At 70.7% G+C, this 57,671-nt stretch carries 44 protein-coding genes (1 of these 44 cut by a window edge); 31 read left to right on the plus strand and 13 right to left on the minus strand.

All coding sequences use genetic code 11. The features are described from left to right. The 3 genes from ACFY1J_RS04380 to hflX form a co-directional block, all read left to right on the plus strand. A protein-coding gene (locus ACFY1J_RS04380; RefSeq protein WP_390707550.1) for a RelA/SpoT family protein crosses the window boundary here: on the plus strand, positions 1-664 show its 3' end. It extends 1,547 nt beyond the left edge of the window; 664 of the gene's 2,211 nt are visible here — the last part of the coding sequence; the start codon falls outside the window, past its left edge; its stop codon occupies positions 662-664. 106 nt (positions 665-770) lie between these two features. Then, the gene (locus ACFY1J_RS04385) at positions 771-2,336 is read left to right on the plus strand and encodes a M1 family metallopeptidase (RefSeq protein ID WP_390707549.1); all 1,566 of its coding nucleotides are present in this window, start codon (positions 771-773) and stop codon (positions 2,334-2,336) included. 150 nt (positions 2,337-2,486) lie between these two features. After that, positions 2,487-3,980, plus strand: coding sequence for a GTPase HflX (hflX, locus tag ACFY1J_RS04390; protein ID WP_390707548.1), 1,494 nt, complete (start codon positions 2,487-2,489; stop codon positions 3,978-3,980). 63 nt (positions 3,981-4,043) lie between these two features. Here hflX and ACFY1J_RS04395 read toward each other — a convergent pair whose 3' ends face one another. Continuing rightward, the gene (locus ACFY1J_RS04395) at positions 4,044-5,252 is read right to left on the minus strand and encodes a trypsin-like serine peptidase (RefSeq protein ID WP_390707547.1); all 1,209 of its coding nucleotides are present in this window, start codon (positions 5,250-5,252) and stop codon (positions 4,044-4,046) included. Positions 5,253-5,386: 134 nt separating this feature from the next. After that, positions 5,387-6,619 (minus strand): trypsin-like serine peptidase, encoded by a 1,233-nt coding sequence (locus ACFY1J_RS04400; protein ID WP_390707546.1) that lies wholly within the window; start codon positions 6,617-6,619, stop codon positions 5,387-5,389. A gap of 286 nt (positions 6,620-6,905) precedes the next feature. Here ACFY1J_RS04400 and ACFY1J_RS04405 point away from each other — a divergent pair, with 286 nt between their 5' ends. The 4 genes from ACFY1J_RS04405 to ACFY1J_RS04420 all read left to right on the plus strand — a co-directional run bounded on the left by ACFY1J_RS04405 (position 6,906) and on the right by ACFY1J_RS04420 (position 13,495). Beyond that, a complete protein-coding gene (locus tag ACFY1J_RS04405) occupies positions 6,906-8,420 on the plus strand; it encodes a diaminobutyrate--2-oxoglutarate transaminase family protein (RefSeq protein WP_390707545.1) in 1,515 nt (504 codons plus the stop codon). A gap of 76 nt (positions 8,421-8,496) precedes the next feature. Further along, positions 8,497-10,449, plus strand: a complete 1,953-nt coding sequence (locus tag ACFY1J_RS04410) for an IucA/IucC family protein (protein WP_390707544.1) — start codon at positions 8,497-8,499, stop codon at positions 10,447-10,449. Positions 10,450-10,488: 39 nt separating this feature from the next. Beyond that, the gene (locus ACFY1J_RS04415; RefSeq protein WP_390707543.1) at positions 10,489-11,286 is read left to right on the plus strand and encodes a GNAT family N-acetyltransferase; all 798 of its coding nucleotides are present in this window, start codon (positions 10,489-10,491) and stop codon (positions 11,284-11,286) included. 232 nt (positions 11,287-11,518) lie between these two features. Beyond that, positions 11,519-13,495 carry an ATP-dependent DNA helicase gene (locus tag ACFY1J_RS04420; protein WP_390730573.1) on the plus strand — a complete coding sequence of 659 codons (1,977 nt, stop codon included), beginning with the start codon at positions 11,519-11,521 and terminating at the stop codon, positions 13,493-13,495. 155 nt (positions 13,496-13,650) lie between these two features. Here the strand turns inward: ACFY1J_RS04420 and lexA are convergent, their stop codons facing one another. Beyond that, a complete protein-coding gene (gene lexA, locus ACFY1J_RS04425; protein ID WP_263213418.1) occupies positions 13,651-14,430 on the minus strand; it encodes a transcriptional repressor LexA in 780 nt (259 codons plus the stop codon). Positions 14,431-14,993: 563 nt separating this feature from the next. Here lexA and nrdR point away from each other — a divergent pair. Then, positions 14,994-15,545: a transcriptional regulator NrdR gene (gene nrdR / locus ACFY1J_RS04430; protein WP_390707541.1), complete on the plus strand. Its 552-nt coding sequence runs from the start codon at positions 14,994-14,996 to the stop codon at positions 15,543-15,545. A 164-nt stretch (positions 15,546-15,709) separates the two neighbouring features. Further along, complete coding sequence (locus ACFY1J_RS04435; RefSeq protein WP_390730574.1) at positions 15,710-18,604, plus strand: vitamin B12-dependent ribonucleotide reductase; 2,895 nt, start codon at positions 15,710-15,712, stop codon at positions 18,602-18,604. A gap of 321 nt (positions 18,605-18,925) precedes the next feature. Here the strand turns inward: ACFY1J_RS04435 and ACFY1J_RS04440 are convergent, their stop codons facing one another. Beyond that, the gene (locus tag ACFY1J_RS04440) at positions 18,926-19,459 is read right to left on the minus strand and encodes a TerD family protein (RefSeq protein ID WP_390707539.1); all 534 of its coding nucleotides are present in this window, start codon (positions 19,457-19,459) and stop codon (positions 18,926-18,928) included. 151 nt (positions 19,460-19,610) lie between these two features. Between ACFY1J_RS04440 and ACFY1J_RS04445 the strand changes: the two genes are divergently transcribed. The 3 genes from ACFY1J_RS04445 to ACFY1J_RS04455 all read left to right on the plus strand — a co-directional run bounded on the left by ACFY1J_RS04445 (position 19,611) and on the right by ACFY1J_RS04455 (position 21,911). After that, positions 19,611-20,216 carry a YdbC family protein gene (locus ACFY1J_RS04445; protein ID WP_390707538.1) on the plus strand — a complete coding sequence of 202 codons (606 nt, stop codon included), beginning with the start codon at positions 19,611-19,613 and terminating at the stop codon, positions 20,214-20,216. Between the two features lie 119 nt (positions 20,217-20,335). After that, positions 20,336-20,995, plus strand: coding sequence for a histidine phosphatase family protein (locus tag ACFY1J_RS04450; protein WP_390707537.1), 660 nt, complete (start codon positions 20,336-20,338; stop codon positions 20,993-20,995). A gap of 10 nt (positions 20,996-21,005) precedes the next feature. Next, a complete protein-coding gene (locus ACFY1J_RS04455) occupies positions 21,006-21,911 on the plus strand; it encodes an ADP-ribosylglycohydrolase family protein (RefSeq protein WP_390707536.1) in 906 nt (301 codons plus the stop codon). A 304-nt stretch (positions 21,912-22,215) separates the two neighbouring features. Here ACFY1J_RS04455 and ACFY1J_RS04460 read toward each other — a convergent pair whose 3' ends face one another. Then, entirely contained in the window at positions 22,216-23,763 is a 1,548-nt protein-coding gene (locus ACFY1J_RS04460; RefSeq protein ID WP_390730575.1) for an MFS transporter, read from the minus strand. A 187-nt stretch (positions 23,764-23,950) separates the two neighbouring features. On the opposite strand from ACFY1J_RS04460, the gene ACFY1J_RS04465 reads away from it, so the two are divergent. The 3 genes from ACFY1J_RS04465 to ACFY1J_RS04475 all read left to right on the plus strand — a co-directional run bounded on the left by ACFY1J_RS04465 (position 23,951) and on the right by ACFY1J_RS04475 (position 26,054). Then, entirely contained in the window at positions 23,951-24,574 is a 624-nt protein-coding gene (locus ACFY1J_RS04465; protein ID WP_390707534.1) for a TetR/AcrR family transcriptional regulator, read from the plus strand. Between the two features lie 80 nt (positions 24,575-24,654). Next, positions 24,655-25,356 (plus strand): ribonuclease HII, encoded by a 702-nt coding sequence (locus ACFY1J_RS04470; RefSeq protein WP_390707533.1) that lies wholly within the window; start codon positions 24,655-24,657, stop codon positions 25,354-25,356. A gap of 68 nt (positions 25,357-25,424) precedes the next feature. Then, complete coding sequence (locus ACFY1J_RS04475) at positions 25,425-26,054, plus strand: hypothetical protein (protein WP_390707532.1); 630 nt, start codon at positions 25,425-25,427, stop codon at positions 26,052-26,054. A gap of 464 nt (positions 26,055-26,518) precedes the next feature. Here the strand turns inward: ACFY1J_RS04475 and ACFY1J_RS04480 are convergent, their stop codons facing one another. Then, positions 26,519-27,139: a hypothetical protein gene (locus ACFY1J_RS04480; RefSeq protein ID WP_390707531.1), complete on the minus strand. Its 621-nt coding sequence runs from the start codon at positions 27,137-27,139 to the stop codon at positions 26,519-26,521. Between the two features lie 283 nt (positions 27,140-27,422). Beyond that, complete coding sequence (locus ACFY1J_RS04485; RefSeq protein WP_390730576.1) at positions 27,423-29,588, minus strand: RecQ family ATP-dependent DNA helicase; 2,166 nt, start codon at positions 29,586-29,588, stop codon at positions 27,423-27,425. A 141-nt stretch (positions 29,589-29,729) separates the two neighbouring features. Between ACFY1J_RS04485 and ACFY1J_RS04490 the strand changes: the two genes are divergently transcribed. The 7 genes from ACFY1J_RS04490 (at position 29,730) to ACFY1J_RS04520 (ending at position 41,291) form a co-directional block, all read left to right on the plus strand. Next, a complete protein-coding gene (locus ACFY1J_RS04490; RefSeq protein WP_390707529.1) occupies positions 29,730-31,298 on the plus strand; it encodes a DUF4192 family protein in 1,569 nt (522 codons plus the stop codon). Between the two features lie 788 nt (positions 31,299-32,086). Next, a complete protein-coding gene (locus ACFY1J_RS04495; RefSeq protein ID WP_390707608.1) occupies positions 32,087-33,970 on the plus strand; it encodes a glycogen debranching N-terminal domain-containing protein in 1,884 nt (627 codons plus the stop codon). A gap of 131 nt (positions 33,971-34,101) precedes the next feature. Continuing rightward, positions 34,102-34,860, plus strand: coding sequence for an NUDIX domain-containing protein (locus ACFY1J_RS04500; RefSeq protein WP_390707528.1), 759 nt, complete (start codon positions 34,102-34,104; stop codon positions 34,858-34,860). 91 nt (positions 34,861-34,951) lie between these two features. Next, positions 34,952-37,291, plus strand: coding sequence for an ATP-binding cassette domain-containing protein (locus tag ACFY1J_RS04505; RefSeq protein WP_390707527.1), 2,340 nt, complete (start codon positions 34,952-34,954; stop codon positions 37,289-37,291). A gap of 162 nt (positions 37,292-37,453) precedes the next feature. Next, the gene (locus ACFY1J_RS04510; RefSeq protein ID WP_390707526.1) at positions 37,454-38,341 is read left to right on the plus strand and encodes a FadR/GntR family transcriptional regulator; all 888 of its coding nucleotides are present in this window, start codon (positions 37,454-37,456) and stop codon (positions 38,339-38,341) included. Positions 38,342-38,769: 428 nt separating this feature from the next. Next, on the plus strand, positions 38,770-40,311 hold the full coding sequence (locus ACFY1J_RS04515) for an RNA polymerase sigma factor (protein ID WP_390707525.1): 1,542 nt from the start codon (positions 38,770-38,772) through the stop codon (positions 40,309-40,311). A gap of 116 nt (positions 40,312-40,427) precedes the next feature. Then, positions 40,428-41,291 (plus strand): S1 family serine peptidase, encoded by an 864-nt coding sequence (locus tag ACFY1J_RS04520; RefSeq protein ID WP_390707524.1) that lies wholly within the window; start codon positions 40,428-40,430, stop codon positions 41,289-41,291. A gap of 96 nt (positions 41,292-41,387) precedes the next feature. Here ACFY1J_RS04520 and ACFY1J_RS04525 read toward each other — a convergent pair whose 3' ends face one another. Continuing rightward, positions 41,388-41,618, minus strand: a complete 231-nt coding sequence (locus ACFY1J_RS04525) for a hypothetical protein (RefSeq protein WP_390707523.1) — start codon at positions 41,616-41,618, stop codon at positions 41,388-41,390. Between the two features lie 441 nt (positions 41,619-42,059). Here ACFY1J_RS04525 and ACFY1J_RS04530 point away from each other — a divergent pair, with 441 nt between their 5' ends. From ACFY1J_RS04530 to ACFY1J_RS04555, 6 genes are all read left to right on the plus strand, one after another. Next, a complete protein-coding gene (locus ACFY1J_RS04530; RefSeq protein WP_390707522.1) occupies positions 42,060-44,183 on the plus strand; it encodes a type IIA DNA topoisomerase subunit B in 2,124 nt (707 codons plus the stop codon). A gap of 284 nt (positions 44,184-44,467) precedes the next feature. Then, complete coding sequence (locus tag ACFY1J_RS04535; protein ID WP_390707521.1) at positions 44,468-44,992, plus strand: DUF1453 domain-containing protein; 525 nt, start codon at positions 44,468-44,470, stop codon at positions 44,990-44,992. Next, positions 44,989-46,140 carry a sensor histidine kinase gene (locus tag ACFY1J_RS04540; RefSeq protein ID WP_390707520.1) on the plus strand — a complete coding sequence of 384 codons (1,152 nt, stop codon included), beginning with the start codon at positions 44,989-44,991 and terminating at the stop codon, positions 46,138-46,140. Before ACFY1J_RS04535 ends, ACFY1J_RS04540 begins: the two co-directional genes overlap by 4 nt. Beyond that, positions 46,137-46,817: a response regulator gene (locus tag ACFY1J_RS04545; RefSeq protein ID WP_390707519.1), complete on the plus strand. Its 681-nt coding sequence runs from the start codon at positions 46,137-46,139 to the stop codon at positions 46,815-46,817. The genes ACFY1J_RS04540 and ACFY1J_RS04545 overlap by 4 nt, the downstream gene beginning before the upstream one ends. Positions 46,818-46,885: 68 nt before the next feature. Then, entirely contained in the window at positions 46,886-47,434 is a 549-nt protein-coding gene (locus ACFY1J_RS04550; protein ID WP_390707518.1) for a DUF485 domain-containing protein, read from the plus strand. Next, a complete protein-coding gene (locus ACFY1J_RS04555; RefSeq protein ID WP_390707517.1) occupies positions 47,431-49,023 on the plus strand; it encodes a cation acetate symporter in 1,593 nt (530 codons plus the stop codon). Before ACFY1J_RS04550 ends, ACFY1J_RS04555 begins: the two co-directional genes overlap by 4 nt. A gap of 64 nt (positions 49,024-49,087) precedes the next feature. Here the strand turns inward: ACFY1J_RS04555 and ACFY1J_RS04560 are convergent, their stop codons facing one another. Beyond that, entirely contained in the window at positions 49,088-49,780 is a 693-nt protein-coding gene (locus tag ACFY1J_RS04560) for a response regulator (RefSeq protein WP_390707516.1), read from the minus strand. Positions 49,781-49,939: 159 nt separating this feature from the next. On the opposite strand from ACFY1J_RS04560, the gene ACFY1J_RS04565 reads away from it, so the two are divergent. The 3 genes from ACFY1J_RS04565 to ACFY1J_RS04575 all read left to right on the plus strand — a co-directional run bounded on the left by ACFY1J_RS04565 (position 49,940) and on the right by ACFY1J_RS04575 (position 52,820). Then, positions 49,940-50,755, plus strand: a complete 816-nt coding sequence (locus tag ACFY1J_RS04565) for an ABC transporter ATP-binding protein (protein WP_363299415.1) — start codon at positions 49,940-49,942, stop codon at positions 50,753-50,755. Next, positions 50,745-51,608 (plus strand): ABC transporter permease, encoded by an 864-nt coding sequence (locus tag ACFY1J_RS04570; protein ID WP_390707515.1) that lies wholly within the window; start codon positions 50,745-50,747, stop codon positions 51,606-51,608. Before ACFY1J_RS04565 ends, ACFY1J_RS04570 begins: the two co-directional genes overlap by 11 nt. Before the next feature lie 150 nt (positions 51,609-51,758). Continuing rightward, positions 51,759-52,820 (plus strand): ABC transporter substrate-binding protein, encoded by a 1,062-nt coding sequence (locus ACFY1J_RS04575; protein WP_390707514.1) that lies wholly within the window; start codon positions 51,759-51,761, stop codon positions 52,818-52,820. A 27-nt stretch (positions 52,821-52,847) separates the two neighbouring features. Here ACFY1J_RS04575 and ACFY1J_RS04580 read toward each other — a convergent pair whose 3' ends face one another. From ACFY1J_RS04580 to ACFY1J_RS04595, 4 genes are all read right to left on the minus strand, one after another. Further along, complete coding sequence (locus ACFY1J_RS04580) at positions 52,848-53,528, minus strand: response regulator (protein WP_390707513.1); 681 nt, start codon at positions 53,526-53,528, stop codon at positions 52,848-52,850. Beyond that, positions 53,528-55,192 carry an ATP-binding protein gene (locus tag ACFY1J_RS04585; protein ID WP_390707512.1) on the minus strand — a complete coding sequence of 555 codons (1,665 nt, stop codon included), beginning with the start codon at positions 55,190-55,192 and terminating at the stop codon, positions 53,528-53,530. The genes ACFY1J_RS04580 and ACFY1J_RS04585 overlap by 1 nt, the downstream gene beginning before the upstream one ends. A gap of 134 nt (positions 55,193-55,326) precedes the next feature. After that, a complete protein-coding gene (locus ACFY1J_RS04590) occupies positions 55,327-56,268 on the minus strand; it encodes a sucrase ferredoxin (RefSeq protein WP_390707511.1) in 942 nt (313 codons plus the stop codon). Positions 56,269-56,322: 54 nt separating this feature from the next. Next, on the minus strand, positions 56,323-57,582 hold the full coding sequence (locus tag ACFY1J_RS04595; protein ID WP_390730577.1) for a citrate synthase: 1,260 nt from the start codon (positions 57,580-57,582) through the stop codon (positions 56,323-56,325). Positions 57,583-57,671: the final 89 nt, after the last annotated feature.

The following is a 57,671-nucleotide window of genomic DNA, read 5'->3' on the forward strand; positions in this document are numbered from 1 at the left end:
CGCGCGCATCGCCATCCAGCGGTGGCTGGCGGCGCATCCGGAGGGCGAGGCGGCGCGGGACGCGTCCGCCGGCACGCGCCCCCAGGAGACCGAGGCCGGTGCGGGCACGGACGGCCCGGCAGCCGGTCCCGTCGCCTCCGCCGCGCGCGTCACCACGGATGCCCCCGGCGCTCGCCCCGGGAGCGACGCCCGAGCCGCGCGCCCCCGAGCCGCCGACGTCCTCGTGGACCCGCCGGGAGCCGCCGTACGGCTCGCCGGGTGCTGCACCCCCGTACCGCCCGACCGGATCACCGGATTCGCCGTGCGCGGCGGAGTGGTGACCGTGCACCGAGTGGAGTGCGCCGCGGTGGCCCGGATGACGAGCACAGGGCGCGCGGAGGTCGATGTGCGCTGGGGTGACACCACCGAGTGCCGGGTCACGCTGGTCGCCGAATCGTTCGGCCGCCCCCATCTGCTCGCCGACCTCACCGAAGCGATCGCACTGGAAGGCGCCGAGATCGTCTCCGCGACCGTCGAACCGCCCAGCCAGCAGCGCGTACGCCACACGTACACCCTCCAACTCCCCGACGCGGCCCACCTACCGGCCCTCATGCGGGCGATGCGGAACGTACCCGGCGTGTATGACGTGAGCCGGGCCCAGCACCAGGCCCCCGCCTCCTCCTGAGGGATGACACCGCAGGACTCCTGAGGAACCGACCCGACCAACCCGTTCGGGTGGGCCGGGCGCGCGTCGCCGCTGCAGGGCGGGCGCGCGCTGGTAGCGGTGGTGCATGCTGCTCACCCTCCGCACCCGCCCTCCCCGGCCGAAGAGGACGAGGATCTCCCGGCACCGCACGGCGGCCCTCCTCGCCTCCGCCGTCTCCGTCTGCCTCCTGGCCGCCAGCGCCCCCGCCGAGCCGCTGGGCGTCGGCGACCGCCTCTTCCCGTACCTGGGCAACCCGGGATACGACGTCACGTCGTACGACCTCTCCTTCGCCTATCCCGGCACCAACGACAAGCCCCTCCGGGCCGTCACCACGATCGACGCCCGGACGACCGCCGACCTGGACCGCATCAACCTCGACTTCGCGCACGGCAAGGTCGAGTCCGTAGAGGTAGATGGCCTGCCGGCCACCTTCGCCGCCGCCGGTGAGGATCTGGTCGTCACTCCTCAGGTGCCGCTGCCCAAGGGCTCCTGGATGCGGATCACCGTGCGGCACACCAGTGACCCGATGCCTGTCAAGGGCCGGGACGGCGGCTGGGTGCGGACCTCCGACGGCCTCGCCATGGCCAACCAGGCCGACGCCGCGCACCTGGTGTTCCCGTGCAACGACCATCCGTCGGACAAGGCGATGTTCACCGTCCGGGTCACCGCCCCGGACGGCTTCACGGCCGTGGCCAACGGAGTACCGGCCGGTGTGGGCCGGGACGGCGGCGCGACCACCTGGACGTACCGGACCGAGCACCCCATGGCCACTGAGCTCGCCCAGGTGTCCATCGGCCGCTCCGCCGTCCTGCACCGCACCGGACCCCACGGGCTGCCGTTGCGTGACGTGGTCCCCGCCGCCGACAGCAAGGCCCTCGAACCCTGGCTCGCGAAGACTCCCGACCAGATCGCCTGGATGGAGAGCAAGGTCGGTGCCTACCCCTTCGAGACGTACGGCCTGCTGATGGCGCAGGCCTCCACCGGCTTCGAACTGGAGACACAGACCCTCTCCCTCTTCGAGAAGGAGCTGTTCACCGAGCCCGCCTACCCCAAGTGGTACATCGAGTCGGTCATGGTGCACGAGCTGTCCCACCAGTGGTTCGGCGACAGCGTCAGCCCCCGCAGCTGGTCCGACCTGTGGCTGAACGAGGGGCACGCCACCTGGTACGAGTCCCTGTACGCGCAGGAGAAGGCGAACAAGCCCATGGCCGACCGCATGAAGGCCGCCTACGGCGCCTCGGACCGCTGGCGTGCCTCGGGCGGGCCGCCCGCCGCCCCCAAGCCGCCCAAGGAGGGCCAGAAGATCAGCATCTTCCGGCCCAACGTCTACGACGGAGCCGCGCTGGCGCTGTACGCCCTGCAGCAGGAGATCGGGAAGGACGCCTTCCAGCGTCTGGAGCGGGCGTGGGTGCGCGACCACCGGGACGGCACGGCGAGTACGGCCGACTTCGTGGAGCTGGCCTCCCGGATCGCCGGCCGCGACCTCGGCGGGTTCCTCAAGGACTGGCTCTACGGCGAGAAGACCCCGCCGATGCCGGGCCACCCCGACTGGACGTCCACGCCGCCCGCCAAGAGCGCACAGACCAAGGACGCACCCGCCAGGAGCGCACACGGCAAGACCCTGCCCGGCAAGGCCGCGCACGGCGAATAAGGCGGTGACGAGACGGGGCGTCCCGTGCGACCATCTTCGGGTTGGCGTGGTACGGGTCCGGGAATCTCCCAGGAGGCTCGTACGTTGTGCACAGTGACCGCCGTAGCACAATGACCGCCGTATCGGAATCCCCATCGACGTAAGGACCCAATGACCTCCTCTTCTTCCTTTTCCCAGGACACCAAGCGCTTCGCGCACGCCCACCCCGAAGGTCTTCGGGCCGATGCCCTGATGGAAGAGGACGTCGCCTGGAGCCACGAGATCGACGGAGAGCGGGACGGCGACCAGTTCGACCGCTCCGAGCGCGCGGCCCTGCGCCGCGTGGCGGGCCTCTCCACCGAGCTCGAGGACGTCACCGAGGTCGAGTACCGCCAGCTCCGCCTGGAGCGGGTCGTGCTCGTCGGCGTCTGGACCTCGGGGACCGTGCTGGACGCGGAGAACTCCCTCGCGGAGCTCGCCGCCCTCGCGGAGACCGCGGGCGCGCTCGTGCTTGACGGCGTGATCCAGCGCCGCGACAAGCCCGACGCGGCCACCTACATCGGCTCCGGCAAGGCCGAGGAACTGCGCGACGTCGTGATCGAGACGGGCGCGGACACCGTCATCTGCGACGGTGAACTGAGCCCCGGCCAGCTGATCCACCTTGAGGACGTCGTCAAGGTCAAGGTCATCGACCGTACGGCCCTGATCCTGGACATCTTCGCCCAGCACGCCAAGTCCCGGGAGGGCAAGGCGCAGGTCGCGCTCGCGCAGATGCAGTACATGCTGCCGAGGCTCCGGGGCTGGGGTCAGTCGCTGTCCCGCCAGATGGGCGGCGGCAAGGGCGGTGGCCTCGCCACCCGTGGTCCCGGTGAGACCAAGATCGAGACGGACCGGCGCCGGATCCGCGAGAAGATGGCGAAGATGCGCCGGGAGATCGCGGAGATGAAGACCGGCCGCGAGATCAAGCGCCAGGAGCGCAAGCGCAACAAGGTGCCGTCCGTCGCCATCGCGGGCTACACCAACGCCGGCAAGTCCTCCCTGCTCAACCGCCTCACCGGAGCCGGCGTCCTGGTCGAGAACGCCCTGTTCGCGACCCTGGACCCGACCGTCCGCCGGGCGGAGACCCCGAGCGGCCGGCTGTACACACTGGCGGACACCGTCGGCTTCGTCCGGCACCTGCCGCACCACCTGGTCGAGGCGTTCCGCTCCACCATGGAGGAGGTCGGCGACGCCGATCTCATTCTGCACGTGGTGGACGGCTCGCACCCGATCCCGGAGGAGCAGCTGGCCGCCGTGCGCGAGGTGATCCGGGATGTCGGCGCCACCGACGTGCCCGAGATCGTCGTGATCAACAAGGCCGACGCGGCCGACCCGCTGGTGCTCCAGCGGCTGCTGCGGATCGAGAAGCGATCCATCGCGGTCTCGGCCCGCACCGGCCGGGGCATGGCCGAGCTGCTCGCGCTGATCGACAACGAGCTGCCGCGCCCGTCCGTCGAGATCGAGGCGCTCGTGCCGTACACCCACGGCAAGCTGGTCGCCCGTGCCCACACCGAGGGCGAGGTGATCTCCGAGGAGCACACCGCGGAGGGCACGCTGCTCAAGGTGCGGGTGCACGAGGAGCTGGCCGCGGACCTGGCACCGTACGTGCCCACTCCCGCGGCCTGATCCGTACGGCCCGAAGGCCCGCCTCCTGCTCGGCGCAGGGGGCGGGCCTTCGGCGTGCCGGGGTCACTGACCGCCGTACGTCCTGCTCATGTTCTGGTAGAGCCCCTCGGCCTCCTTGCCCAGCTGCGGGCCCGCGAGCCAGGTGTTGTCCGCCGGACCGATCGAGGTGTTCGACACCAGCTCGGTCTTTCCGTCCACCACCCGGAACCAGCCGCCGCCGGACGAACCGCCGGTCATCGTGCAGCCGATCCGGTACATCGTCGGCAGCGCCGGGCCGATCGACAGCCGGCCGGGCCGGTCGATGCACTTGAACATCTTCAGACCGCTGTACGGCGGCGCCGCCGGGTACCCCCAGGCGCCCATCTTGGGGACCTCGGTCGCGGACGGGGCCGAGAAGTCGACGTCCAGCGCGGCGCCGACCGTCTCCTCCAGGGACTTCGACCCGGACTCCGGCTTCACGTGCAGCACCGCGTAGTCGTACGCGGCACCCGCGCCGCCCGTCTCCGAGCCGCCCTGGATCCACTCGTTCGAGGTGGACGCCCAGTCCGCCCACCAGGTGCCGTACGGGGCGATCTGCGAACTCGTGGCATCGGCCAGCTGCGACTCCGGCTTGCCGAGGTCGTTGTACGACGGCACGAAGGTGATGTTGCGATACCAGCCGCCGCCCTTGCCTGCGTGCACACAGTGGCCCGCCGTCCACACAAGGTTGGACTTGCCGGGGTGGTTGACGTCCTTGACGACCGTGCCGGAGCAGACCATCGAGCCCTCGGGGGAGTCGAAGAAGACCTTGCCGACGGGGGCCGCGTTGTCGTGGTACGGCGTCTTCTCCGCCGCGGCCCGCACCGGCTGCGGATCCGGGTCGCTGACGCCCTGGTCGGCGGCGGCGTCCTTCGCCGTGACCGTCTTGTTGGCCTCCTTCGCGGACCGCATCCGCTCCGGCTTCCAGAGGCCCTCGATCACCGGGTTGACGAAGTCCTTGGCCTCACTGAGCCACTTGTCCTTGTCCCAGTTCTTCCAGCCGCCGTTGGCCCACTTGTCGACATCGATGCCGTGCTCCTTGAGCTTGCTCGCGATGTCGGCCGGGATCTCGACCTTGCCGGCGTCGTCGGCCGCCGAGGTGGCCGTGGCGCCGGGCTTGTCGCTCGACTTGTCGTCACCGGAGCCGTTGCAGGCGGTGGCGGTGAGCGCCAGGGCCGCGGCCAGACCGGTGGCGGCGAGGACGGTGCGCCGCCGTCCGCGCCGGTGCGCGAAGGGCGTACGTATGGAACGCATGCTGCGATTACCCCCGTTGAAGCGATGTTGACACCCCACTATGCCCGTGGGGTTGGGGACGAACGGCGGCGAGCCGGTGAAGGTTTCCGCGACCCGCCGCGCCGCCGTCCGTGCCCGGCCGCGCCGGCCGGCCGCTACTGCCCGGCGAACTTCTTGCTGACCGAGTCGTAGACGCCCTTGGCCACATCACCCAGCCGCGGACCCGCGAGCCAGCCCGCGGTGACCGGGCCGATGGAGGTGTTGGACACGAGCGCCGGCTTGCCGTCCGAGCCCGTCTCCACCCAGCCGCCGCCGGAGGAGCCACCGGTCATGGTGCAGCCGATGCGGTACATCGTCGGGTCCGGCTTGTTGATTGACAGCCGTCCCGGCTTGTCCTGGCACTGGTAGAGCAGGCTTCCGTCGTACGGCGGCGCCGCCGGGTAGCCGGTGGCCGTGATGCTCTGCACCTTCGGCACGGCCGGCGCGTTGAAGTTCACCGGCAGCGCCGAACCGACCGTCTCCTCCAGCGACTTGCCGCCGCTGCCCTGCTCCGGCGTCACATGGATCACGGAGTAGTCGTACGAGGCGCCGTCGCCGCCCGTCTCCCCGCCCTGGTCGATCCACTGCTGCGAGGTCTGGGCCCCATCGGCCCACCAGACGCCGTACGGTGCGATCTCGTCCCTGGTGGCCTTCTGCAACTGGTCGTTCGTCATGCCCTTGTCGTTGTACGACGGCACGAACACGATGTTGCGGTACCAGCCGCCCTTCTTGCCGGCGTGCACACAGTGGCCCGCCGTCCAGATGAGGTTGGACTTGCCCGGGTGGGCCGGGTCCTTCACCACCGTCGCCGAGCAGACCATCTTGCCCTCGGGGGCGTCGAAGAACACCTTTCCGGAGGTGGCCGCATGGGCGTGGTACGTCGGCTGCACCGCCTGGGCCTTGACCGGCGTCGGTGTCGGGTCGGTCACGCCCTGGTCACCGGAGATGTCATTTTCGTCGACGCCCTTGTCGGGGTCGTTGGCGTCCCGCATGCGGTCCGGGTCCCACAGACCCTTGATGATCGGGTTGATGAAGTCGTTGGCCTCGCGCAGCCAGTCGTCCCTGTCCCAGTTCTTCCAGGCGCCGTTCTTCCACTTGTCGATGTCGATCCCGTGCTCTTTGAGCTTGTTCTTGATGTCGTCCGGGATCTTGATCTTGCCGTCGCTGCTGTCCCCGCCGGTCGCGGCGGCGGTCGCCTGCCCGCCGGCGTTGTCGTCACCGGAGCCGTTGCAGGCGGTGGCGGTCAGTGCCAGCGCCGAGGCGAGGGCGACGGCCGCCAGCACGGGGGAGGTTCTGCGAGGCGCGCTCCCTCCTCGGCGAACGGTGAAGGACGGCCGTATGGATCGCATGGTCTTGACTCCCCCTGCTGTAAAGGAACTAGGCGCTGTGCCCGCGACATCGGCCGGAACTCATGGGGAGTTCGCGACGGTCCCACGGACGTCCGGAACGGCATCACACACTATGCGCTCGCTGTGGGGGACTTCCGACGGAACGGCAACGGTTCCGTCACGGCAAGGATCTTGAAGCAACCCGTAACCAGCTGGGCGGTTCGGGGTTGTAGCGGTGTGGGGGCTGCTGCCCACGCCCGGTCCCCACGCATCAACTCGCCTCTGGACAGCGGGAGGACAGCGAGCCGTGGCCGTGACCGAATCGGTGACCGGGGGGACATCCGGGGGAGCGCGCGCCGCGCACGAGGGGATTCTGAGGCGCCAGTCGGCGCGCGAGTCGGCAGCGCGCACCTATGCGCGCGCCCTCCCGATCGTGCCGGTCCGAGCGCGCGGGCTGACGATCGAGGGCGCCGACGGCCGCCGCTACCTCGACTGCCTCTCCGGCGCCGGAACACTCGCCCTAGGCCACAATCACCCCGTCGTCCTGGAGGCCATCCGCAAGGTCCTCGACTCGGGCGCCCCTCTCTCCGTCCTCGACCTGGCGACCCCCGTCAAGGACGCCTTCATCACCGAACTGTTCCGCACCCTGCCACCCGGCCTGGCCGGTCGCGCCCGCGTCCAGTTCTGCGGACCGGCCGGCACCGATGCCGTCGAGGCCGCGTTCAAGCTGGTCCGAGCGGCGACCGGACGCACCGGGATCCTGGCCTTCACCGGCGCCTACCACGGGATGACCAGCGGAGCCCTGGCCGCGTCCGGCGGCGCCTGCGACGTACGGGTCGCCCGCCTCCCGTACCCCCAGGACTACCGCTGCCCCTTCGGAGTCGGCGGCCCCCGCGGCGCCGAACTCGCCGCTCGCTGGACCGAGTCGGTCCTGGACGACCCCAAGTCCGGCGTGCCCCTTCCCGCCGGGATGATCCTGGAACCCGTTCAGGGCGAGGGCGGGGTGATTCCCGCCCCCGACGACTGGCTGCGGCGTATGCGGCAGATCACCGCCGCCCGGTCCGTCCCGCTGATCGCGGACGAGATCCAGACCGGCGTGGGACGCACGGGTGCCTTCTGGGCCGTGGAACACAGCGGCGTCACCCCCGATGTGATGGTCCTGTCCAAGGCCATCGGCGGCAGCCTCCCGCTGGCCGTGGTCGTCTACCGGGAAGACCTCGACGTCTGGCAACCCGGCGCCCACGCCGGCACCTTCCGGGGCAACCAGCTCGCCATGGCCGCCGGCACCGCCACCCTCGCCCATGTCCGCGAGAACGGCCTCGCGGAGCGAGCGGCCCTGCTGGGCTCCCGGTTGCTGACCCAACTGCGTGAACTCGAGCGGGAGTTCCCGTGCGTGGGGGATGTCCGGGGGCGGGGGTTGATGATCGGCGTCGAACTGGTGGACCCGGAGGGGGAGGATCCGGTGGGGACGGTTCCGGTAGGGGCGGATCCGATGGCGGGCGATCTCATGGGGGAGGGCGGCCCGGGTGGACTCGGGCCCGGCCCCGCAAAAGCTCCCGAACGGACGGCCGCCGGGCTGGAGCCCGCCCGCACTCCTCGTCCCGCCGCCCCCGGACTTGCCACCGCCGTCCAGCGGGAGTGCCTGCGCCGCGGTCTGATCGTGGAAATCGGCGGCCGCCACTCAAGCGTCGTACGGCTCCTCCCACCCCTCACCATCAGCGACGAGCAGGCAGCGGCCGTACTCGACCGGCTGACCGACGCGGTGGCGGCGGTGGCCCGCGGCGCCACCGCACAGGTCGTCCCACCTCGGTCGCAACGCTGAACCAGGCGCCTTGCGCCCCTGTTCCTGCACCGCCGACGCAGTTCTCCAGCACATCCGAACGCTCCAAGGAACAGTCTTGAACGCGATCCCCATCCCCAACGGCCGTTCCCGCACTCCCTCGCACGACGACTCCCAGGGCACCCAAGCCCCGCCCGTACCGCCGGCCGAGCCGGTACCCCAGCAGAAGCCCCGCACAACGGAAGCCGAGCACCCACGAGGTACCGCCACCGACCTCCTGGACCACCCCGACCCGCACAGCGCCGCCCAGGCCGCCGCCGTGGAGAACCTGCTCCGCTGCTGGGTGCGGGAGACGAACCTGGCGGCCCCCGACACCGACACCCTGCACATCCCGCTGCCCACCAGCGGTATCTCCCTGACCGCACCCGTCCACTACTGGTCTCCGACAGGCTGGCACCGCTTCGGACTTCCGCGCCTGGCCGATGCCCCGCAGGACGCACCGCCGCTCGACGCGGTCACGCTCGCGGCGCTGCTCACCCGGGAGACGCCCGGCAGGCCGGATGCCGCCTGCACCGGTCCGCAGGCCGCCGTGAGCACGGACGGCGGTGACCTCGTGGTCCGGGTCGCCGACTCCGTACGCCGAACCGCCGCCTTCATCACCGACCGGCGCGAGCGACCCGCCGACGGCCCCGACCTCTTCCTCGGCGCCGAACAGGCACTCCTGCTCGGCCACCCCTTCCACCCGACTCCGAAGAGCCGCGAGGGTCTGTCCGAGGGCGAGGCCCGCCTGTACTCACCGGAGGTGAGCGGCTCGTTCCCTCTGCACTGGATGGCTGTCGCCCCCTCGGTGCTTGCGGTCGACTCGGCCTGGACCGAGCGCGGCCGGCCCATTCCGGCCGACCTGCTCACGACACGGCTCGTCGGCCCCGAACTGCCGCTGCCCGACGGTTACGCCGTCCTGCCCCTGCACCCCTGGCAGTCACGCGAAGTCCGGCACCGCGACGAGACCGCTGCCCTGTTCGACGCCGGTCTGCTCCGCGACCTCGGCCCCCACGGCTCGCCGTGGCACCCCACCTCGTCCGTCCGCACCGTTCACCGGTCCGGCGCCCCCGCGATGCTCAAGCTGTCGCTGGGCTTGCGGATCACCAACTCCCGCCGGGAGAACCTGCGCAAGGAGCTCCACCGCGGTGTCGAGGTGCACCGCCTGCTGCGCGCCGGCCTGTCCAAGGTGTGGCAGGCCGTGCACCCCGGCTTCGACATCGTCCGCGACCCGGCCTGGCTGGCCGTCGACGGCCCGGACGGCCGCCCCGTGCCCGGACTGGACGTGGTGATCCGGCACAACCCGTTCGCCCCGTCCGACGACGTCTCCTGTATCGCCGGTCTGGTCTCGCCCCGGCCCTGTCCTGCCGCTGCCGCCGGCGACTGCCCCATGCCGGAGGGGACGCCGCGGGTCGGATCCCGGCTCGCCCACGTCGTCACACGGCTCGCCGAGAGGACCGGTCGGTCCCGGGGGGCGGTCGCCGCGGAGTGGTTCCTGCGCTATCTGGAACACGTCGTGCGCCCCGTGCTGTGGCTGGACGCCGAGGCCGGAATCGCCCTGGAGGCACACCAGCAGAACACCCTGCTTCTGCTCGACGGCGACGGCTGGCCCGCGGGCGGCCGCTACCGCGACAACCAGGGCTACTACTTCCGTGAGTCCCGGCGCGCCGAACTCGACGCCCGACTGCCCGGCATCGGCGAGCACAGTGACACGTTCGTCTCCGACGAGGTCACCGACGAACGCTTCGCGTACTACCTCGCCATCAACAATGTGCTCGGCCTGATCGGCGCGTTCGGCTCCCAGCACCTCGTCGACGAACAGCTGCTGCTCGCCGCCTTCCGTCGCTTCCTCACCGACGTCGCCTCGGGACCCGCCCCGCTGCGGACCTCCCTGCCGGCCCGGCTGCTGGACTCACCGGTGCTGCGCTGCAAGGCCAACCTGCTGACGCGGCTGCACGGGCTCGACGAGCTGGTCGGCCCGGTCGACACCCAATCCGTCTACGTCACTGTGGCCAACCCTCTTCACTGCTGAACCCACACGACCCACCTCGTCTTTTGATAGGAGCCCGCCGTGTCTTCCACCGACGCGAGCGCCGATGCCGTCACCGTCCCTGTTCACCCCGGTCGCTCCGGTCTTGGCGGGGACAATGAGGACACGCTGGACCTGCGCCTGCCCGACGAACTCCTTGCCCTCATCGCCGGGGAGGCGGTGGAGGGTCTCGTCCCGGTCGAGGACAGACGTGCACCGGGCGAGGACAGACCGGCACCGGTCGAGGACCGTTTCGCGTCCCCCGACGACGACCTGCTGGACCGCGTCGGCGACTGGGGCCTGTTCGTCACACCGGTGGGTCCGTTCCAACTGGTCCCCGTCCAGCTCGACCGCGACCTTCCCCTCATCAGCCGCTGGATGAACGACCCCGCCGTCGCCGCGTTCTGGGAGCTGGCCGGTTCCCGTGCCCAGACCGAGGAGCATGTACGCGCTCAGCTCAGCGGTGACGGGCGGAGCGTCCCGTGCGTCGGCGTGCTGGACGGCACCCCGATGAGCTACTGGGAGATCTACCGGGCGGACCTGGACCCGCTTGCCCGTCACTATCCGGCCCGCCCGCACGACACCGGTGTCCACCTCCTCATCGGCGGTGTCGCCGACCGTGGGCGGGGTCTGGGGTCCGCCCTGCTCAGAGCCGTGGCCGACCTGGTGCTCGACCGACGCCCCGCCTGCGGGCGCGTCGTCGCGGAACCCGATCTTCGCAACACGCCCTCCGTGGCCGCGTTCCTGAATGCCGGGTTCCGGTTCGCCGCCGAGGTCGACCTGCCTGCCAAGCGGGCCGCCCTCATGATCAGGGACCGGTCCCTGCGCGATCTGATGTAGCCCCCAGTGACGACCACTTCTCGCCACGTCCCACTTCTCGCCGCGTCCTACCTCTCGCCACGTCTCGCCTCTCGCCCGTCCCAGCCCTCGCCCGTCCCGCCCGAGGAGTCCCGGCCGTGCTCCGACCCCTGGTCCCGCCCCCCGTCCCGCCCCTGGTCCCGCCCCTGGTCCCGCCCTCGGTCCCAGCGTTGACCACCCGTTTGTCAGTGCCGGGCCGTAGGGTGGTCGCGCTATGACGAAGCCCTCACTCCCCGAACTCCTGCATGCCGCCGTCACAGCCGTCGGCGGTACGGAGCGCCCCGGCCAGGTGACCATGGCCGAAGCGGTCGCCGAGGCGATCGATGACGGATCCCATCTGCTGGTCCAGGCCGGCACCGGTACCGGAAAGTCGCTCGGCTACCTGGTGCCCGCCCTCGCGCACGGGGAGCGCGTCGTGGTGGCGACAGCCACCCTCGCCCTGCAGCGCCAGCTCGTGGAGCGCGACCTGCCGCGCACTGTCGACGCACTGCACCCGCAGCTGCGCCGCCGTCCGGAGTTCGCGATGCTCAAGGGCCGGTCGAACTACCTGTGCCTGCACCGGCTCCACGAGGGCGTGCCGCAGGACGAGGAGGAGGGCCTCTTCGACCAGTTCGAGGCGGCCGCGCCCACCAGCAAGCTGGGTCAGGACCTGCTGCGGCTGCGGGACTGGGCGGACGAGACCGAGAGCGGTGACCGCGACGACCTCACGCCGGGCGTCTCCGACCGGGCCTGGGCCCAGGTGTCCGTGTCCTCCCGGGAGTGCCTGGGCGCCTCGAAGTGCGCGTACGGCGCCGAGTGCTTCGCCGAGATGGCCCGCGAGCGCGCCAAGCTGGCCGAGGTCGTCGTCACCAACCACGCCCTGCTCGCCATCGACGCCATCGAGGGCGCTCCGGTCCTGCCCCAGCACGAGGTGCTGATCGTGGACGAGGCCCATGAGCTGGTCTCGCGGGTCACCGGCGTCGCGACCGGCGAGCTCACGCCCGGGCAGGTCAACCGTGCGGTGCGCCGTGCGGCGAAGCTGGTCAACGAGAAGGCGGCCGACCAGCTCCAGACCGCTGCCGAGGGCTTCGAGCGGCTGATGGAGCTGGCTCTGCCGGGTCGCCTGGAGGAGATCCCGGAGGACCTCGCCTATGCCCTGATGGCGCTCCGGGATGCCGCCCGCACCGTGATCTCCGCGATCGGCTCGACCCGCGACAAGTCCGTTCAGGACGAGGACGCGGTGCGCAAGCAGGCGCTGGCCTCGGTGGAGACGGTCCACGACGTGGCGGAGCGTGTCGTGAACGGCTCGGAGTGGGACGTCGTCTGGTACGAACGGCACGACCGCTTCGGGGCCTCGCTGCGTGTCGCCCCGATGTCCGTCTCCGGTCTGCTCAGGGAGAAACTCTTCGCGGACCGTTCCGTCGTCCTCACCTCGGCAACGCTCAAGCTCGGCGGTGACTTCAACGGAGTGGGCGCCTCGCTGGGGCTCGCCCCCGAGGGCACGGAGGGCGAGGACCTCCCCCAGTGGAAGGGCGTCGACGTGGGCTCGCCGTTCGACTACCCCAAGCAGGGCATTCTGTATGTCGCCAGGCATCTGTCGCGCCCGGCGCGCGACGGCGACCGCGCCGACATGCTCGACGAGCTGACCGAGCTCATCCAGGCGGCCGGTGGTCGCACGCTCGGTCTGTTCTCCTCGATGCGCGCCGCCCAGCTCGCCGCCGAGGAACTGCGCTCGCGGATTCCCGAGTTCCCGATACTGCTCCAGGGCGAGGAGACCCTCGGGGAACTGATCAAGAACTTCGCCGCGGACCCGAAGACCTGTCTCTTCGGCACGCTGTCGCTGTGGCAGGGCGTCGACGTCCCCGGGCCCAGCTGCCAGCTGGTCGTCATGGACAAGATCCCGTTCCCGCGTCCCGACGACCCGCTGATGAGCGCCCGCCAGAAGGCCGTGGAGGACGCCGGCGGCAACGGATTCATGGCGGTCGCCGCGACTCACGCGGCGCTCCTCATGGCGCAGGGCGCCGGGCGTCTCGTCCGGGCGTCCGGGGACCGTGGTGTGGTCGCCGTGCTCGACCAGCGGCTGGCCACCGCGCGGTACGGCGGCTATCTCAAGGCGTCACTGCCCGACTTCTGGTTCACCACGGACCGTAACCAGGTCCGGAAGTCGCTGGCCGCCATCGACGCGGCGGCGAAGCAGAAGGAAGCGGAGTGATCGCTGGGTAGCCTGTCCCGGCGCCGGGACAGGCTACCCAGCGATACCAGCGGCCAGGGAGCCGGGGGCCGGGACAGAACAGGGCCCCGGAACCGGCGCAGGGGTCCCGGGGCCCGGTCAGGGGACGAGCCTGTCGTGCTCGCCCGCCGCAGCCGTCACACGCGCCGCAGCACCGCGACGACCTTGCCCAGGATGGTCGCGTCGTCGCCGGGGATCGGCTCGTAGGCCGAGTTGTGCGGGAGGAGCCAGACATGGCCGTCCTCGCGCTTGAAGCGCTTGACGGTGGCCTCGCCGTCCAGCATGGCGGCCACGATGTCGCCGTTCTCGGCGACCGGCTGACGGCGCACGGTGACCCAGTCGCCGTCGCAGATCGCGGCCTCGATCATCGAGTCGCCGACGACCTTGAGGACGAACAACTCGCCGTCACCCACGAGCTGCCGGGGCAGGGGGAACACGTCCTCGACCGATTCCTCGGCGAGGATCGGACCGCCGGCGGCGATACGGCCGACCAGCGGGACGTACGACGCGGCGGGTTTGCCCGCGGTGTCCGTCGGCTGCACCGTCACTGCCTGGTCGGAGCCGCGCACCTCGTACGCGCGCGGGCGGTGCGGGTCGCGGCGCAGGAAGCCCTTGCGCTCCAGTGCCATGAGCTGGTGCGCGACGGAGGAGGTGCTGGACAGTCCGACGGCCTGGCCGATCTCCCGCATGGACGGCGGGTAGCCGCGCCGCTGCACGGAATCCCTGATGACTTCGATCACCCGGCGCTGCCGGTCGGTGAGCCCCGAGCTGTCCGCCCGGATGCCTGGAGGTCGGCCCGGCAGCGAGCGCTTGTGCGCCTCGGGATTCGTGGCTTCGTTCATCGCGTGCACCGGGTCCAGTCGGCCCTGGGAGCGGTCCTGGGCAGTGATGGTGGCACTGTCTGCGGTGGTGGTCACGTCGGCCCCTCTCGATGGTCTCCCTGCTGGACAACGGTAGTTGCTTTCGAAAGGTTGCGCCAAACACACGTTCGAGTGAAAAACCGCGATTCACCTGACGTAATCGTGTGTCTGGGTGTATGGCTAACGCGGCACCTGGCGGACAAAAGGGCCCATTGTTGTACTCTTCACCGCCGGGGTGATGACCTCGTGGGTTGTGTCCCAAGTCTGCCATCCGGAACCCGGTCAACCGGGATCCGGTCCCCTTCTGCGCCGGAGTCCTATGTGACCTCCGTGCGGCGCCCACCGTATCTCCGTAAGCCTCGCTGCGGTACGCAGGCGCACGTGTGTGTTCTGTAGCGGCTTGCCTGCCGTGTCGTGCGGATACGCGCGCGTGCGACACGCGCGTACGGTCGATGTATCTGCCAAGCCCCACATCTAGTGGTTGGATTGCAGCAGCAGCCCACAAGTTGTGGTCCCCCGGGTCTTCGGTGTCTCGGAGATCGCCTATGCTTGGGGCTGCTTCGAGGGGCCCAGGAGGTCTCGCGAGGCTGTTCAGTCTGCTGTGAGGAGGGTTGGAGATCATGCACTGCCCCTTCTGCAGGCACCCCGACAGCCGTGTGGTCGACAGTCGTACGACCGACGACGGCACGTCGATCCGCAGGCGCCGCCAGTGTCCTGACTGCTCCCGTCGTTTCACGACCGTGGAGACGTGCTCGCTCATGGTGGTCAAGCGGTCCGGAGTCACCGAGCCCTTCAGCCGTACCAAGGTCATCAACGGCGTGCGCAAGGCATGCCAGGGGCGGCCTGTCACCGAGGACGCACTCGCCCAGCTCGGCCAGCGGGTCGAGGAGGCGGTGCGGGCCACCGGAAGCGCCGAGCTGACCACCCACGACGTGGGGCTGGCCATACTCGGCCCGTTGCAGGAGCTCGACCTCGTCGCCTATCTGCGATTCGCCTCCGTCTACCGGGCGTTCGACTCGCTGGAGGACTTCGAGGCAGCCATCGCGGAGCTCAGGGAAACGAGGCGAGGCCCCGCCGTGGACGACGAAGACGCGGGAGCGGGGAGCCAGGAAGACGACCGCGGGACCGGAGGGACCAGCCAGGTTCCGGTGCCCGCCCACGCCGCCGACTGACCGGCGGACCGGAGCGGGGCGGAGGCCCCGGATCCGGCCGGACGGCGGCAATCCAAGACCTGTTGCGGGCGGCAGCGTGAGGGTGCCCGCAACACATGACAGAACACCGTGTCACGGGAACATCGTGGCACTTCAGGGCGTTTTAGCCCGTACAGGGAGGCGGCATGACAGAGACGGCGAGCGGTCCGGCACGAGGTTCCCGAGCCAAGGGCGCCAAGGCCAGCAAGGGCCTGCGTATCGAGCGCATCCACACCACCCCCGGCGTGCATCCGTACGACGAGGTGGCCTGGGAGCACCGTGACGTCGTCATGACCAACTGGCGCGACGGCTCGGTCAACTTCGAGCAGCGTGGCGTCGAGTTCCCCGACTTCTGGTCGGTGAACGCGGTCAACATCGTCACCAGCAAGTACTTCCGTGGTGCCGTCGGCACCCCGCAGCGCGAGGTCAGCCTCAAGCAACTGATCGACCGCATCGTGAAGACGTACCGGAAGGCCGGTGAGGACTACAAGTACTTCGCCTCGCCCGCCGACGCCGAGATCTTCGAGCACGAGCTGGCGTACGCCCTCCTGCACCAGATCTTCAGCTTCAACAGCCCCGTGTGGTTCAACGTGGGCACCCCGCAGCCCCAGCAGGTCTCCGCCTGCTTCATCCTGTCCGTCGACGACTCCATGGAGTCGATCCTCGACTGGTACAAGGAAGAGGGCATGATCTTCAAGGGCGGTTCCGGCGCCGGCCTGAACCTCTCCCGTATCCGCTCCTCCAAGGAGCTGCTCTCCTCCGGCGGCAACGCCTCCGGTCCCGTCTCCTTCATGCGCGGTGCCGACGCCTCGGCCGGAACGATCAAGTCCGGCGGAGCCACCCGCCGCGCCGCCAAGATGGTCATCCTCGACGTCGACCACCCCGACATCGAGGACTTCATCGAGACCAAGGTCAAGGAGGAGGAGAAGATCCGCGCCCTGCGTGACGCGGGCTTCGACATGGACCTGGGCGGCGACGACATCACGTCCGTCCAGTACCAGAACGCCAACAACTCGGTCCGTGTGAACGACGAGTTCATGAAGGCGGTCGAGCAGGGCGGCAAGTTCGGTCTCCGCGCGCGGATGACCGGTGAGGTCATCGAGGAGGTCGAGGCCAAGACCCTGTTCCGCAAGATGGCCGAGGCCGCGTGGGCCTGCGCCGACCCGGGCATCCAGTACGACGACACGATCAACCGCTGGCACACGTGCCCGGAGTCCGGCCGTATCAACGGCTCGAACCCGTGCAGCGAGTACATGCACCTGGACAACACGTCCTGCAATCTCGCCTCGCTGAACCTGATGAAGTTCCTCAAGGACGACGGCAAGGGCACCCAGTCCTTCGACGTCGAGCGCTTCGCCAAGGTCGTCGAGCTCGTCATCACCGCGATGGACATCTCCATCTGCTTCGCGGACTTCCCGACCCAGAAGATCGGCGAGAACACGCGCGCGTTCCGCCAGCTCGGCATCGGCTACGCCAACCTCGGCGCCCTGCTGATGGCGACCGGCCACGCGTACGACTCCGACGGCGGCCGCGCCCTCGCCGGCGCCATCACCTCCCTGATGACCGGCACGTCGTACCGCCGCTCCGCCGAACTCGCCGCGGTCGTCGGCGCGTACGACGGCTACGCCCGCAACGCCGACGCCCACAAGCGCGTCATGAAGCAGCACGCCGACGCCAACGGCACGGCCGTCCGCATGGACGACCTGGACACGCCGATCTGGGCCGCCGCCACGGAGGCCTGGCAGGACGTCGTCCGCCTCGGCGAGCAGAACGGTTTCCGTAACTCCCAGGCGTCCGTCATCGCCCCGACCGGCACCATCGGTCTCGCGATGTCCTGCGACACCACCGGCCTCGAGCCCGACCTCGCCCTGGTCAAGTTCAAGAAGCTGGTCGGCGGCGGCTCGATGCAGATCGTCAACGGCACCGTTCCGCAGGCCCTGCGCCGCCTGGGCTACCAGGAGGAGCAGATCGAGGCGATCGTCGCCCACATCGCCGAGCACGGCAATGTGATCGACGCCCCCGGCCTCAAGCACGAGCACTACGAGGTCTTCGACTGCGCCATGGGCGAGCGCTCCATCTCCGCGATGGGCCACGTCCGCATGATGGCCGCGATCCAGCCGTGGATCTCCGGCGCCCTCTCCAAGACGGTCAACCTCCCCGAGACCGCCACCGTCGAGGACGTCGAGGAGGTCTACTTCGAGGCCTGGAAGATGGGCGTCAAGGCGCTCGCGATCTACCGCGACAACTGCAAGGTCGGCCAGCCGCTCTCCGCCAAGACCAAGGAGAAGGAGAAGGCCGAGATCACGGAGAAGGCCGAGGCGGCCATCCGCGAGACGGTCGAGAAGGTCGTCGAGTACCGCCCGGTCCGCAAGCGCCTCCCGAAGGGTCGTCCCGGCATCACCACGTCCTTCACCGTCGGTGGCGCCGAGGGCTACATGACCGCCAACTCCTACCCGGACGACGGTCTCGGCGAGGTCTTCCTGAAGATGTCCAAGCAGGGTTCCACCCTCGCGGGCATGATGGACGCCTTCTCCATCGCCGTCTCGGTGGGTCTCCAGTACGGCGTGCCCCTGGAGACGTACGTCTCGAAGTTCACGAACATGCGCTTCGAGCCGGCCGGCATGACGGACGACCCGGACGTGCGGATGGCGCAGTCGATCGTCGACTACATCTTCCGCCGCCTCGCGCTGGACTTCCTGCCCTTCGAGACGCGCTCCGCCCTCGGCATCCACTCCGCCGAGGAGCGTCAGCGCCACCTGGAGACGGGTTCGTACGAGCCCTCCGAGGACGAGGTCGACGTCGAGGGCCTGGCCCAGTCGGCGCCGCGCCAGACGGACCTCAAGGCCGTCGCCACGCCGAAGACCGAGGCCGGCGCGGCCCAGCCCGCTCCGAAGCAGGCCCACACCAGCGCCGAACTGGTGGAGATGCAGCTGGGCATCCAGGCGGACGCCCCGCTCTGCTTCTCCTGCGGCACGAAGATGCAGCGGGCCGGCTCCTGCTACATCTGCGAGGGCTGCGGCTCGACGAGCGGCTGCAGCTGACGCCGACGGCAAGCCCTTGAGCTGAGGGGCGCCGGCCATGTGCCGGCGCCCCTTTTCCGTGTCGTGCGCCCCGACGGGGCCTGCCTCGCCGTCGTGCCCTGACCGGCCCTGGACAGGACCGAGCGGCACCGGGCGAGCGCATCGCCTACGCGCCCGCCCGGATCCGTTGCCATCAGGACCTGACCGAAGCCGAGTCGGCGCAGTGGCCGGCGCCGGCGGCGGAGACCTTCCGGACGGGCGAGCCCGGACCGGTCCCCGCCTGGGCCTCCAGCACCGTGCGTGGCGACGATCGCGGGCCTAGCCCCCTACGCGGGGTGACCCTCAGGGCTGATGAGCCCCGCCCATGTGCCGGGCGAAGGCCGTGGGGTCGTCGTCGAAGCCGCGAATGCCGGGGTGGAAGTTCCACCCGCCGGACTCGCCGCGCACGAACTCCGCGACCGTCGCCGCCGTCGATCCGAGGACGGAGCCGAAGTCGTCCTCGGCCAGGACGTTGTAGCCCTCCCGAATGCGCACGGCCGGATTCCGGACATTGACGAAGGTTCGTTCGGCCGTGCGCTGCTGGATGACGATGCCGACCACCACGCGCGCGTACCGGGCGTCGAGCCGGTCGAGTTCGAGCGTCATGACCTCGTCCCAGCCGAAGCCCCTGCCGTCCTTGCTGTCCCGGTTGAGAAAGATCGTGCCGTCAGGCGAGCGACTGTCGAAGTGCACCAGGTACGCCGGTGCCCCGTACGGGTCGTCAGCCGCGTACGGAGCGGCGACGATGTCCAGATCGGTGGGCGACTGCCCCGCCGGACTCGGGTCCCACTTCAGTGCGACCTCGACCTTGCGGATCCCCTTGCTGAAGCCGTTCAACAGGCGTCCCCTTCCCCCTCGCGGCCTCCTGCCCCAACTCCCGGGTGGCCGAGGCACGTTGTCCATCGTGCCATGCGCGCGGGGGAGTGTGCGCGGGTGATCTATGCCGGAGCGTGACCGACGCCACGCCCCATGGCCTTACGATGGCGCGGTGCTGGTCAAGTGGATTCGCTGCACCGTGGTGGACCGCCGCGGCTTCGAGCGGGGGCAGCGAAAGTGGGCGGGGCTTCTGGGGGAGCCGGGGTTTCGGGGACAGGGCGGTGGCTGGAGCCGGCAGCGGCCGGGGGTGGCGCACATATTCGCCTTCTGGGAGAGCCGTGCCTTCTACGACTCCTTCATGGCCCGCTCCCATGACCGGCTGGCGGCTGCCCAGTCCGGCACGTTCAAGGACGCGCAGGTCAAACTCTTCGAGTACCGGTTCGACGTGAAGACCGGCTTCGAGCCGCGGTTCACGGACTCCGACCTGATCCGTGTCGCCCTCTGTCGTGTTCACGAGGAGCGCGTCGAGCACTTCACACTGATGCAGGAGAAGGTGTGGAACCCCGCGATGGCCGGCTCGCCCGGCATGATCCGGGGGATGTTCGCCGAGGCCCCGGAGCACGAGTTCCTCGTCCTGTCGATGTGGCGGTCGGCCGCGGAGCACGGTAAGTACCGCACCGAGCGGGTGGAGCGCCTTGCCCTGCGGGCCCAGACGGAGGCGGACATCGCATCGCTGACCGGCGACATCGTGGAGCTGGAACCGTCCTGGACGGTTTGAAATCCGAACGCGTAAAACGTGTGCCTCTGTGTGGCTCCTGGTGCGGGATTCGTGTGACGTACGCCGTATGGAGCCCGTACGAGTGCTCGATCGGGCGTCGGCCGATCTAGGGTTTTGGCATGGCACGACCACGGCGCATCGTCCTTGTCCGGCACGGCGAGTCAACGGGCAATGTTGATGACTCCGTGTACGAGCGTGAACCCGACCATGCTCTGGGGCTCACCGAGCGGGGCTGGCAGCAGGCGGAGGAGACCGGCAAGCGGATCCGGGAGATCTTCGGGCGGGAGCGGGTGAGCGTGTACGTCTCCCCGTACCGCCGCACGCACGAGACCTTCCGCGCGTTCCATCTCGACCCCGAGCTCATACGGGTGCGCGAGGAACCCCGGCTGCGCGAGCAGGACTGGGGAAACTGGCAGGACCGCGACGACGTACGCGTGCAGAAGGCCTACCGGGACGCGTACGGGCACTTCTTCTTCCGCTTCCCCCAGGGAGAGTCCGGCGCCGATGTGTACGACCGGGTCGGCGGCTTCCTGGAGAGCCTGTTCCGCAGCTTCGAGGCCCCCGACCATCCGCCGAACGTCCTGCTGGTGACCCACGGTCTGGCCATGCGGCTGTTCTGCATGCGGTGGTTCCACTGGACGGTCGCCGAATTCGAGTCGCTCTCGAACCCGGGGAACGCCGAGATGCGGATGCTCGTACTCGGCGACGACGGCAAGTACACACTGGACCGGCCCTTCGAGCGCTGGCGGGACCCGGTGCCGCACTGGGTCACCGGTTAGAGTGGCGGCGATGACCGCTGACTCCTCTTCCTTCGGGCGCCTGGACCGCGCCCTGGCCAGCCTGCGCGGACTCGCGGTGGGGGACGCGCTGGGCTCACAGTTCTTCGTTCCGGCGAACTATCCGCTGCTGAAGCGCCGCGAGCTGCCGCCCGGCTCCTGGCAGTGGACGGACGACACGGAAATGGCCTGCTCCGTGGTCGCCGTCCTCGCCGCACACCACCGTGTCGACCAGGACGCGCTGGCGCTCTCCTTCGCCGAGCACCACGACTTCGACCGGGGCTACGGCCCCGCGGTCAACAGGCTGCTGCGCCTCGTGCGGGAGGGTGGCGACTGGCGTGAGCTGGCTTCCGGCCTGTTCAACGGGCAGGGGTCCTGGGGCAACGGGGCCGCGATGCGGATCGCACCGCTGGGTGCCTGGTACGCGGACGACCCGGAGCAGGCGACCCACCAGGCCGAGATCTCGGCGTACCCCACGCACCAGCACCGTGAGGCCGTCGTCGGCGCCATGGCCGTCGCCGCGGCCGCCGCGCTGGCCGCCGCCCCCGGCGGTCCGCCCACCCCGGAGTCATTCCTCGACGGGGTCATCGCCCTGGTGCCGAAGAGTGCCGTCGGCGCGGGCCTGCGGCGCGCCCGGGACATGCTCGACTACGGCGACGCCGGCACTGTCGCGGCCGTCCTGGGCTGCGGACGGCGTACGAGCGCCCATGACACCGTCCCCTTCGCCCTCTGGTCGGCGGCGCGGGCCCTCGGTGACTACGAGACGGCGTTCTGGACGACCTCACAGGTCGGCGGGGACGTGGACACCACCTGTGCCATCGTGGGCGGCGTGCTCGCCTCGGGCAAGGCGGGGACACCGCCCGCCGGGTGGGTGGAGCGTACGGAGACGCTGCCGGAGTGGGTGGCCGCGTCCGCCTGATGCCCGTGGGGCCGAGCTGACGCCTGTGGGGCCGAGCCGCCTTTGGGAACTCTCTGTGTTTGCCGGGAACTCTGCGTGATGGATGGGCGTTGTCCTGGCATCGCCGTGTGGCGTCCGGATGCGCACGGGCAAGAGGTTCCGCGGGTGGCAGGGGGTGTCGGGAGTGTCGTTCGTGCTGGTTCTGGTGCTGTCGGTGTTCCTCGTGGCCTCGTTGGCCGAAGTGCGGAAGGCCGGACCGTCGCCCTCGCCATCTGTCCCCCGGGCGTGGTCCGGTCTTCCGCTGTCTTGCGCGGACCCGGTCGGGTCAGCCGATTCCCGGGCCCGCCGTGCCGGCGAGGGCTTCGAGGTCGCTCTTGCGGACCTTGATCACCAGCCACGCTGTGGCCACGGCGAGCGCGGCCATCGAGGCGGCCGGAATGAACGCGGTCGAGATGCCGTGGGCGAGCACCTCGTGCCCCCAGGGCGCGGGCAGCTGATGGGTCTTGGCGAACTCCGCCTTCTGCTCCGGCGAGCCGTTGGCGAGGAACTTCGGCAACTGCTTCTTCGCCTCGTCCTTGCTGGCCGAGCCGAAGACGGTGGTGAGGATCGACAGACCCAGCGAACCGCCCACCTGCTGGGTGGCGTTGAGCAGTCCGGACGCGGCACCCGCCTCGTGCTGGGCGACGCCGGAGACAGCCGTCACGGTCACCGTCACGAAGTTGAGCCCCATGCCGAAGCCGAACACCAGCATCGGTCCGAGCACGCCGTCGGCGTACGAGCTGTCGGGGGTGATCAACGACTGCCAGACGAGCCCGATCACGACGAGTGTCGCACCGCTCATCATGAACGGCTTGGGGCCGAACGTGGGCAGGAACCGCTGCGAGAGACCCGCGCCGACCGCGATGGCGACCGTCACGGGCAGGAACGCCAGACCGGCCTTGATCGGGCTGTAGCCCAGCACGTTCTGCACGAACAGCACGATGTAGAAGAACATGCCGAACATCGCGGCCGCCAGGCTCAGCATGATCACGTATGTGCCGGAGCGGTTGCGGTCGGCGAACATCTTCAGGGGGGTGATCGGCTCCTTGGCCCGCATCTCGGTGAGCGCGAAGGCCACCAGCAGGACCACGGCGGCACCGAAGGAGCCGAGGGCCAGACTGTCGCGCCAGCCCTCCTCGGAGGCCCGGATGAAGCCGTACACGAGCGATGCCATACCGGCTGTCGAGGTCAGCGCGCCCGCGATGTCGAAGCGCCCGGGGTGTCGCTCGGACTCGTTGATGTAGATCGGGGTGAGCGCGGCGATGAGCACGCCGATCGGCACATTGACGAAGAGCACCCAGCGCCAGTCGAGCCACTCGGTCAGCATGCCGCCCGCGAGCAGGCCGATGGCGCCACCACCCGCGGAGACGGCGGCGAAGACGCCGAACGCCCGGTTCCGCTCCGGCCCTTCGGGGAACGTGGTGGTGATGAGCGCCAGCGAGGTGGGCGACGCGATGGCGCCACCCATGCCCTGCAGGGCGCGCGCGGCGAGCAGCTGCCAGGGTTCCTGGGCGATTCCGCCGAGCAGCGAGGCGAAGGTGAACAGCAGGATGCCCGTCATGAACACCCGGCGGCGACCGAGGATGTCACCGGCTCGCGCGCCGAGCAGGAGGAGGCCTCCGAAGGTCAGCGTGTAGGCGCTGACCACCCATGTGAGGTCCGTGGTGCTGAACTTGAGCGCGTCTTGAATGTGCGGGAGAGCGATGTTCACAATCGTCGCATCGAGTACCACCATGAGTTGGCAGGCCGCGATGACGGTGAGTGCGATGCCGGGGTGTCCCTCCCGGCGGGCTGCTCCAGGCTTTTCGTTCTGTATCAGCTGAGAGGTTGTCACTATGAGTCCCCCACGAAGGCGTTAGTGAACGCAGGCGTTCACTGTCCTGTCAACGGTAGTGAGTTCCTGACAGAGAACGCAAGCGTTCACTTAGCTCACCGTCGCGCCTCGCGTCCCCCTCTGCCGTCGCGCGATGTGTCCCCAGTCCCGCAATCCCCGCTTCACCCTGCTCGCTGGAGAAACTCAGATGGTTACCTCGCGCTGGACGGCCGCCCCCGCTCGGACGGCCTCCCTTCGCCGGCGCGGCGCCGTGCTCGAACGCGCGATCCTGGACGCCGCGCTGGAGCAGCTCAGTACGGTCGGCTGGAAGGGCCTCACGATGGAGGGTGTCGCCGCCGGTGCCCAGACCGGCAAGGCGGCCGTCTATCGCCGCTGGCCGTCCAAGGAGGATCTCGTCGCCGACGCGCTCCAGGCCGGACTGCCGCGTCCGGCGGAGGCGCCCGACCTGGGGACAGTGCGCGAGGACCTGCTCGCCCTGTGCCGCCAGGCGCGTCGCGCGATGTTCTCGCGACCCGGCTTCGCCCTCCGAGCCGTCATTCACGAATGTGATCCCGCGCAGGCCGAGCGCTTCCATGGCCTGATTTTCGAAGGGGTTGTGGAGCCGACCATCAGGCTGCTGCGTGAGGTCATCACCCGTGGAATAGGACGGGGAGAGGTTCGCTCGGATGCGGCGAACAGCTATGTCTTCGACGCTATTCCGGCGATGATGATGTACCGGTCCAAGGTGTGCGCCAGCGAATGGACCGACCAGGATCTCGAAGAGATGATCGACCAGTTGATGCTTCCGCTGCTGCGCCCGGACGGGGCCTGATCCGGGGCCGCGTCGGCCCCGGGCCCGCCGGGTGAGCCGGGTGTCGCTCGGGGATCTCGGCGGCGTAGGCTAAGGGCGCCATGCCGTACGAACCGCCTACTCACACCGTCGAGCGCTCCCTCCGCGCCACGATCGGAGCGAAGGTCATCGCCGGTGTCGACGAGGTGGGGCGCGGCGCCTGGGCGGGACCTGTCACCGTCTGCGCGGCGGTCACCGGACTCCGTCGGCCGCCCGAGGGCCTCACCGATTCCAAGCTGCTCACCGTCAAGCGCCGCACGGAGCTGTCCGCGGAGCTGCTGAAGTGGGTGACGGCCTATGCCCTGGGGCACGCCTCCCCGGAGGAGATCGACGCTCTGGGGATGACGGCGGCGCTGCGCCTCGCCGCCGTACGGGCCCTGGAGGCCTTGCCGATCCGCCCCGACGCGGTGATCCTCGACGGGAAGCACGACTACCTCGGAGCCCCCTGGAAGGTCCGCACGGTGATCAAGGGCGACCGCTCGTGCGTGGCGGTGGCGGCGGCTTCGGTGATTGCCAAGGTTCAGCGCGACAAAATGATGGCCGAACTGGGTATCGACCATGCAGACTTCGGTTTTGCGGACAACGCCGGGTATCCGTCGCCCGTGCACAAGGCCGCACTGGAGGAGCGGGGCCCCACCCCGTACCACCGGTTGTCGTGGGCGTATCTTGATGCGCTGCCCCAGTGGCGGCACCTCAAGAAGGTCCGCAGCTGGGCGGAGGGAAGCGTTCCTGAGATCGAGGGTCAGCTGGGCTTCGATTTCTGACCGTTCCCCCCGCGCTGTTGTGCCACCCGGTCGCGCGAGTCGCACCAACGTTTGATAAAAATCAGCTCATGCCTCTCATTCCCGAGGAGCCTCAGATTCACGAGAGTGCCCAGGGTCCCCGCGCCACTCCGGCCAGTGGCCGTACCGCGCCGACCCCTCGCCCCGTACCCGGCCCCCGCCCCGCGGCTCCGTCGCGTCCCGGTCGTCCCGGCCCTCTCCGGCCCGGGCAACCGGTGCAACGTACGCCGCGCGACGTGGCCGCCAAGCCGGGCCCGTCGGGTCCGGCCGCTCCCGCCGCAGCCGCGGCGACTCCGCAGATCCAGCTGATCCCGGCCTCTGTCGAGGGTGCCCTCGACGCCGCCGAGGAGGCAGTGGACCTGCTCCTGGACTCGGGCCGTGCCCCCGGTGACGTGCTGGTGATCACCACCGGCGAACCGCACCCGTGGGCCGACCACGAGCTGTCCTTCGGTGAAGCCTCCTACTGGGCCCAGCACGACGCGGGCGACGACGTCTTCTACACGGGTGCCGCCATGGCCTCGCGTGCCGCGTCCCGTCCTGTCGTCGTGGTTGCCGTCAACGGTGGTCCTGCCGCCGCTGCCGCGACCGCGCTCCCGCTGGCCCACACCCGGGCCGGTGCCCTGCTGGTCGTCTGCGGTGACCCGCAGCAGATCAACTCGGTGCTGGGCGCGGGCGTCTGAGCCCTGTCCGGCACCTCCGGGAGCACCGGGGGTGCCGAGGGTGCCGCAGCGGTGGCACCGGCACGGTGTGCCCTTCGGCGTGCCCGGAATCCGGTGGCGGCCCTGCCCCGCTGAGGGGCGGCTTCCGGACGGACGGGCGGCTCAGGGCTTGGTGGAGGCGTGCGGTGTGACGACGCCGACGTGCCCGTCGAGCGGCGGGTCCGGAGTGTCGTATCCGTCCCCGGTCCGCGGTACGGCATCTCGCAGGCGCCGTACCCACGCGCTGTGACCGGTGCGTACGCGGATCCCGTGTCCCGCGCCCGAAGAACTCCGAGGAGCCCATCGGCGCCGTCGGAGCCCGGGCCGGTACACCCTCCCCGAGCCGCCGTGGTCCCGTCTCCACCTGTGTGGCGCGCAGCGCTTCGGGAGCGGCCGACCCGGTGGTCGTTCGGCCCGGCGTCACGCGAACGCGGAGCCGGTGCCCCTCAGCGGGCCGCTGCGCGGCGCAGGACGTCCGACATGGCGCCGCCGGTGCGGGGCGACGGGGCCGGCACGTCCGATATGCCGAAGGGTTCAGGTGTCGAGTCCGAGTTCGGGCGGCGGCCGCCACGGCCCTCGCCGAGCACCTGCCAGCCGTCGCGGGTCAGCGTGATGTACGCCCCGCAGCGCAGCCCGTGCAGCGTGCAGGCGTCACGCAGCCCCCACATCCACGCGCCGTCCTCCTCCGTCCAACGCGCGTCCCCCTCACGGCAGTAGAGCAGCACGGCGGTGCGCACCGGTGTGCGGCGCCGCAGATCGTGCGGTATGACCCGGCGCAGTTGGTCCAGCAGGGCGTTGCGAAACATCCATCCGTCGGCCGGCGCCGGGCGCCGGGTGAAGGAGGCGCTCGCCAGCAGCCGTTCCTCCGGGTCGAGGACGGCCACGATCGCCGTCGCCGCCCTGGGACCGTGCCGCGTGTGCAGCCCGCTGACGACCTCGCGGGGGTTGCGAAGCAGTGGGATGCCGGCGGCCGCCCACTCGGCAGGCTCAAGCAGGCGACTGGCGGACGCGGCGGACGCGGACGTCGACAACGAGGCCGCCGAGGACGGAGCGAATCCGAAGGTCACGTTCCTCCCTTCGGCTACGCGCCCACACAGCGGGCGGGGTCTGATTCGGGGGAGCGCACACCGCAGCGAAGCCCAACCGGATCACGAGCGAGCCGTGCGGGGAGCGGACTTCAATTCTTCCTGTCGAACTTGGATGCGGCAACGAGCAATTGGGGCCACCGACTGTTATCTGGTGGTGCGTGGCTTATATCCCTACCTTGTGAGGCGCCTGGCAACGTACGTGACGTTCGAGCACGATACGTGCGTACGCCGCGGACGGGGGCGGCGCCCGCGCATCCGTGGATCAGCCCTGCATGGCCAGGACCAGCGGCAACACCCCCTGCGCCCCGGACCTCCTGAGCAGCCGGGCCGCGACCGCCAGGGTCCAGCCGGTCTCCGTGTAGTCGTCCACGAGCAGAACGGGACCCCCGGCCTCGGCGAGAGCCGCGGCCAGGGCGGGCGGAACGGTCAGCGCGCCGTCGAGAACCTTCAGGCGCTGCGCGCTGTTGCTGCGGGAGCCGCGCGGCACCTCGCCCATGTACTCCACGGAGCCCAGCAGCGGCAGCCTGCCGATCTCCGCGATGCGCGCGCCCAGGGATTGGATCAGCCGCGGCCTGGTGCGCGAGGCGACGGTGACGATGCCCACCGGCCGGGGCGGCGCGCCTTCCTCGCCGGAAGCCCAGCCGCCGGGGCCCTTGGCCCAGTCGGCCAGGACGCCCACCACGGCCCTCGCCACATCGTCCGGCACGGGAGCGTCCGGCGCCTGCGGTGCGAGCATCGGCCGCAGCCGGTTGCCCCAGCCGATGTCCGACAGTCGCCCCAACGCCCGCCCCGCCGAAGCCTGTTCCCCGGCCGGAACGCGCCCCTTGAGATCAATGCCGATCGCCGGTAGCCCCGTCGGCCACATGCGACGGGGTTCCACTTCGACTCCCGCGCGGCCCAGATCGACGCGCGCCGCATCCAGCGCGGCCGTCGAGGTGTCCGCCGTGAAACGCGCTCCCGCGCAGTTGTCGCAGCGGCCGCAGGGCTTCGCGCCCTCGTCGTCGAGCTGCCGCTGCAGATACTCCATGCGGCAGCCTGTCGTGGACGCGTACTCGCGCATCGCCTGCTGCTCGGCCGCCCTCTGCCGCGCCACCCAGGCGTACCGCTCGGCCTCGTACGTCCACTGCTGACCGGTCGCGATCCAACCGCCCTTGACGCGCCTGACCGCACCGTCGACGTCGAGGACCTTCAGCATGGTCTCCAGACGCGACCGGCGCAGCTCCACCAGCGGTTCCAGGGCGGGTAGGGACAAGGGGCCGGCGGCCCGGGCGAGGACATCCAGGGTGCGCCGCACCAGGTCCTCGGAAGGGAAGGCCAGCGACGCGAAGTACTCCCAGATCGCCTCGTCCTCCTTGCCCGGCAGCAGGAGTACCTCGGCGTGCTCGACACCGCGCCCGGCACGGCCGACCTGCTGGTAGTAGGCGATGGGGGAAGAGGGCGAGCCGAGGTGCACCACGAAGCCGAGGTCGGGCTTGTCGAAGCCCATGCCGAGGGCGGAGGTGGCGATCAGCGCCTTGACTCGGTTGCCGAGCAGATCGTCCTCGGCCTGCTGCCGGTCGGCGTTCTCCGTCTTTCCCGTGTACGAGGCGACGGTGTGTCCCCGCTGCCTGAGGAAGGCGGTGACCTCCTCGGCCGCCGCCACGGTGAGCGTGTAGACGATGCCGGAACCCGGCAGGTCGTCGAGGTGGTCGGCGAGCCAGGCCATGCGGTGCGCGGCGTCCGGCAGCCGCAGCACGTTCAGGCTCAGGCTCTCCCGGTCGAGCGGGCCGCGCAGCACCAGTGCGTCGGATGTGCCTCCGGTGCCGAGCTGCTCCGCGACGTCGGCGGTCACCCGTGCGTTGGCCGTGGCCGTGGTGGCCAGGACGGGTACACCCGGCGGGAGGTCGGCGAGCATGGTGCGCAGCCGTCGGTAGTCGGGGCGGAAGTCGTGGCCCCAGTCGGAGATGCAGTGGGCCTCGTCCACGACGAGCAGTCCGGTCGCGGCGGCCAGTTTGGGCAGGACCTGGTCGCGGAAGTCGGGGTTGTTGAGGCGTTCCGGGCTGACTAGCAGCACGTCGACGTCGCCCGCCGCGATCTCCCCCTGGACGGTGTCCCATTCCTCGGTGTTGGAGGAGTTGATGGTCCGGGCGTGGATGCCGGCGCGGGCCGCCGCCTCCACCTGGTTGCGCATCAGCGCGAGGAGCGGCGAGACGATGACGGTCGGGCCACTGCCCCGGGCCCGCAGCAGCGAGGTGGCCACGAAGTAGACGGCGGACTTGCCCCAGCCCGTGCGCTGGACGACCAGGGCCCGGCGCCGGTCGGCGACCAGCGCCTCGATCGCCCGCCACTGGTCCTCGCGCAGTCTCGCTGTGCCCGTGGCGTCCCCGACGAGACGGGCGAGGACGGCGTCGGCCTGCGTCCTGAGGTCCGCGTTGCTCGTGTGCTCCATGCGTCCCATACAACAGGACGGCACTGACATCCGGGCGGTCCGTGGACGGCGGGCGGAAGTGCTCCGGTTGTTTGTCGTGTCCCTGTTCGGACTTATCCACAGGACCAAGCGGAATCTCGGGATCCGCGAGATCGTCTGCGCATGACGAATCACAGTGAAACGACCGGACCTTCCGAAAACGGCGATATCGCAGGACGTGACGCGCACAGCGGGCGCGCCGCGGACGCGGGGCGAGCGGAGACGGCGCGCATCGCAGACCTCGGGCCCACGGCACACGAAAGCCAGATCACGCTGCGCACCCCGGCCGAGCTGGCCGACGCCCTGCCCTATCTGCTCGGCTACCGCCCCGAGGACAGCATCGTGCTGGTGGCCCTGCACGACCGGGGAGGCCGCGGCCGCTTCGGCGGCCGGGCCCGGCTCGGCATCCCCGCGAGCACGGACGACTGGGAGTCGGCCGCCCGTCAGTTGGCCCAGGGCCTGGTGGCCGGCAGCGAGCGCAGGGGCGCCCGGCCCGAGCAGATGGTCGCCTACGTCTGTCAGGAACCGGCGAAGGGTGAGTCGGGCCGGGACGTCATGCGGCGGCTGCGTCCGCTTGCCCAACTGCTGCGCACCGAGTGCGGGCACCTCGACGTACCGGTCATCGAGGCGGTGTGCATCTCGGACGGCCGCTTCTGGTCCTACTGCTGCCCGAACGAGGGGTGCTGTCCGGACGACGGAACACCGATGGGCCTGCCCGGCACCTCCGTACTCGCGGCAGCGGCCACCTACGCCGGTATCCAAGTGCGAGGCACGCTGCGCGAGTTGCGAGCCAGGCTCCTTCCCTGGGAGACCTCTGCCGCACTGACGCAGGAGATCGTCCTGGACGCCATGGGCATGACCGTGGTGCCCAGGATCATCGACGACGCGACGCGCGCGCAGGTCGCCGAGGAGACCCTTGGCCTCGCCGAGCGGGTCATGGCCCGGCTTGCCGCAGCGCCGTCGGTGTCCGGCACGCTCCCCGCGGACCTTCGCGACGACGAACTGATCACGCACGAGGAAGCGGCGAAGCTGATCCTCGGCCTGCAGGACCGCACGACCCGGGACCGGGCCGCGGCATGGATGGAAGGTGACGAGGCCGGCCCGGCGCTGCGTCTGTGGCGTGCTCTGGCCCGCCGATGCGTCGGGCCGTACGGCGAACACGCCGCCGCACCCCTCACCCTCGCGGGCTGGGTCGCCTGGTCGAGCGGCGACGACCTCGAAGCCAGGGAGGCCCTGGCGATGGCCCTGGGCGCGGACCCGGACTACCTGTTCGCCCGCCTCCTGCACCAGGCCTGCAACGAGGGACTGGATCCGGAGGCGATCCGCCGCTGCCTGCGTGCGGGACGCACGGGAGGTGTGGAGACGGAGGCCGCTGAGGACGAGGGGACGGAGGCGGACGCGGACTCGGCCCCGACTCGGCCGGGTGTCTCGGAGAGCGCCTCCCGCCGACACCACCGCGCTCGTGCCGCCGACGGCGCCGACCGTCAGCCGCGCTCGACACGCGCGAAGGGCCGACGGCCCCGGCCGGTCGGCACGCATCCGCGCACCCCGGCACCCGGCCGTGCGCGCCCAGGTGGCTCAAGGCCGGCCAGTACGCGCACGCGTGCCGGAGGGAAGGGCGACGCGCGGCGCGACGACGCCGCATCAGGAGGCAACCGGTCCGGAAGCAATGGCCCGGAGGCGGATGCATGAGCAACAGTTGGTGCGTTGCCTCGGTTGCCTGGTGCCTGCTGGTCGCTTGGCGTCTGCTGTCCGGTCGGGGCACGTGGCGACTGGCCGGGCCGACTCGGCCCAGTGCAGGGGGCCCGCTACCACCGCACTGGTGTCGGCGCCGGGCGATGGGTCCGAAGAGTGAACCCGCACTCAAGAACCGCGGCCATTCGGTCGCTTCCCTGATGGGAGGCGTGACCAGGCGGACTTCCGTGCCGTTCACCTGGGTGGCGGTACCCCCGGACGGGCTGCGCCGCCGCACGTCCGATGTTCCTCCGGAGCACGCCACCCGGCGCCGAGCACGTCCGAGGCGCACAGAGCGCAGAAGAAACCGCCGCATGCATCAGCCGACTCCGCCCTTCGCAACCGACGACCACCCCTCTGTCCCCGACAGCCCTGCACCGTCACCGCCCGTCGAAGCAGTCCCCCCGCGACCGACCAGCACGGCGGACCCGACCCTGCCACGGGCCCCGGGGCCCGACCCCATGCCTGCGCCGTGGCAGACCGGAGCTTTTCCCCGACTCACGGATCCCCGGCTCATGGAAGACTCCCGCCGGTCGTCGTCCGCGTCGCAGAGCCGGTCTCCGGACTCCTCGACGCCCCGAGACCGGTTCCCGTCCGTGCCTGCGGGTCGGCTCCCACGTCCGACCGCGTCCCCGTCTCACGGGGCCATCGCAGGCGCGCCGCCATCGGTTCTCCGTCGCACCGCCGACCTTCCGCCCACCCACACGGCCTTGATCTGCGTCGCCCTGCCGGGCCTCGCCATCTCCATGGAGGAGGGGCAGCTGGCCGGGCGGGGTCTGGAGGGGTTCTACCGGGCGGGCCGACGGCTGCTCTCGCGCTGCCAGGTCCGCGTGGGCGGACGAGAACCGCTGGCGGTGCAGGCCAGGATGGCCGGAGCGGATCAGGCCCGCTTCGTGGGAACGGTGCGCACCGCCTCGGCCGCCGGACCGGATCCGGACGTCGTCGTCGAGCGGATCCGGCACGCCGACGGCACCGAGCGCATCACCTTCCACAGCGCTGCCCTGCGCCCGCTGCGGCTGCCGGTCGAGGTGGCCCTCGGTACGGACCTCGCGGACCTGAGCGCCATTGCCTCCGGCAACGCGGGCCCCGAACTGCCCGCCACCGTCCACGACTCCGGCCTGCGCTGGACCCACGCCGCGGGGACCTCCACGGTCACGGCCGCCCCGCCGCCTGCCGACGCCCTGGCCTCAGCGGGACTGCTGTGCTGGGAGTTCGAACTGCCACCAGGTGCGACGGTGACCGTGGAACTGCGCGTACGGCCGGGCGGGGCAGGACCGCTCAGGGCCGCGGGCCGTGCGGCGACGAGCCCCCTGGCGCACGCCCGGGCGGCGGGCGACGACCCCAGGGCCGCGATCCTGATGCGGACGAGCATCGAGGATCTCCGGGCTCTGCTGCTGCGGGATCCGGCCCACCCCACCGACACCTATCTCGCGGCAGGGGCGCCTTGGCGCTGTGGCATGGCCCCGGCCGAGGCACTCGCCGCCGCGCGCATGACGCTGCCCCTCGGCACCAGGCTCGCCGTCGGCACACTGCGCACCCTCGCCCGTACACAACTCACCGGTGCGGGACCGCAGACAGGCATGATCCCCGGACCGCGACGCGACGCGGGCACGCACATGCCGCCCGGTTGCACGGGTACGGAGGCCACACTGCTGTTCCCCGTCCTGCTCGCGGAGGCCCGCCGCTGGGGGCTCCCGGAGCAGGAGGCCGAAGAACTGCTGCCCACGGCCGAGTGGTGTCTGACCTGGCTGCGCACCACCGTGCGCGGCAGCACGTACCTGTGCGACCCGCAGCCCGGAGGCCCCGTCCGCTGCGAGACCCAGGCCCACGCCCATCGCGCGGCACTGCTGGGCGCCGATCTCCTGGAGGCGTACGGCAGACCCGGCGGCACCGAACTTCGCCAGTGGGCGCGGGAACTGCGGGCGGCGTTCCAAAGTGACTTCTGGATCGACGATCATGGCGGCGGTCGTCCGGCGGCGGCCCGTGCCCCGGACGGACGGCTGCTTCCGCACCTCGGCGCTGCCGCCGCCCACCTCCTCGACACCGGTCTGCTCGGCGCGGGAGAACCGGCGCCCGGTCTGCTCGACAGAGCGCAGACCGACCAGCTTGCCCGGCTGCTCGGCGGCCCCGCCCTGGACTCCGGCTGGGGGCTGCGCGGACTGGGCACGAAGGAGGCGGGACACAACCCGTTCGGCCACCGGACCGGGGCCGTACGCGTCCAGGAGACGGCGCTCGCCGTCGCCGGGCTGGCCGCGGCGGGCCATGAGCAGGAGGCGAGCGGCCTGCTGCGCGGTGTCCTGGCGGCTGCCGAGCGCTTCGGCCACCGGCTGCCCGAGATGTACGCGGGCGAGCAGCGCTCCGAGGGGAGCGCACCCGTTCCCCACCCGGCGGCCTGCCGCCCGGCGGCCGCGGCGGCGGCCTCCGGGGTCCTGCTGCTCACCGCGCTCGCGGGCATCCGCCCCGACGCCCCGGCCCGGACGATCACGCTGCGCCCCGTGCAGAGCGTGCCCCTGGGAGAGATCGGCTTCACGGGGCTGCGGATCGCCGGGGCACCCTTCTCCGTACGGGTCAGCAGACTCGGACTCGCCATGGTCGAGGAGGCGGCGGAGGGCCTGCAGTTGGGAGTGTGACCTCGTACGACGCGACCCGCGCGAGGTGCGCGAGCCGACTCGCGGGCCCTGTGCCGGACGGAAGTGGATCAGCTGTCGATGCGGCTCAAGAAGGGAGTGTTTATCGTCAGGCAGACGACTATGATCGCCGCATGCCCTACGACCCGTCAGCATTTCCGCCCTTTGCCGTCACCGTGGACCTGGTCGTGCTGACCGTGCGCCGCCATGCCCTGTGCGCGCTGGCGGTGCGCAGGGGTGAGCCCCCGTTCCAGGGGCGCTGGGCGCTGCCCGGCGGCTTCGTACGGGCCGACGAGGACCTGGCGCAGGCCGCGGCCCGCGAGCTTGCCGAGGAGACGGGGCTGCACGCCCACGACCCTTCCTCCCCCGTCCAGGACGGCGGCGCCCACCTCGAGCAGCTCGCCACCTACGGCGACCCCAAGCGGGACCCGCGCATGCGAGTGGTCAGCGTCGCGCACCTCGCCCTCGCTCCCGACCTGCCGGCACCCCGGGCCGGCGGCGACGCGAGCAACGCGCGCTGGGCACCGGTGGAGGAGCTGCTCCAGCAGGGCGGATACGGCCGTGACGGTGAGCCGGTGGCGCCGCTCGCCTTCGACCACGCCCAGATCCTGGCCGACGGGGTCGAGCGGGCCCGCTCCAAGATCGAGTACTCGTCGCTGGCCACCGCTTTCTGCCCGCCCGAGTTCACCGTCGGAGAGCTGCGCCGCGTCTACGAGGCCGTCTGGGGCGTGGCTCTCGACCCGCGCAACTTCCACCGCAAGGTGACCGGCACCCCTGGATTCCTCGTCCCCGCCGGCGGCACGACCACGCGCCAGGGCGGCCGCCCGGCCCAGCTCTTCCGCGCGGGCGGCGCCACACTGCTCAACCCCCCGATGCTGCGCCCCGAGGTGTGAGGCTGCGGCGGCGGAGACCGGACGGGCGGCCCTGGCAGGACAGAAGGGGTGATACCCGAAAAATCTGACGAAGCGCGCTATCTTGCTTCAGGTGATCCAGGCCTTCGGACTGACCAGCAACCCCCGCAAGGCGCACCCGCCCGCCGTCGACGACGTCTCGTTCGAGGCGCGCGCGGGCCGTGTCACCGCGCTCCTCGGGGCATCGGGCGCGGGCAAGACGACGGCGCTCCGGCTGATGCTCGAACTCCAACAGGGCCGCGGGATCACCTGCTTCAGGGGCCGGCCCCTGCACCGCATCACCCACCCCTCACGCGAAGTCGGCGTCCTCCTCGGCGATGTGCCCGGGCATCCGGCCCGCTCGGTCCGAGGACACCTGCGCATGCTGTGCGCCGCGGCGGGAGTACCCGCCCGGCGCGCCGACGAGGTCCTCGAAGTGGTCGGCCTCGCAGGCCTGCGCGAGGAGCGCCTGGGCACACTGTCCAGGGGCATGGACCGCCGGCTAGGCCTGGCCTGCGTCCTGCTGTCCGACCCGCACACCCTCGTGCTGGACGACCCCGCGCACGGCCTGTCGGTCCGCGAGGCCCGGTGGCTGCACGGCATGCTCCGGACGCACGCGAGCCAGGGTGGCACGGTCCTGTTCGCCACGGCCGACCCCAAGGAAGCCGCGCGCACCGCCGACCAGGTCGTCACCCTGGAGGGCGGAAGGCTCGTCGCCGACCAGGAGGCGGCGGAGTTCGGCCGCACCCGCCTGCGCCCCCGCGTGGCCGTCCGCAGCCCGCACGCCGCCCGCCTGGCGGCCGTACTCACCAAGGAGGCCCGCACCGGCCGGCGCTCCGTCGAGGTCGTACATGAGGGCGGCAACCGCCTCTCCGTGTATGGCAGTACGACCGCCGACGTAGGGGAGACCGCGTTCCGTCATGGCATCCTCGTCCACCAACTCGCGGACGAGACGGGCGACATGGGCCCCGGGGCCGGAACGCCGACGACGGACGGATCCCACCCGGCCGACGGATCGGTGGAGGCGAACCGCCCGGCCCCCGCCGACGAGTCGCCGACCGCCGAACAGCCGAAGACTCCCGGCGACGCGGTGGCGGCGGAGCGGGCGGAGTCGGCCGACCGCCCGGGGGGCGCGGAGGGGCCGAAGGCGTTCGGCGGTGCGGTGCCGACGGATCAGGCGACGACGTCCCACGGTCCGCTTGCGGCGCATGGGCCAAGGACGCCTGACGATCCCGCCGCCGCGGATCGACCGGAAACTCCTGGCGACGCAGCCGCCACAGATCGGTCGCAGATCCTCGACGACCTCCCCGAGCCGGACCAGCCGCAGTCCCTCGACGAGCCCTACGTGCCAGGTCAGTCGCGATCCGACCCCGGTCCGCCCGCTCCGGACGCGCCGCCGACCACCGTGCCCGCGGGACCACCCGCCGCCTCGGTCTCCGCCGCCGAGAGTGAGCAGGCCCAGGTCGGCGGCGCGCGCACGGCCGACGCGGAGGCAACCGATGACGGCTCGGAACCCGACGACCCCACTCCCACCCCGTCCACCACCGCCGCGCATCGCCACCACGCGTCCGGAACCCGGCTCAGGGCCGGCCACTCACGCCCCGCCGACCCCCTCGCTCCCGGTGATCTGTCCCCCCTCCCGCCCCCCATCTCCGTCCGCCCCGCCCCCAGTCCCCTCCGCCCCCTCCGCTACGAACTCCGCCGGGCCGCCGGCATCGGCACGGGCTTCGTCACCTGCGGTGCCGTGCTCGTGGTGTCCGCGCTCACCGCCGTACTGCTCGCTCGCCTCGGCCACACCGCGCAGGCGCGTCTGTTCGCGGCGTGGCCCCAGGAGCTGCCTCTGCCGCCCGCGGCGCTCGGCGCGGGGCTGCTCGGCGCGCTGGCCTTCGGTGACGAGTTCCGCCACCCCGCCCTGGCGGCCGACCGCGGCACCGTGCCCCGACGGCTGGGGCTGCTCACCGCGAAACTCCTCGTCTCCGGCGCCACGGCGCTGATGCTGGCCTTCCTCACCGTGGGCTGCGACGCGGAGTTGCTCTATCTCGTATACGGCCGGGAGCTCACGCAGGTTCCCGCCGACTGGCTTTCGGTGACCGCGAGTTGGTTCGGGCTCGTGACCGGGTGCGCCTGGGCCGGAGTGCTGGCCGCGGGCGTCTTCAGGTCCACCGCGGCCGGGCTCGCCGCGGTCCTCGCCGTACCCGTCGTGGTCGTACCCCTGGTGCAGAAGGCGCTGCAGGGGCCCGCGGTGCGGATGGCGGCGGGGCTTCCCGGGCGGATGCGGGAGGTCTTCCTGCTGCAGTGGCCGTTCGGGGGAGAGCGATATCTGACCGCGGCTGCCAGGGTGCTCGCCCAACCCGTGGGCGGCGCCCTCACGTTGTCGCTGACCGCCCTGCTCTGCGCGTATGTGCTGACGACCCTGCGGAGCAGGGTCCGATGACGACCGTCCGTACGCTTCGAGTCCGCCCGTGCACACAACCTCCCGGAGAACGCCCATTTCTTTCCGATAAGGCGTCAATTGCGACGGGGTGAGCGATCACCCTTTCGTGTGCTTTTCACCAAAGACCTCAAGGGAGTTGGAGACGGCGCCGACAAAGGTTCCGTGAGTACCCTTGCGCACACCATGATGACCGCCGCCCGCCCCGCAGACTCCGGTCTGGTCGGCCCGGGCGAACTCGACCGCTACCCCTACACGGAGGCCCCCGCCACCGACCGCGTCGGAGCGCCTGTCTGGGACGGTGCGGAACCCGAGCTGGGCCGTGTGGGCCGGCGCGCCGCGGGCAGTCGCGGACGCGGGCTGCACGGCCAACTCGTTCAGCAACTGGGCCAGATGATCGTCTCGGGCGACCTGGGCGCGGACCGCCCGCTCGTCCCGGAGGAGATCGGCCAGCGCTTCGAGGTCTCCCGCACCGTAGTCCGCGAGTCCCTCCGTGTCCTGGAGGCCAAGGGCCTGGTCAGCGCCCGCCCGAACGTCGGCACGCGCGTGCGTCCCGTCAGCGACTGGAACCTTCTCGACCCGGACATCATCGAGTGGCGGGCCTTCGGGCCGCAGCGTGACGACCAGCGGCGCGAGCTGAGCGAGCTGCGCTGGACGATCGAGCCGCTCGCCGCGCGCCTCGCCGCCGGGCACGGGCGCGAGGACGTCCAGCAGCGCCTCTCCGACATGGTCGAGATCATGAGCCACGCCATGGGGCAGGGTGACGCACTCACCTTCTCCCGCGCCGACTCCGAGTTCCACACGCTGCTCATCCAGATCGCGGGCAACCGCATGCTGGAGCACCTCTCGGGCATCGTGTCGGCCGCCCTGCAGGTCTCCGGCGGCCCGGTCACCGGTTGCGACCGGCCGAACGAGGGGTCACTGGCCCAGCACGCGCGGATCGTCGACGCCCTGGGCACCGGCGACGGTGCGGCGGCCGAGGCGGCCATGCGGCAACTGCTGACCGTTCATCCCGAGGTGGAGCGCGTGGTGCCTGCGCCACGCGAACACTGAGCCCGCCCCGCGGGCGGTGCGGTCGGTGAGTGCCGCGTTCTCGTGGCTGCGCCGGGCCCCGGAACCCGTCTGCCACCGGACCCCGCCGGACCCTCAGAAGTCCGGCGGGGTCCGGCGGTGCGACAAGGTGGCATATGCGTCGGTGCGGCCTCGGTCAAGGACATCGGTGACATCATCTGCCCGTGTCTGACCGTTTTTGAGTGGTTACGCGGTGTGACTCGGGCCACGCAGATTGGGCGTAACGCTCACGGGATCAGCGCGATGACCTAAGAGGTGACAGCCGCGGAGGGAATACGGACGCCGTTCAAGGCGCTGTGAATCTTCCCGGCCCCCGCCCGCGCCGTCGGCCCATCCCCAAGCCGGCGGTCGGCTCCAGTCCATTTTGGACGGGGCCGAAAGCCGTTTTCCAACGTTCCGAGAGGTTGTTCGTGTCGGCCAGCACATCCCGTACGCTCCCGCCGGAGATTGCCGAGTCCGTCTCTGTCATGGCGCTCATTGAGCGGGGAAAGGCTGAGGGGCAGATCGCCGGCGATGACGTGCGTCGGGCCTTCGAAGCTGACCAGATTCCGGCCACTCAGTGGAAGAACGTACTGCGCAGCCTCAACCAGATCCTCGAGGAAGAGGGTGTGACGCTGATGGTCAGTGCCGCGGAGCCCAAGCGCACCCGAAAGAGCGTCGCAGCGAAGAGTCCGGCCAAGCGCACCGCCACCAAGACGGTCGCGGCGAAGACGGTGACCACCAGGAAGGCCACCGCCACCACGGCTGCCCCGGTCGCGTCCGCCGAACCTGCCGCCGTCGATCCCGCCGAGGAAGCCGCACCCGCCAAGAAGGCCGCTGCCAAGAAGGCGACCGCCAAGAAGGCTGTCGCGAAGAAGACCGTCGCCAAGAAGACGGCGGCCAAGAAGACCACCGCCAAGAAGGACGACGGCGAGCTCGTCGAGGAAGAGGTGCTCGAGGACGCCAAGGGCACCGAGGAGCCCGAGGGCGCCGAGAGTGCGGGCTTCGTGCTGTCCGACGAGGACGAGGACGACGCGCCCGCGCAGCAGGTCGCCGCGGCCGGCGCCACCGCCGACCCGGTCAAGGACTACCTCAAGCAGATCGGCAAGGTCCCCCTGCTCAACGCCGAGCAGGAGGTCGAGCTCGCCAAGCGCATCGAGGCCGGTCTGTTCGCCGAGGACAAGCTGGCGAACGCCGACAAGCTCGCGCCGAAGCTCAAGCGTGAGCTGGAGATCATCGCGGAGGACGGCCGCCGCGCCAAGAACCACCTCTTGGAGGCCAACCTCCGTCTGGTGGTCTCCCTGGCCAAGCGCTACACCGGCCGCGGCATGCTCTTCCTGGACCTCATCCAGGAGGGCAACCTCGGTCTGATCCGCGCGGTCGAGAAGTTCGACTACACCAAGGGCTACAAGTTCTCCACGTACGCCACGTGGTGGATCCGTCAGGCGATCACCCGCGCGATGGCCGACCAGGCCCGCACCATCCGTATCCCGGTGCACATGGTCGAGGTCATCAACAAGCTCGCGCGCGTGCAGCGCCAGATGCTCCAGGACCTGGGCCGCGAGCCCACCCCGGAGGAGCTGGCCAAGGAGCTCGACATGACCCCGGAGAAGGTCATCGAGGTCCAGAAGTACGGCCGTGAGCCCATCTCGCTGCACACCCCGCTGGGCGAGGACGGCGACAGCGAGTTCGGTGACCTCATCGAGGACTCCGAGGCCGTCGTCCCGGCCGACGCGGTCAGCTTCACGCTCCTCCAGGAGCAGCTGCACTCCGTCCTCGACACCCTGTCCGAGCGCGAGGCGGGCGTCGTGTCCATGCGTTTCGGTCTCACCGACGGTCAGCCGAAGACCCTCGACGAGATCGGCAAGGTGTACGGCGTGACGCGTGAGCGGATCCGCCAGATCGAGTCCAAGACCATGTCGAAGCTGCGCCACCCTTCGCGTTCCCAGGTGCTGCGCGACTACCTCGACTAGGTCGCCCTCGTACGGCCGGCCCGGTCTCCCCTTGGGGGGCCGGGCCTTCGCGCTGCGCAGTGCGGCGCTCTGGATGACTCTGGGTGTTCCAAGAGCACCCTGAGTGAGGAGCGAGCATGCGTCGTACGTTTGCGCGGGCATGGGTCCAGCCGCTGGTCCTGGCGGCTGCCGCGACCGCAATACCGCTGGCGACCGCGGCCCCCGTCGCCGCGGACAGCATTGTCGTAGGTGGCTTCCCCGTCGATGTGTCACAGGTGCCCTGGACTGTCGCGCTGTCCAGCCGTGACCGGTTCGGGGGTATGCGGGCGGGACAGTTCTGCGGTGGCGTGGCGATCGACCGCAGCACTGTGCTGAGCGCTGCCCACTGCCTGGGCGAGGACGTCCTGGGTGGCCCGCCGGACGAGGCGCGGGACCTCAGGGTCATCGCGGGCCGTACGGACCTCTTGTCGGGCCAGGGCGAGGAGATCGCCGTGCGCGCGGTCCGGATCAATCCGCACTACGACCCGGTCGGCAATACCGGAGACTTCGCCGTGCTCACCCTTGCCAAGCCCCTGCCGCAGAGCTCGGTCATCACCATGGCGGCAGCGGGTGATCCCGCGTACACCCCCGGAACGAGCGCCATGGTCACCGGATGGGGCGACACGACGGGCACTGGCGACTACACGCGGCAACTGCATGCCGCGCGCGTGCGCGTGCTGCCCGACGAGCAGTGCAAGGAGGCCTATCCCGGCAGAGAGGAAGGCACGTACCAGGCCGGCTCCATGCTGTGCGCGGGGCAGACACAGGGCGGTCCCGACGCCTGCCAGGGCGACAGCGGGGGCCCGCTGGTCGCCAATGGGCGGCTGATCGGGCTCGTCTCCTGGGGGGACGGCTGTGGCCGCGCGGGGAGCCCCGGGGTCTATACCCGTGTGTCCGAGGTCGTACGGACGCTGGGCCAGGTCGGCGGGAGCGGGGCACCGAAGGCGCACCGGGGGGCCTGAGAGGCCGTGAGGACGAGGGCGGGCGGTCGCTCCTGGGAGGAGCGACCGCCCGAACACCGGCCTGTGCCGGGGCTGGCTCGTCGTGGATGCGAGAGGTCAGCGCTCTTCTTCGGAGGCGATTGCCGGAACGGACGTCAGCCGCTCCGTCTCGTCCTGTATCTCAGCGGCGATCTTCTTGAGTTCCGGCTCGAACTTGCGACCGTGGTGGGCGCAAAAGAGCAGTTCACCGCCGCTGAGCAGGACTACGCGCAGGTAGGCCTGGGCGCCGCAGCGGTCGCAGCGATCGGCGGCCGTCAGCGGGCTCGCGGGGGTCAGAACAGTAGTCACGTCGCCTCTTCTCTAGCTCGACGAGCTGTCGTACCAGGGTCAACATCCAACCAGCCCGAAAACGTTCCCGCTCGTGGCATTTCCTCGAAAAAATCTTTCCGGGGCGGCTGTCTGCTGCCGGTTGGCGGCGAATGTGCCGTATTGCGTGTTTTGTGTGCTTACGGGTTCGCGCTGTCTATCGGTTTGGGTCCCCCCGGCTGGCTTGCCGGTTGTTCATGAGGACGTGCCCGGAGCCTAAATGGTTCATGCCTCGAAGGGAACGTGATATGTACTTCACTCCATCGAGGGATCGAACACGCATGCGACTCTGGACTAGTCTGAGTTCAGAGTGAGGGTGGCGTTACAACGGCTCTACCAGGCCTCGGTACCCTCTGAGCGGCGACCGAAGCCGGGCCCCTACCCAGAAGGGGCCCAACTGAAATTCAGCGAGGAGCGAACCGCGTGACCGCCGATAAGTCCGTGCCGTCCACAGCGCTGCTGGCAGGAGCAGACCGGGACGGTTCCAACTACACCGCGCGGCACCTGCTCGTCCTCGAGGGCCTCGAGGCCGTGCGCAAGCGCCCCGGTATGTACATCGGATCGACCGACAGCCGCGGCCTCATGCACTGCCTGTGGGAGATCATCGACAACTCCGTGGACGAGGCCCTCGGTGGCTACTGCGACCACATCGAGGTGATCCTCCACGACGACGGCTCCGTGGAAGTGCGGGACAACGGCCGCGGCATCCCCGTGGACGTCGAGCCCAAGACAGGCATGTCCGGAGTCGAGGTCGTCATGACCAAGCTGCACGCCGGCGGCAAGTTCGGCGGTGGCTCGTACGCGGCCTCCGGCGGTCTGCACGGCGTCGGTGCCTCCGTGGTCAACGCGCTGTCCGCCCGTCTCGACGTCGAGGTGGACCGCGGCGGCCACACCCACGCCATCAGCTTCCGCCGCGGCGTCCCGGGTGCCTTCGCGACGGACGGCCCGGATGCCAAGTTCGAGGCCAAGAGCGGCCTGGCCAAGGCCAAGAGGATCCCCAAGACCCGCACCGGCACGCGCGTGCGCTACTGGGCCGACCGCCAGATCTTCCTCAAGGACGCGAAGCTCGACCTGGAGACGCTGCACCAGCGCGCCCGCCAGACCGCGTTCCTCGTGCCCGGCCTCACCATCGTCGTCCGCGACGAGTACGGCCTGGGCGAGGGCGGCAGCAAGGGCGAGGAATCCTTCCGCTTCGACGGCGGCATCAGTGAGTTCTGCGAGTACCTGGCGACCGACAAGCCGGTCTGCGACGTCCTCCGCTTCACCGGACAGGGCACCTTCAAGGAGACCGTCCCGGTCCTGGACGACCACGGCCAGATGACGCCCACCGAGGTCACGCGCGAGCTCGGCGTCGACGTCGCGATGCGTTGGGGGACCGGCTACGACGCGACCCTCAGGTCGTTCGTCAACATCATCGCCACTCCCAAGGGCGGCACCCATGTCGCCGGCTTCGAGCAGGCGGTCAAGGAAACGCTGAACGAGGTGCTGCGCGCCAAGAAGCTGCTGCGCGTCGCCGAGGACGACATCGTCAAGGACGACGCCCTCGAGGGACTCACCGCGGTCGTCACCGTCCGTCTCGCGGAACCGCAGTTCGAGGGCCAGACCAAGGAGGTCCTCGGCACGTCGGCCGCCCGCCGGATCGTGAACAACGTGATCGCCAAGGAGCTCAAGGCCTTCCTGACCTCCACCAAGCGCGACGCGGCCGCCCAGGCCCGGGTGGTCATGGAGAAGGTGGTCGCCGCCGCCCGTACGCGCATCGCGGCCCGCCAGCACAAGGACGCGCAGCGCCGCAAGACGGCCCTGGAGTCCTCGTCCCTGCCCGCCAAGCTCGCCGACTGCCGCAGTGACGACGTCGAGCGCAGCGAGCTGTTCATCGTCGAGGGAGACTCCGCGCTCGGCACGGCGAAGCTGGCCCGGAACTCCGAGTTCCAGGCGCTCCTGCCGATCCGCGGCAAGATCCTCAACGTCCAGAAGTCGTCCGTGACGGACATGCTGAAGAACGCCGAGTGCGGCGCGATCATCCAGGTCATAGGGGCGGGCTCGGGCCGGACCTTCGACCTCGACGCGGCCCGGTACGGCAAGATCATCATGATGACGGACGCCGATGTGGACGGCTCCCACATCCGGTGCCTGCTGCTGACGCTGTTCCAGCGCTACATGCGGCCCATGGTCGAGGCCGGCCGCGTCTTCGCCGCGGTGCCGCCGCTGCATCGCATCGAGCTCGTCCAGCCGAAGAAGGGCCAGGACAAGTACGTCTACACCTATTCGGACCGTGAGCTGCGCGACAAGCTCATGGAGTTCCAGAGCAAGGGCGTCCGGTACAAGGACTCCATCCAGCGCTACAAGGGTCTGGGCGAGATGGACGCGGACCAGCTGGCCGAGACCACGATGGACCCGCGCCACCGCACCCTGCGCCGGATCAACCTCTCCGACCTGGAGGCCGCCGAGCAGGTCTTCGATCTGCTGATGGGCAACGACGTCGCGCCCCGCAAGGAGTTCATCTCCAGCTCGGCGGCGACGCTGGACCGGTCGCGGATCGACGCGTAGCGGCAGCGCCGGGCCTGGGCCGGTTCCGTGACCGGCCCAGGTGGGTGTGACTCGGCGGTACTCGCCTGGTTCTGCGGGGCTCGCATCACTTCGTGATACTCGTGCGGCCTCACGGTACGAGTGCGGCCTCGCCGTTTCTCCACCCGTGGGTGGATGAGGCCCGCCCGCGGGGATCCACCCACGATCCACCCTCGCTCCGATCTGCTGACCTGTGAATTTCCGTAGCGTCGAAGGCGTCGGCAGGACTCGCTGCCGGCATCCCCTTCCCGCTCACGGAGGCTCTGATGTCCGGGCTCGTCAACGTGTTGGTGATCGCGGCCGTTGTCGCGCTGGTGGTGGTACGGCAGTTCCGCGCCCGTCCGATCGAGACCGACCGGCGCTGGTGGGCCGTGCCCGTGATCCTCGCGGTCCTCGCGCTGCGCGAGCCCGGCATACTCGACGCCCACCACCGCACCGGGTCCGCTCTGCTGCTCGCCGCCGAGGTGCTCATAGGCCTGGCCACCGGCGTCGGCTGGGCCTGGACCACCCGTGTGTGGGAGGAGCCGGACGGCGTCGTCTGGACCAAGAGCACCAAGGCGAGCGTGCTCGTCTGGGCCGTGGGCATCGGTGTGCGCGTCGGACTCTTCGCGCTCGGCGCCCTGGTTGGCGTGCACCAGGACAGCTCCGCCCTGATGGTCGCCCTCGCGGGCACTCTGCTGGTCCGCTCCGGGATCCTGGCCTGGCGTGCGCAGTTGCTGAGGACACCCGCCGCACAGGGCGCGGCGTACGGTGACAGCGTGGCCGGACCGGCGTGGAAGGAGCGTGTATGACGGAGAACGCCTGGACGCGCTGGCCGTCCCGCGAGGCGCTCGGCCGCGCGGGTATCTCCCGGCCCCGGCTGATGCTCGCCTGGGCCGTGAGGGTCCTGGTGCTCGCCATACTCCTCTGGGAGGCCTTCAGCGCACGTCACGTCCATGCCCTGGGCGCGGTCGCCGCCGCCGTGGGCGTCGTGGTGACCGCAGTCGTCTCCTGGGGTTTCTTCCGCACGACCTACGCGCACCGGCTCGTGCCCTCCCTGGCCCTCATCGGCGTGCTGCTGGGCATCGCGGTAGCCGCACAGGCCACGGGCTTCAAGGGGCCTGCCCTCGTGATCTGGTGCGGGTGCGGCATCTCCGCCCTGGAGCGACTGCCCCTCGGCGCCGCTCTGCCGGTGACCTCCGTGGCCCTCGCCTCGTACTCGGCCTTCAACAACGACGTCTGGCTGACCACCGCCGCCACCGTCGCGGGCATGGCCCTCGCCGGCTATGTCCTACGCCTCGACGCCGAAGCGCGCGGCAACGCCCAGCGTCTGCTCGCGCAGGAGCGTGCCGCCCGGGTGGCCGAGGCGGAGTCGGCGGCGCTGGCGGAGCGGGCCAGGATCGCGCGGGAGATCCACGACGTGCTCGCGCACAGCCTTTCGGCGCAGCTCGTGCACCTGGAGGCGGCCCGCCTGCTGATCGAGCGGGGCGCCGACCGGGAGCAGATCCTGGAACGGGTGGTGGCGGCACGGGGGATGGCCCGGGACGGTCTCGCCGAGACCCGGCAGGCACTCTCCGCGCTGCGCGGTGAACTGACCCCGCTGGAGGACTTCCTCGGCGAGCTCGTCAGCGCGGCCGACGGCGCCGAGGTCACCGTCACGGGTGAGCGCAGACCGCTGCCCGCGGAGGCGTCGCAGGCCGTGCGCAGGGTCGCCCAGGAGGCGCTGACGAACGTGCGCAAGCATGCCCACGGCGCCAAGGTCCGGGTGTGGCTGGACTACAGCGACCATGAAGTGACCCTGGACGTGCGGGACTCGGGCGGTGCGGCGGGCGAACTCACCGGGTCGGGCGCCGGGTACGGTCTGCTGGGCATGCGGGAGCGTGCCGAGCTGCTGGGCGGTTCGCTGGAGGCCCGGCCGGACGAGGAGGGGTTCGCGGTGACGTTGAAGGTGCCCGTATGACGGAGGAGGCAGGCAAGAGGCCCGCGCGGGTGGTCGTGGCGGACGACCAGACCGTGGTCCGGGAGGGCATCGTGATGCTGCTCGGGCTGCTGCCGGGCGTCGAGGTCGTCGGGGCCGCGGGCGACGGCGAGGAGGCGGTGAAGCTGGTGGCCGAACTCGCCCCGGACGTCGTCCTGATGGACCTGCGGATGCCTCGCTGCGACGGTGTCGAGGCGACCCGGCGCATCCGGGCGCAGTACCCCGGGACCCAGGTCGTGGTGCTCACCACGTATGCGGACGACGAGTCGATGTTCCCCGCGCTGAGAGCGGGGGCTCGCGGTTACCTGACCAAGGACGCGGGCGGCGACGAGATCGTGCGGGCCGTGGAGAGCGTGCTGTCCGGAGACGCCGGGCTGTCGCCGAGTGTCCAACGGCGGCTCCTGGAGCGGCTGTCGGAACCCGAGCCGAGACCGGAGCGCGCCGAGGCGCCCGACGGGCTGACGGCGCGGGAGACCGAGGTCCTGGTGCTGATCGCCGAGGGCCTCACCAACCAGGAGATCGCCCGCAGGCTGCACGTCTCCACGGCGACCGTGAAGACCCACATCAACAACCTCTTCGCCAAGACGGGGCTCAAGGACCGTGCCCAGGCGGTGCGTTACGCGTACGGAAAGGGACTGGTGCGTCCACCAGCCGGTTGAGTCACCTGATGGGGTGAGAGCCGGGGGAAGAAGAGTCAGGGATCTTCCCGATCTGTCCATCCTTGGGCATGCAGTCAAGCAACGGCCGTCCCTGCGAAGGCGGAGGCGGCCCCGAGAGTCCGGCCGGGAACCACGAAGACCATGGCCCGGCTGCCCACAGCGTGGGATATGAAGACCCCTGGTACGACGCGCTGGCCTCCGGCTGGGGCGAGTTGGACGGCACGGGCGTGCCCACTCCGGTGGTGCCGGCCGCGCACGAAGGGCAGGAGCGGGTGGCCTTTCGGGCGCGCGACGTGTACCTGGAGGTGCAGCGCAGCGCGGCTTTCCAGGAAGTGCGCAGCCGGTACCGCAGGTTCGTGGTGCCCGGGGTCGCGGTCTTCTTCTCCTGGTACGTGGGGTACGTGGTCACGGCGACGACGGCGCCCGGGTTCATGGCCAGGCCCGTGGTGGGCGCGGTGAACGTGGCGATACTCGCGGGACTCGGGCAGTTCGCCACCACCTTCCTCCTCACCTGGGCCTACACCCGGCATGCGCGGTTGCACAGGGACCGGGCGGCGCTCGATCTGCGCTGGGACACGCAGGAGTTGGCGCGTGGTGTGCAGGGTGGTGCGTCATGACGGGCCATCACCAGACACTGGCGCTGCTGCTGTTCAGCGGATTTGTGGCGATCACGTTGGCGATCACCACCTGGGTGAGCCGTAACCGGCGCGGTTCCGCGGAGGAGTTCTATGCCGGCGGGCGGCTCTTCTCGCCTATGGAGAATGGTTTTGCCATTGCAGGCGACTACATGTCGGCCGCCTCGTTCCTCGGAGTCACCGGTCTCATCGCCCTGTTCGGTTATGACGGGCTGCTGTACGTGGTGGGCTTCCTGGTGGCCTGGCTGGTGGTGTTGTTCCTGGTTGCCGAACTGGTCCGCAACTGCGGGCGGTTCACGCTGGCGGACGTGGTGGCCGCGCGGATGAGCGAGCGTCCGGTGCGGATCGCGGTGGGAACGTCCTCGGTCACCGTGTCCGTTCTCTATTTGGTGGCGCAAATGGTGGGGGCGGGCAGCCTGGTCGCGCTGCTGCTCGGGCGCAGCGGTGAGGCGGCGCAGGCGTGGACCGTCATCGGGGTCGGCGCGCTCATGGTGATCTATGTGTCGTTGGGAGGGATGCGGGCCACGACGTGGATTCAGATCGTGAAGGCGGTTCTGCTGCTCGGCGGGACGATCGCGCTGACCGTGCTGGTCCTGCTGCGGTTCCACGGCGACGTCGACCGACTGCTGCTCACGGCCGCCGAGCGCAGCGGTCACGGGGACGCGTTCCTGGCGCCCGGCCTCAAGTACGGCGGGGACTGGACCGCACGGTTCGACTTCATCAGCCTGGGCCTCGCGCTGGTGCTGGGCACGGCCGGACTGCCGCACATCCTGTCCCGGTTCTACACCGTGCCGACCGCGCGGGCCGCACGCCGTTCGGTGGTGTGGGCGATCGGGCTGATCGGCGGGTTCTACCTGATGACGATCGTGCTCGGGTTCGGGGCGGCGGCGATCGTCGGGCCCAAGGCCGTGAGCGGCTCGAACGCGGCCGGGAACACGGCGGTTCCGCTGCTGGCGCTCAACCTGGGCGGCGGCGCCGACTCCACCGGAGGAACGGTGCTTTTCGCGGTCGTCGCGGCCGTCGCCTTCGCCACGATCCTCGCGGTGGTCGCCGGGATCACCCTTGCCTCCTCCGCGTCGGTGGCCCACGACCTGTATGCCTCCCTGCGGCGCGGGGGTGGTCAGCCGCGCAGCGAGGTGGCCGTGGCCCGGGTCGCGGCGGTCGGCATCGGTGTGGTCGCGATCGGGCTGGGCCTGCTGGCCCGCGACCTCAACGTGGCCTTCCTGGTGGGCCTGGCCTTCGCCGTGGCCGCGTCGGCGAATCTGCCGGTGCTGCTCTACTCGCTGTTCTGGCGCGGCTTCACCACACGCGGCGCGGTATGGGCCGTATACGGAGGGCTTGTTCCGGCCCTGGGGTTCGTCCTGCTGTCGCCGGTGGTGTCCGGCAGCCCGGATTCGCTGTTCCCGGCCGTCGACTTCCAGTACTTCCCGTTGCAGAACCCCGGCATCGTCTCCATCCCGCTGGGCTTCCTCGCGGGCTGGCTGGGGACGGTCACCTCGGCCGAGGTCCCGGACGAGGCCAAACACGCGGAGACCGAGGTGCGGTCGCTGACCGGAGCGGGGGCCGTGTAGTGCGGCGCGCGTGCCAGGGCGGTGAGCCGCTACGGAGCCGTCCGTGCGCCAGGGCGTCGACGCGTCACGGTGCCACCCATGCGTACCGGTGCTCGGGGCGTCCCGTGTCGCCGTACTTCAGGGACAGGCGGAGCCGGCCCGCCTGCTCCAGGTGGCGGAGGTAGCGCTGGGCGGTGGAGCGGCTCAGGCCGGTCTCGGCGGCGACCTCGTGGGCGGACAGCGGGTGGGCGGCGCGGTGCAGGACGCCGCAGATGAGGTCCGTGGTGGGCTCGGACTGACCGCTGGGCAGGCCGGGCGCGTTCGGCGCGGGCGTGGTCCGCAGCGCGCCGAAGATGCGGTCGACCTGCTCCTGTCCGGTCAGTCCCCGGCCGCCGACCCGGTCGACGGTGCGGCGCAGCGCGGCGTAGGAGTCGAGGCGGGTGCGCAGGGCGGCGAAGGTGAACGGCTTGACCAGATAGTGCAGGGCTCCCAGCCGCATCGCCTTCTGCACGGTCGTCACATCGCTGGCCGCCGTGATCATGATGACGTCGGTGCCGTGGCCCTGTTCCCGCATCAGATGGACGAGTTCGAGGCCGGTCCGGTCCGGCAGGTAGTGGTCGAGCAGCACCAGGTCGATGCCCCCGCGTTCCACGGTGGCCAGGGCCTGGGCAGCGCTGTGCGCGCGGGCGGCCACCCGGAAGCCGGGAACCTTTCCCACGTACTTGGCGTTTATCTCGGCGACACGGAAGTCGTCGTCCACGACCAGGACGTCAATCATCAGGCCTCTCCTTCAAGGCCGGCGAGCGTTAAGCCCGTGTTTCGTGCTCCGCAGTTGTAGCGCGAGCAAAATGAGCACAACAGGCTCTTGCGAGCAAAAGAACGGCTTGCGCTCAGAAGACTGCTGCTGTGGCCGGGGCCACACCTACCGTCCCGGGCCATGAGCGCAGACACCAGCCCCGCCATCCAGTTGCGGGGCGCCAGCAAGATCTTCAGGACCCCTTCGGGGGGTCTGCACACGGCCGTCCGGGACCTGGACCTCACTGTCGGACGCGGTGAGTTCGTGGCTGTGGTCGGCCCGACCGGTTGCGGTAAGTCGACCACGTTGACCCTGGTCAGCGGGCTGGAGGAGCCCACCGAGGGCGATGTGCTGGTGGCTGGGCGGCCGGTCTCCGGCGTCGGTGACAAGGTCGGCTTCGTCTTCCAGCAGGACGCCACCTTCCCCTGGCGCACGGTCCTGTCCAACGTCATGGCCGGCCCCCGCTTCCGGGGCGTGCCGAAGGCGGAGGCCAAGGAGAAGGCCCGCGAGTGGCTGGCCCGCGTCGGGCTCGCCGCCTTCGAGGACCGCTATCCGCACCAGCTCTCCGGCGGACAGCGCAAGCGCGTCGCTCTCGCCGCCACCTTCGTCAACGACCCCGAGATCCTGCTGATGGACGAGCCGTTCTCCGCGCTCGACGTACAGACCCGGGCACTGATGTCGGACGAGCTCCTGGAGCTGTGGGAGGGCACGGGCGCCTCGGTCGTCTTCGTCACCCACGACCTGGAGGAGTCCATCGCGCTGGCCGACAAGGTCGTCGTGATGACCGCGGGACCCGCGACCGTGAAGCAGGTCTTCGACATCGACCTGCCCCGGCCGCGCAAGGTCGAGTCGGTGCGTCTGGAGCCCCGGTTCATCGAGATCTACCGCGAGATCTGGGAGTCCCTCGGCGAAGAGGTCCGCATCACCCGCGAAAGGGGTGCCGCCAATGTCGCCTGAGGTCATCACCACGCCCGTCGTCGACACCGTCAGGACACCGGACCGTGCGCAGTCACGGGCGCAGGCCGCCCGCAGACGCAAGATCGTCGTCACCGGCGCTCGCGTGCTGGTCCTGGTCGCCGTGCTCGGCCTGTGGGAGGCCCTGTCCCGGGCCAGCGTCATCGATCCGTTCAACTTCTCGATGCCGTCGAAGATCTGGGACCAGATCTACACCTGGATCATGCACGGGACCGCGCAGGGCTCCCTCGGCGAGCAGATCTGGTACACGCTCCACGAGGCGCTGCTCGGCTGGATCATCGGTGTCGCCGCCGGTGTGGTCTTCGGTATCGCGCTCGGACGGATCGCCTTCCTGGCCGATGTCCTTGGTCCATACATCAAGGTGCTCAACTCCATCCCCAGGATCGTCCTCGCCCCGATCTTCGTGATCTGGTTCGGCCTGGGTCCGGCCTCCAAGATCGCGTCGGCCGTGGTGCTGGTGTTCTTCCCGGTGTTCTTCAACGCCTTCCAGGGCGCCCGCGAGGTCGACCGCAACCTGGTCGCCAACGCCCGGATCCTCGGTGCGAGCGATCGCAGGGTGACCCTTCAGGTGGTCATCCCGTCGGCCACCTCCTGGATCTTCACCAGCCTCCATGTCAGCTTCGGCTTCGCCCTCATCGGCGCCATCGTCGGCGAGTACATCGGCGCCACCAAGGGCATCGGCCTGCTCGTCGCCCAGTCGCAGGGCACCTTCAACGCGGCCGGCGTCTACGCCGCGATGGTGATCCTCGCGGTCGTCGCACTCTTCGCCGAGGGCCTGCTGACCTTCGCCGAACGCCGCATCTTCCGGTGGAAGCCGGCCGGCTCGGACAACTGATCCGAGCCGCACGGCGAACCCGCTTCATCCGGCGAACCCCCTTCGCCCGGCGGACCGGCCTCGCCCGGCGACCGGCCCCGCCCAGCTGAACGCCCCCCACAGACCTTCCTTTCATCCCCGCACCGCCCTCTCACAAGGACGTGAACCGCCATGCGCAAGTCCGCCAGATACGCGTCGCTCGCCGCCGTCGGCCTGCTCGCTCTCTCCTCGCTCACCGCGTGCGCCAATGACGCGGCCAGCACCGCCTCCGCCGGCTCCGGGAGCAAGGGCGACGGCAAGGGCACCAAGGTCAAGATCATGGTCGGTGGCCTGGACAAGGTCATCTACCTGCCGGCGATGCTCACCCAGCGGCTCGGCTACTTCGACGCCGAGGGCCTCGACGTGGAGATGCTCAGCGAGCCCGCCGGTGTCCAGGCGGAGACCGCGCTCGTCTCCGGCCAGGTCCAGGGCGCCGTCGGCTTCTACGACCACACCCTCGACCTCCAGGTGAAGGGCAAGGCCGTGGAGTCCGTCGTGCAGTTCTCGCACGCCCCCGGCGAGGTGGAGGTCGTCTCCACCAAGAAGGCGAAGGACATCACCTCGGCCAAGGACTTCAAGGGGAAGAAGCTCGGCGTCACCGGTCTCGGTGCCTCGACCGACTTCCTCACCAAGTACCTCGCGGTCAAGAACGGCGTGAAGACCAGTGAGTTCACCCCGGTCGCCGTGGGTGCGGGCCCGACGTTCATCTCCGCGCTGCAGCAGGGCTCGATCGACGCCGGCATGACGACCGACCCGACCGTCGCCACGATCCTGGACAAGAAGGCGGGCAAGATCCTCATCGACATGCGGACCCCCGAGGGCTCGCAGGAGGCGCTGGGCGGCCCGTACCCGTCGTCAAGTCTGTACATGCAGACGGACTGGGTGAACAGCCACAAGGACACCGTCCAGAAGCTGGCCAATGCATTCGTCAAGACGCTCAAGTGGATGTCCACCCACAGCGCGGACGAGATCGCGGCCAAGATGCCCGCCGACTACTCCCAGGGCAACAAGACGCTCTACTCGGAGGCCATCAAGAGCACCCTTCCGATGTTCACCGACGACGGTGTGATGCCCACGAACGGCCCCGAGACCGTCGAGAAGGTCCTCAAGGCGTTCAACCCCACCATCAAGAACGCCACGGTGGACCTGAGCAAGACGTACACGACCGAATTCGTCGAGAAGGCCGCGAAGTAGGCCGGCCGACGGACGCAACGGCCGCGGTCAGACGCGGGTCGCCCACACGTAACGGTGTTCGGGGCGGCCCGCGTCGCCGTACTTGAGGGTCAGCCGGGCCCGTCCCGTGCGCTCCAGGAGCTTCAGATAGCGCTGGGCGGTCTGCCGGCTCACCCCGGTCCGCTCGGCGATCTCCTGGGCCGACAGCGGGCTTTCGGCGTTCATCAGGGACTGCCGTACCAGCCCGGCGGTGGTGGGGGAGTGGCCCTTGGGCAGCCCCGGCTCCGACGGCGCGGACAGTGCGCCGAAGATACGGTCCACCTCCGCCTGTTCGGCCTCGCCCCCGCCGTCCAGGGTGCGGCGCAGCCGCGCGTACGCCTCCAGCTTGGCCCGCAGGCCCGCGAAGGCGAACGGCTTGATCAGATACTGCAGGGCGCCGTGCCGCATCGCCGCCTGCACGGTCGACACGTCCCGGGCCGCCGTGACCATGATGACGTCGGTCTGGTGGCCGCGCCGGCGCATCTCCCTGACGACCGCGAGGCCCGTCTCGTCCGGCAGGTAGTGGTCCAGGAGGACCAGGTCGAGCCGTGGCAGCTCCTCCATCCGGCGCAGCGCCTCGGCCGCGTTGTGCGCCTCGCCGGCCACATGGAAGCCCGGCACCTTCTCGACGTAGGCGGCGTTGACCCGGGCGACCCGGGTGTCGTCGTCCACGACCAGGACCTCGATCATCACGCCTCCTCGTCGGCGGACGCCACGGGTGCGGTGAGCGCCGGTGCCAGGCCCGGCTCGGTCAGGGCCTCCGGCAGTACGACCGTGAACTCGGCGCCCCCGCCGTCCGCCTCGCTGACCGTCGCGCTCCCGCCCTGCCGCTCGGCGAGCCGACGCACCAGGGAGAGCCCTATGCCGCGCTTGCCGTGCGCGGGCGGCTTCTTGGTGGACCACCCCTCGGTGAAGACCACTTCCCGCTGCTCCGCCGGTATGCCGGGACCCGTGTCGCACACCCGCAGGACGGCGGTACGCCCCTCGGTGCGCAACTCCACCTCCACGCGCGCGTGCGGAGTGCCCGCGACGGCGTCGAGCGCGTTGTCCACCAGATTGCCCACGACGGTGACCAGGCCCCTGGGGTCGATCAGCCGGTCCGGGAGCCGGGTGCGGTCCGAGACCCACAGGGCGACCCCGCGCTCGGCCGCGACGGTCGCCTTGCCGACCAGGAGGGCGGCGAGCAGCGGGTCCTGGATCTTCTCGGTGACCTGTTCCGCGGTGACCCGGTGGGCGCCGACCACCTCTCCGACGAACTCCACGGCGTCGTCGTACATCTCCAGTTCCAGCAGGCCCAGCAGGGTGTGCATACGGTTGGCGTGCTCGTGGTCCTGGGCGCGCAGGGCGTCGATGAGGCCCCGTGTGGAGTCGAGTTCGCGGCCGAGTTGCTCCAGCTCGGTGCGGTCGCGCAGGGTGGCCACGGCGCCGCCGTCGTCGGTGGGCATGCGGTTGGCGACCAGGACCCGCTGGCCCCGTACGGTGAGCAGGTCGGTGCCGGTCACCCGGCCGGCCAGGACGTCCGTCGTACGGCCCGCGCCCAGCGCCTCGTCCGGCGTCCGGCCGACGGCCTCGTCACCGATGCCCAGCAGCCGCCGCGCCTCGTCGTTGAGCAGACGTATGCGGCCGGTGCGGTCGAGGGCGACGACGCCCTCCCGGATGCCGTGCAGCATCGCCTCGCGCTCCGCGAGCAGCGCCGAGATGTCCGAGAAGGCCAGGTCCCGGGTCTGCCGCTGGACCCGGCGGGAGATCAGCCAGGCGGCCAGCGCGCCGACCGCGAGCGCGCCGCCCGCGTAGGCGAGCAGCCCCGGGATCGCGCTGATCAGCCGGGCCCGCACGCTGTCGTACGCGATGCCCACCGAGACCGCCCCGACGATCCGGTGGTCGGCGTCGTACAGCGGCACCTTGCCGCGGGCGGAGCGGCCCAGGGTGCCGGTGTCGATCTCCATGACCTGATTGCCGGCGAGGGCCTCCTCGGGGTTGGTCGAGACCTTCAGGCCGATCTGCCGCGGGTTCGTGTGCGACCAGCGGATGCCCCGCAGGTCCATCACCACGATGTACTCGGCGTGGGTGGCGCGCCGGATGCGCTCCGCCTCCCGCTGCACCGGGCCGTCGGCGGTCGGCGGCGTGTTCTGCAGGTCCGTCGCGACCTGCGGCTCCTGCGCGGTGGTCTGCGCGATCGCCAGCGCACGGCGCATGGCCTCGTTGTCGAGCTGCTTGCTCAGCGGCGCGAGGAACAGCCCGGTCGCGAGCACCGCGACTCCCGCGGCGATCGCCACCTGCATCAGCAGCACCTGGGAGAACACCCGCCGCGGCAGACCGAGGCGCAGACGGCGTGCGGGGGGAGTGGGGCGCATACCCACGACGGTACGTGGCCGGGCGCACCCTGCCGTAGGGGGTGTGGCGTGGATCTCCTGACCCGGACCTTGTGAGAGCCGGGAGAACCGGGTGGGCCCCGCTCGGGGCCGTCGGCTCGCCGGGGCTGCCGTCGTCAGCTCGCCAGGGCCGTCGTGGTCAGCTCGTGCACCGCCACCACGTCCATCCGGGCCGGGGTACCGAGCACCGCTGCCCCACAGCTCTCCGGCCGGGGCGGCAGCGAGGCGCCCTGGGCCACGGTGACGCGCCACCGGCGGCCGTCGACATGGGCCACGGTGACCTCCCAGCGCGGCGCCCCGCCCTCTGTCCCTACGACGCTCAGCGTGCCCGCCGTGTACTCGTCGGCGGCCGTGCGCACGGCCAGTTCGGCAGCCTGGCCGGGCCGTTCCCAGGCCGAGCACCCGCGGCAGCCCTCGATGACGACACGGCCCTCCCGCACGCCGTGCAGCACCTCCTTGACGGCGTGTGCCTCGGCCCGGCCGTAGGCGTAGCCGTACGGCAGCACGAGCACGGTCGGCGAGAAGCGATGACCACCCAGATGGGTGACCTCCCAGGTGCCCCGCACACCGGACGCGGCGAGCTCGGCCGCGAGGGGGCGGCCCAGAAGGGCGCAGCAGCGGTCGCGTTTGCCGTTGGTGCAGACGAGCGCCAGCGGGCCGTCCGGGTGCGCCCGGGCGCGCAGTGCCACGTCGAACGAACGGTGGTCACCCGCGCCGAGGGCGGCGAAGTCGAGGGCGCGCAGCTGTTGCGGGTCGCAGGTCGTGGCGCTGCGCAGCCAGGTGTTCCCGGGAACGGTGTGGGCGGCGTAGACCTGCCGCATGGCGGGCCTGCCGAGGTCGGCGTGGCGTCCGGGACGCCGGATCAGCGCGATCCGTACGCCGGTTCCCTCGGCGGCCGCCTCCAGGGCGCGCCCCAGTGCGGGGTCCAGGTGGCTCGAAGCGAGCGCTTTGGCACCCCAGGGACCGGGCTGTTCCAGCAGCAGCCATGTCGTCGCAGTGGCCGCGGTACCGGAGACGGGCTCTTCGAGGCTCCGGGAGACGGTCGCACACCTACTCACAGAGGTGAGCCTAACCTGACTTTCCTCGGAGTGACTTCCAGCCGGGCTGGTGTCCTACTCAGGCAGAGGTTGAGGCGGTCTCGGTCCCACGTAGTGTCCGCTGGGCCGCATGCGCAACGGACGTTCCCCGTACTCCTCCAGGGCATGGGCGATCCAGCCGGCCGTCCGGGCCACGGCGAAGATCGTCTCGCCCGCCGTGGCGGGCATGCCCGAGGACACGGTGAGCACGGCGAGGGCCAGGTCGACATTCGCGTGCAGCGGGGTGTGGCGGGCGGTGGTGGCGACGACGTCGCGGGCCGCGAGCAGGGCGGGTTCCGCGCGCGGGACCCGCTCCAGGAGGGCGAACAGGGCACGCGCGCGTGGGTCCTCGCCCGCGTAGAGCCGGTGGCCGAGTCCGGGGATGCGGCGGCCGGCGCGGAGTTCGTCCGCGATCACCGGGACCGCGGTGCCGCGTTCGAGCACGTCCTGCAGTATCCGGTGGGCGAGTCCGCTGGCCGCGCCGTGCAACGGGCCCTCGATCACGCCGAGTCCGGCCGAGACGGCCGCGTACGCGTGGGCGCGGGCCGAGGCGGCGACCCGCACCGCGAGCGTCGAGGCAGCCAGGTCGTGGTCGACGAGCAGGGCGAGTGCCGTGTCCAGGGCGCGCAGTGACGCCTCGTCGGCCTCGTGCCCGGTCAGCCGGCCCCACAGGCGGTGGGCCAGCGGACCGTCGTCGTGGTGGTGGGCGTACGGGTGGGGCGGCAGGGCGGCGACCAGTGTGGGGATCAGGACGCGCGCGGTGCCGAGCACGGCCTGCTCGGACAGGTCGAAGCGCAGCGGGTCCTCCGCCGCCGCGGCGATCGCCGCGACCCGCAGCCGGTCGGTGGGCGCCGTGTGTTCGGGCAGGGCGTCCACGGCGCGGCGGACGACGGCGACCACGGCCTCCGGCGCGGTGAAGGTGACGCCGGGGCGCATCCGCCCGGTCCACAGCCACTCGGCAACCTCCTCGTAGGAGTGGTCGGCGGCGAGCCGGGTGGCGTCCACGCCCCGGAAGAAGTACCGGTCCTTGTCGATCAGTGTGATGCGGGTGCGTACGGACAGTTCAACGCCGGAGCCCGAACGCACGCTGCTCTCCCGCCTGTTGCGCCGGGCGAGGGCCTCCACCTCCTTGGCGTCGAAGGTGCTGCCGCGGTGGCCGGGCTCGCGCCTGCTGCTGAGCTGACCGCGACTCACATACGCGTACACGGTCTCCGGCTTCACGCCGAGCGCTTCGGCGGTCTCCTTGGTGCTCAGCCTCCGCCCGGGGCGGCCGGAAGCCGGTTCTTGATCGCGCATGGGGGTCACCGTAGCCGCCTCCTGACATATTGACTGAATCAATATTGACAGGGAAATAGTCAAGCATTGACAGTGGAATCAAGTCCAGG

Source organism: Streptomyces sp. NPDC001406, from assembly GCF_042895285.1.
Taxonomy (GTDB): Bacteria; Actinomycetota; Actinomycetes; order Streptomycetales; family Streptomycetaceae; genus Streptomyces.

Bases quoted from the DNA above. Each gene is read 5' to 3' on its own strand.
- ACFY1J_RS04385 (WP_390707549.1), top strand. From the start codon at position 771: ATGCTGCTCACCCTCCGCACCCGCCCTCCCCGGCCGAAGAGGACGAGG.
- hflX (WP_390707548.1), top strand. From the start codon at position 2,487: ATGACCTCCTCTTCTTCCTTTTCCCAGGACACCAAGCGCTTCGCGCAC.
- ACFY1J_RS04395 (WP_390707547.1), bottom strand. From the start codon at position 5,252: ATGCGTTCCATACGTACGCCCTTCGCGCACCGGCGCGGACGGCGGCGC.
- ACFY1J_RS04400 (WP_390707546.1), bottom strand. From the start codon at position 6,619: ATGCGATCCATACGGCCGTCCTTCACCGTTCGCCGAGGAGGGAGCGCG.
- ACFY1J_RS04420 (WP_390730573.1), top strand. From the start codon at position 11,519: ATGACGAAGCCCTCACTCCCCGAACTCCTGCATGCCGCCGTCACAGCC.
- nrdR (WP_390707541.1), top strand. From the start codon at position 14,994: ATGCACTGCCCCTTCTGCAGGCACCCCGACAGCCGTGTGGTCGACAGT.
- ACFY1J_RS04435 (WP_390730574.1), top strand. From the start codon at position 15,710: ATGACAGAGACGGCGAGCGGTCCGGCACGAGGTTCCCGAGCCAAGGGC.
- ACFY1J_RS04450 (WP_390707537.1), top strand. From the start codon at position 20,336: ATGGCACGACCACGGCGCATCGTCCTTGTCCGGCACGGCGAGTCAACG.
- ACFY1J_RS04455 (WP_390707536.1), top strand. From the start codon at position 21,006: ATGACCGCTGACTCCTCTTCCTTCGGGCGCCTGGACCGCGCCCTGGCC.
- ACFY1J_RS04465 (WP_390707534.1), top strand. From the start codon at position 23,951: ATGGTTACCTCGCGCTGGACGGCCGCCCCCGCTCGGACGGCCTCCCTT.
- ACFY1J_RS04470 (WP_390707533.1), top strand. From the start codon at position 24,655: ATGCCGTACGAACCGCCTACTCACACCGTCGAGCGCTCCCTCCGCGCC.
- ACFY1J_RS04475 (WP_390707532.1), top strand. From the start codon at position 25,425: ATGCCTCTCATTCCCGAGGAGCCTCAGATTCACGAGAGTGCCCAGGGT.
- ACFY1J_RS04485 (WP_390730576.1), bottom strand. From the start codon at position 29,588: ATGGAGCACACGAGCAACGCGGACCTCAGGACGCAGGCCGACGCCGTC.
- ACFY1J_RS04490 (WP_390707529.1), top strand. From the start codon at position 29,730: ATGACGAATCACAGTGAAACGACCGGACCTTCCGAAAACGGCGATATC.
- ACFY1J_RS04495 (WP_390707608.1), top strand. From the start codon at position 32,087: ATGGAGGAGGGGCAGCTGGCCGGGCGGGGTCTGGAGGGGTTCTACCGG.
- ACFY1J_RS04500 (WP_390707528.1), top strand. From the start codon at position 34,102: ATGCCCTACGACCCGTCAGCATTTCCGCCCTTTGCCGTCACCGTGGAC.
- ACFY1J_RS04520 (WP_390707524.1), top strand. From the start codon at position 40,428: ATGCGTCGTACGTTTGCGCGGGCATGGGTCCAGCCGCTGGTCCTGGCG.
- ACFY1J_RS04535 (WP_390707521.1), top strand. From the start codon at position 44,468: ATGTCCGGGCTCGTCAACGTGTTGGTGATCGCGGCCGTTGTCGCGCTG.
- ACFY1J_RS04540 (WP_390707520.1), top strand. From the start codon at position 44,989: ATGACGGAGAACGCCTGGACGCGCTGGCCGTCCCGCGAGGCGCTCGGC.
- ACFY1J_RS04545 (WP_390707519.1), top strand. From the start codon at position 46,137: ATGACGGAGGAGGCAGGCAAGAGGCCCGCGCGGGTGGTCGTGGCGGAC.
- ACFY1J_RS04550 (WP_390707518.1), top strand. From the start codon at position 46,886: ATGCAGTCAAGCAACGGCCGTCCCTGCGAAGGCGGAGGCGGCCCCGAG.
- ACFY1J_RS04555 (WP_390707517.1), top strand. From the start codon at position 47,431: ATGACGGGCCATCACCAGACACTGGCGCTGCTGCTGTTCAGCGGATTT.
- ACFY1J_RS04560 (WP_390707516.1), bottom strand. From the start codon at position 49,780: ATGATTGACGTCCTGGTCGTGGACGACGACTTCCGTGTCGCCGAGATA.
- ACFY1J_RS04565 (WP_363299415.1), top strand. From the start codon at position 49,940: ATGAGCGCAGACACCAGCCCCGCCATCCAGTTGCGGGGCGCCAGCAAG.
- ACFY1J_RS04570 (WP_390707515.1), top strand. From the start codon at position 50,745: ATGTCGCCTGAGGTCATCACCACGCCCGTCGTCGACACCGTCAGGACA.
- ACFY1J_RS04575 (WP_390707514.1), top strand. From the start codon at position 51,759: ATGCGCAAGTCCGCCAGATACGCGTCGCTCGCCGCCGTCGGCCTGCTC.
- ACFY1J_RS04580 (WP_390707513.1), bottom strand. From the start codon at position 53,528: ATGATCGAGGTCCTGGTCGTGGACGACGACACCCGGGTCGCCCGGGTC.
- ACFY1J_RS04585 (WP_390707512.1), bottom strand. From the start codon at position 55,192: ATGCGCCCCACTCCCCCCGCACGCCGTCTGCGCCTCGGTCTGCCGCGG.
- ACFY1J_RS04595 (WP_390730577.1), bottom strand. From the start codon at position 57,582: ATGCGCGATCAAGAACCGGCTTCCGGCCGCCCCGGGCGGAGGCTGAGC.